This is a genomic window from Rathayibacter sp. AY1E6 (assembly GCF_002931115.1).
In the GTDB taxonomy this organism is placed as follows: domain Bacteria; phylum Actinomycetota; class Actinomycetes; order Actinomycetales; family Microbacteriaceae; genus Rathayibacter.
In genome coordinates, this window is the sequence record NZ_PSVK01000010.1 from 1 (window position 1) to 57,671 (window position 57,671).

Consider the following 57,671-nt stretch of genomic DNA (forward strand, 5'->3'; position numbering starts at 1 on the left):
GCGTGGGGCCCGGAGGCGCACCGTGAGCGGCGCGCCCCCGGGGGCGCGCCGCTCACGGTGCGCCTCCGGGCCCCACGCCGCCCCTGACGATGGAGTCACGATGACGACCGCATCGACGCCCGTCGACGCCGAGCTCCCCCGATCCGCGGGGCTCCGGCGCCGCCACACGGCCGGGCTGCTGATCCTCCTCGCCGCGGTGGCTCCGCTGCCCTTCACCGCCGCCTCCCCGGCCGTCGCCCTCGGCGAGCCGACCTCCACCGACCCGATCGCGCCGGACACCGCCGACCCCGCGATCGAGTTCCACGACGGCGACTGCTCCATGGTCGCGACAGCCCGGGCAACCCCGTCGTGATGCGGAAGGCGCCCACCCTCGCGGCACTCGGCACCACCGCCCCGACCACCGGGTACACCGACACGAACCCCGGCGGCTGATCCCTCGTGCCGGTCGAGCAGCTGCCCCTCCCTGCCGGTCGAGCAGCCGCCCGGCGGCGTATCGAGCCCTTCGTGCTCCGCACACAGGCTCCGACACGCCCCTGACGGCGCTGCTCGACCCAGCAGGGCTCGGCACCCCGAGATCCTCTCCCCCTCCCTGAACCGCACTACTCCACTGAAGGAGCACCATGCCCCCCACCACCACACCCGCGCGGCGAGCGCCGCTGCGCGCAGCGCTCGCCGCGCTCGGCCTCGGAGCAGTGCTGCTCTCGGGCCTCGTCGCCCCGGCTCCGGCCGCGCAGGCGGCCGATGCCGTGATCCCGCAGCAGGGCCTCCTCGCCGACTACCGGTTCACGCAGACCACCGGCAGCACGGTCCCGAACACCGTGAGCGGAGGCGTGGGAGCCGCCACCGTCCGCAACGCGACCGACGCGCTCTGGACCGGCACGTCGCTCCGCCTCACCGGCGGCCCCAAGAGCAGCACCACCGCCCCCTGGGTGCAGCTGCCCGCGAACCTGCTGACCGGCCGCTCGTCGGCCACCGTCACGATCGAGACCCGCGCCGACGCGTCGATGCTCTCGAACTTCCACTTCCTGTGGAACATCGGCAGCGACAGTACGAACCAGTACTGGTTCGCGTCCGTCCGCGATCGCGTGCGCACCGCGATCACGACCAGCGGAGGGAACGGCGAGAACAACGCCCGCAGCGCCTCCGCCCTCACCGCCGACCGCTGGTACAGCCTCACGTCGGTGATCGACGGCAGCGCCGGCACGATCTCGTTCTTCGTCGACGGCGTCCAGGTCGCCTCGGCGCCCACCGCCCTGCGCCCCTCGTCGGTGGCCGACCAGTCGCTCAACACGATCGGCCGCGCACCGTACCCCGACCCGTTCTACACGGGCGAGGTCTCGGCGTTCCGCGTCTACGACCGCGCGCTCACCGGGGCGGAGGTGGTGGCCGTGTCGAGCGTCGACGCGAAGCCTCACGCCTCCACGTTCTCCCCGATCGCCGCCGCCGTGCTGGCCGGGGTCGCCCCGCTCACCGTCGACGACTCGACCACCAACCTGCCCGACTACGGGGGAGCGGTGACCTGGTCCTCCAGCGACCCGACCCTGCGCGTCTCGGCCGACGGCCGCACCCTCAGCGCCGACCGCCCCGCCGTGGGCCAGGCCGCGCGCACCTCGTCGCTCACCGCGACGGCGTCGATCCGCGGAATCGTGCAGACCCGCTCGATCGCCGTGACGGTCGAGCCGCAGGTCGGCGTCGACACCCCCTACGGCTACATGATGGTCCACTTCGTCGAGGACTCCCAGGGCTACGCCGAGAAGATCTACCTCGACGTCTCCCGCGGCGACGACCCGGAGAAGTGGGACCCGCTCAACGGCGCGAAGCCGATCCTGGCCTCCGACCTCGGCACCACCGGTGTCCGCGACCCGTACCTGACCTACAACCCCGACACGAAGAAGTACTACATCATCGCCACGGACCTCCGCGTCTTCGGCGGCGACCGGGGCCCCAGCGCCTGCGACACCTGGTGCTACTGGACCACCAAGGGCAGCACGAAGATGAACGTCTGGGAGTCGAGCGACCTCGTGTCGTGGAGCGACGTCCGGCAGTTCGACGTGGCGCTCGACGCCGCGGGGACGAAGAAGCTCGAGGCCGGCATGATGTGGGCTCCCGAGGCCACGTGGGTGCCGGACTACGCGGGACCCGGCAAGGGCGCGTTCGTCGTCTACTGGTCCTCGACGGTCTACCCGACCGCGGCGCACACGCCGGGCACCGGATCCTCCCGCGTGCTCTGGGGAGCGACCACGGACTTCACGCAGGCCACCTACTCGTACGGCGGCACCTTCATCGACACCGGGGCCGACACGATCGACACCACGCTGATCCAGGACTCCGGCACGACCTACCGGATCTCGAAGGACAACGGCACCGGCAAGGGCATCTACATGGAGTCGACCACCTCGGCGACCTGGTGGCTGCCGACGACCTCGTGGACGCAGATCCAGTCGCGCATCGGCGCGGTGTGGTCCGGCGGCAACCCCGGTGGGGTCGAGGGCCCCGCGGTGTTCAAGGACCACGGCGAGGACACCTGGTACCTGTACGTCGACGTGATCCCCGCGACCGGCTACAAGCCGATGGTGACGAACGACCTCGACACGGGCTGGACCCAGCTCACCGACCCGGGCTTCTCGCTCGCCTCGTCGACCAAGCACGGCGGCATCGTCTCCCTGACCGCGGGGCAGTACGCCGAGGTCCGCTCGGCCGACGCCGCCTCCGCGGTCCGCTCGGACCTCGGCGAGGTGACGGTCGCCTCCGGCACCGACGCCGCGGCGGCTCTGCCCGCCCGCGCCGACGTCGTGCTCGCCTACAACCGGGGCACCGCCTCGCAGCCGGTCACCTGGAACACCTCCGCGGTGGCGACGGCGCCCGGCCGCTACTCCGTCACCGGAGTCGTCCGCACGATCGGTGCGAACGACAACCAGTGGGTGGGCGCGAACGGATCGACGGCCTACAACGCCGCCGACCGTCGGCTCTCGAGCTCCACGGCCGTCACGGTCACCGCGACCGTGGTGGTGACGGCACCGACCTCGACGCTCACCGCGTCCACCCGCTGCGTCGCGGGCAAGGTCGTCCTCACCGGAGTGGTGAAGAACACGGGCACGACGCCCCTCTCGGTCGTCATCCGCTCGCCGTTCGGCGCCTCGCAGACGCTGACCGCCGCCCCCGGTGCCAGCGCCTCGGCCGCCTTCACCACCCGTCAGGCCTCGGTCCCGGCCGCCTCGCTCACCGCGGGCGCCCTGACCGCGGCCTACCTGGCGCGCACCTGCTGACGCACGCGCGCCGCTGACGCCGAGACGGCCCGCCCCCGCCGAGAGACCGCCCCACCGCGGTGCCTCGGCCGGGAGCGGGCCGTCTCGGCGTCGAGCGCCTCGGAGCTCCGCGGCGGCCGCCCCACATCCCGGCACGGCAGGCTGTACGGATGAGCGCGCCTGGAACCACCGACCCCCTCGACCACGTCCGCGTGCGCGGCGCCCGCGAGAACAACCTCCGGAGCATCGACGTCGACGTGCCGCGCGACGCCCTCGTCGCCTTCACGGGGGTCTCCGGATCGGGCAAGAGCTCGCTCGCCTTCGGCACGCTCTACGCGGAGGCGCAGCGCCGCTACTTCGAGTCGGTCGCCCCCTACGCGCGGCGGCTGATCGACCAGGTCGGCGTGCCGGACGTCGACTCGATCGAGGGCCTGCCGCCGGCCGTCGCCCTCCCGCAGCGGCGCTCCGGAGGCTCGGCCCGCTCCACGGTCGGCAGTGCGACGACGCTCTCGAGCGTGGTGCGGATGGTGTTCTCGCGCATCGGCGCCTACCCCGAGGGCGCGCCGATGCTGCTCGCAGAGGACTTCTCGGCCAACACCGTGCAGGGCGCGTGCCCCAGCTGCCACGGCATCGGCCGGGTCTACGACGTCCCCGACGAGCTGATGGTGCCGGACGACTCCCTCTCGATCCGCGACGGGGCGCTCGCCGCCTGGCCGACCGCCTGGCACGGCAAGCAACTGCGCGACAGCCTGATCTCGCTCGGACACGACATCGACGCTCCGTGGCGCGACCTGCCCGCGGAGGACCGCGACTGGATCCTGCACACTCCTGACTCCCCGCAGGTTCCCGTGTGGACCGACCGCTCTCCCGCGGAGGTGCGCGCGGCCGTGGCCGCCGGTGACGAGCCGCGCTACATGAGCACGTTCCTCGGGGTGCGCCGCTACGTGCTCGACACCTTCGCCGGCTCGAAGAGCGCCCGGATGCGCGAGCGCGCGGCCTCGTTCGTCGTCAGCGTCGCCTGCCCGGTGTGCGGCGGCCGGAGGCTGAAGCCCGACGCGCTCGCCGTCACCTTCGAGGGGCTCGACATCACCGAGCTGTCAGCGCTCCCGCTCGAGGAGCTGGTCGTCGTCGCGCGGCGCGTGCTGGAGCCCGGCTGGACCCCGGCCGACGGCGCTCCGCAGACCCGCCTGGCCGCGCAGCGGCTGGTCGAGGACCTCGTCGCCCGCCTCGCGCCGATCGTCGACCTGGGCCTCGGCCACCTCTCGCTCGACCGCTCCACGCCGACGCTCTCCTCGGGGGAGCTCCAGCGGATGCGCCTCGCGACGCAGGTGCTCTCGCGCCTCTTCGGCGTCGTCTTCGTGCTCGACGAGCCGTCCACGGGCCTGCACCCCGCCGACACGGAGGCGCTGCTCGGCATCCTGCGGACCCTGCGGGCGACCGGCAACACCGTCTTCTTCGTCGAGCACTCCCTCGACGTCATCCGCGAGGCCGACTGGATCGTCGACATCGGCCCGGGCGCGGGGTCGGGGGGCGGCACCGTCGTCTACTCCGGCCCGCTCGACGGCCTGCCGGGCGCCCGCGGCTCCGTCACCCGCCGCTACCTCTTCCCCGAGGGCGACCCGGCGCCGCTGCGCTCCCGCCGCACCGCGGAGCAGTGGATCGAGCTCGCCGGAGTCTCGCGGCACACCCTCGACGACCTCTCCGTCGCGTTCCCGGTCGGGGTGCTCACCGCGGTCACCGGCGTCTCCGGATCGGGCAAGTCGACGCTCGTGAACCAGGCGCTGCCCGATCTGCTGCGCGCCTCGCTCCGCGCCGACGTCGCCGAGGACGCGCCGACGGAGGAGGTCGGGGAGGCGGACCCGCTGCTCGACGCGGCGGCGGCGGCGACCCGCGGCACCGCCTCCGGGCCCGCGGACCGCCTGCGCCGGGTGGTGCAGGTGACCCAGACCCCGATCGGCCGGACCTCGCGCTCGAACGTCGCGACGTACACGGGCCTGTTCGACCGGGTGCGGACGCTCTTCGCGGCCACTCCGGAGGCGAAGCGCCGCCGCTTCTCGGCGAGCCGATTCTCCTTCAACCTGCCCAGCGGGCGCTGCCCCGTCTGCAAGGGCGAGGGCTCCGTGGAGGTGGAGCTGCTGTTCCTCCCGACCGTCGAGGCGCCCTGCTCGGCGTGCGGCGGCACCCGGTACAACGACGAGACGCTCGAGGTCACCCTGGGCGGCCGGACGATCGCCGACGTCCTCGCGCTGAGCGTCGCCGATGCGCGCGAGGCCTTCGCCGAGGACCGCGAGGTCGCCCGCCACCTCGACGCGCTGGTGGACGTGGGGCTCGGCTACGTCTCGCTCGGCCAGCCGGCGCCCGAGCTGTCCGGGGGAGAGGCGCAGCGGGTGAAGCTCGCCTCGGAGCTGCGTCGCGCCCAGCGCGGGGACACGCTCTACCTGCTCGACGAGCCGACGTCGGGCCTGCACCCCGCCGACGCCGACCGCCTGCTCGAGCACCTGCAGCACCTGGTCGACGCGGGCAACACGGTGATCGTCGTCGAGCACGACATGCGCGTCGTCGCCGACGCGGACTGGGTCGTGGACCTCGGCCCGGGGGCGGGCCGGGCCGGCGGCTCGGTGGTCGCGACGGGCACTCCGGAGGAGGTCGCCGAGGCCGCGGGCAGCCGCACCGCTCCGTACCTCCGGGCGGCTCTGGACCGGCGCCGCTGAGCGCTCGAGGACCCTGTCAGTCCTCTCACCGAAACCTCACCGAAAACGATTGTTAACGGTAACATTCGAGGCGGCCCGCCCCCCTGGGCCGGATTTCTCAACGACGAGAGGCCTCACGAATGAGACGACGACTCCCCCTGGCCACCGTGGCGGTGATGGCGCTGACGGCGGGTCTCCTGTCGGTCGGCCCCACGGCCCAGGCCGCCCCCACCACCTCGCTCGACGCCGCGAAGGTGCTCGAGCTCCCGTTCGACGGGTCGCTCGCCGACACCAGCGGTCGTGGTACCGCCCTCGGGATGCAGAAGGGCACGGCCTCCTACGGCACCGGCCTGAACGGCCGGGCGTTCGAGTTCACCGGATCGAACGCGATCTCGCTCGGCACTGCGGCGGCGCTGCAGCCCGCCGACCTCACCGTCTCCTTCTGGTACAAGCCGACCAGCGCGATGACCGGTGAGCAGGTCTTCACCTGGAACAAGACCGCCTACAACTCCGACGGCTGGTACCTCACCTCCGAGGGCGACGGCACCCCGCTCGCCCTCTCGATCGGCCCGTCCGGCGGTCAGCCGTACAAGGTCGCCGTCGAGACCGCGCGCTCCGGCTTCTTCCCCGCGGGGGAGTGGACGCACGTGGTCGCCACGTACGACAAGAGCACCAAGGCCGTCGCCTTCTACCGCAACGGGGTGAAGCAGACCGCCGTCGTCAAGACCGCGCCGTCCTCCTCCGCGTCCGGCGTCCTCGGCTCCGAGAGCACGTCGACGAAGACCCTCGGCTTCAACGGCCCCCAGTACAACGGCGCGCACCTGCGCGGCCTGCTCGACGACTACGCGCTCTACAACGGCGTCGCCACCACCACCGACGTCGTCGCCCTGACGAAGGCCGGGAACCCCTCCTTCGACCCCGCGAGCATCGCCCGGGCCGACCTCGAGCTGGTCGCCCCGCCCGCGAGCACCAGCACCGGCTTCACCCTGCCCACCGTCGGCGCGAAGGGGTCCGCCCTCAGCTGGACCTCCTCCGACCCGGCGACCGTCGCGATCAGCGGAGGCACGGCCGCGGTCACGCCGCCCACCGGCTCCGCGACGCAGGTCGTCCTCACCGGCTCCGCCACCTACGGGGGCAGCACCGCGGTCACGAAGACCTACACTCTCCAGGTGCAGCCCCGGGGAGTGAAGACGTCGAACTACCTTCTGGAGGCCGGCCTGTCCGACGTCTCCGTGCAGGACCCCTACCTCGAGAACGGGGAGCAGCAGACCGTCGAGTACCTGCTGAGCCTCGACCCCGAGATGTTCCTCTACTCCTTCTACCGCGAGGCCGGGCTCACGCCGACCACCAGCGGCGGATACGGGGGCTGGGAGCGCGAGAACGGCACCCGGTTCCAGGGCCACTTCTTCGGCCACTACCTCTCGGCGCTCTCGCAGGCCTACGCGACCGAGGAGGACGCGGCCACCAAGGCGGCTCTGCTCGCGAAGCTCACCGCTTCCGTCGACGGTCTGAAGAAGGTCCAGGACGCCTACGCGCTGAAGGACCCCGCGAACGCCGGCTACGTCTCGCCGTTCCCGACCCGCTACCTCCCCTCGGGCGGCGACGGCCTGCTCGTCCCCTTCTACAACCTGCACAAGGTGCTCGCAGGCCTCCTCGACGCCCACGACCAGGCGCCCGACGCCGTCTCGCAGAAGGCGCTCACCGTCGCCGGCGGCTTCGGCAGCTGGATCACCGCCTGGGCGGGCCGCCAGGCCAACCCCGGGCAGCTCCTGAACACGGAGTACGGCGGAATGAACGAGGCGCTCTACCGCCTGTACGAGACCACGCACGACCCGGCGCACAAGCGCGCGGCCGAGTACTTCGACGAGACCGCGCTGTTCCAGAAGCTCGCGAACAACGAGGACATCCTCAACGGGCTGCACGCGAACACGACCGTCCCGAAGCTGATCGGCGCGCTGAAGCGCTACCGCGTCTTCACCGACGACCCGGCGCTCTACGCCACGCTCACCGCCGCGGAGAAGTCGGATCTCGACATGTACCGCCGTGCCGCCGAGAACTTCTGGCGCATGGTCGACGAGACCCACACCTACGCCAACGGCGGCAACAGCCAGTCCGAGCACTTCCACGCACCCGGCACCCTGTACGAGTACGCCACGAACGGCCAGACCACCGGCTACGGCGAGAACTCGACCTCCGAGGGCTGCAACATCTACAACATGCTCAAGCTCACCCGGGCGCTGTTCCAGGTGACCGAGGACGTGAAGTACGCCGACTTCTACGAGGAGACGTTCATCAACGGCGTCCTCTCGGTGCAGAACCCGGACACCGGCATGGTGACCTACTTCCAGCCGCAGACCGCGGGCTACGCCAAGGTCTTCGGGCACGAGCTCGACGAGTTCTGGTGCGACCACGGCTCGGGTATCGAGAGCTTCACCAAGCTCGGCGACTCGATCTACTTCGAGAAGCCGAAGACCGTCTTCGTGAACCAGTTCCGCTCCTCGGTCCTCCGCTCCTCCGCGAACAACCTCCGGCTGACCCAGACGGCGGACATCCCGAGCACGGACACGGCGACCCTGAGGGTCGAAGCGCTGGCCGGAGGAGCCGTGGCCGCGGACACGACCCTCAAGCTGCGCGTGCCGTCCTGGATCGACGGAGCGCCGACGCTCACCGTGAACGGTGCCGTCCGTGCCGTCACGGCCCAGGCCGGATACGTCTCGGTCGCCGTCGCCGCCGGTGACGTGCTGACCTGGAAGCTGCCCGCCGCGGTCAGCGCGGTCGCGGACACGGAGAACCCCGACTGGACCGCGTTCCGCTACGGACCGGTGCTGCTGGCGACCGAGCTCAACCGCTCGAACGTCGAGGCGTCCTACGTCGCCGGCGTCCTGGTGCGCATGGGCACGGCCGACAAGTCCGTGAACTCGAACGTCGTCGTCGCGGACTCCGCGGCCTGGAAGTCCGCGGTCCGCGGCAACCTGGTCCGCCTGCCCGACGGCGCGGACGGCAACGGCCGCACGACGATGCGCTTCGGCATGAAGAACGTCGACGCCGCGTCCGCGGCCCGGGTGTTCACTCCGTACTACAGCCTCTACAACGCCCGCTACGCGACCTACATGACCCTGATCGAGCCCGACTCGGCCGCGGCCCAGGAGCTGATCCGGACGCAGAAGGAGCAGCTGCGCGTCGACGAGACGACGATCGACTCCCTCACCTCCTTCGACAACAACAACAGCGAGGCTGACAAGAACTACAAGACCGCGCGGTCCTCGGTGGGGACCTGGCGCGGCGAGGGGTACCGCGACGGCGAGCGCTCGGCGGAGGCGTACTTCCAGTACGACATGATCGTCGACCCGGCTCTGCCGGCGAACTACCTCGGGGTCCGCTACTACGGCGGCGACGCGGGACGCACCTTCGACGTCTACCTCAACGACGTGAAGCTCAAGACCGAGGTGGTCTCGGGAGCGGCCGGAGCGACGAGCTGGTACGTCCAGTACGACCGGATCCCGGCGTCGATCCTCAGCGGTCTCGCCGCGAAGGACAGCTACAAGCGCGACCAGAGCGGGAAGTACGTGCTCGACGCGAAGGGGCAGAAGATCCCCGTCGTCACGGTGCGCTTCCAGGGCACCGGATCCAGCTACGTCGGCGGTGTCTTCGGGGTCTACACGACCGAGTCGACCACCTACGCGGCGGACCCGGAGCTGACGAAGCTCTCCTCCGACGTCGGGACGCTCTCGCCGGCTCTCGCCGCCGGGGTCAGGGACCACACGCTCACGGTGCCGGCCGGCACGACGAGCGTCTCGCTCGACCTGGACCCGGCCGTGCCCAGCGGTCTGGTGAAGGTCGACGGCGTGCTGATCGACGACACCCTCCGCCGCACGGTGCCGCTCGCGGCGTCGGGCACGACGAGCGTGGTCGTCGAGTCGTCGGCGCAGGACCACACGACGACAGCGACCTACCGCCTCTCCATCGTCCGCGCCTCCGCGGCGACGGTACCGACGACCGTGGCGGCCACCAGCCGCTGCGTGGCGGGCAAGGTCGTGGTGACGGTCACCGCTCGGAACGATGCGAAGGTCCCGGCGGGGATCACCCTCGGCTCCGCCTGGGGCTCGAAGGCGTTCACCGGGATCGCTCCCGGGTCGAGCGCCTCGCACGCCTTCACCACCCGCGCCGCCTCGGTGGCCGCGGGCTCGGCGACGGTGACCGCGACGGCGACCGTGGACGGAGCATCGGTGACCACCACGAAGCAGGCCGCGTACTCCGCTCTCACCTGCAAGTGACGTGACGACGACGGCCGCCGGGGATCGCCCCCGGCGGCCGTCGTCGTCAGTCGGAGGTGCGGTAGAGGCCCTGGAGCAGCCCGATGACGTCGCCCAGGAGGGGCGGCGGGTCGCTCCGGATCCACGCGGCGTGCACGGGGACCGGCGGGGCGTCGCGGACGACCCGGTAGGCGAGGCCCTGCCGTCGGTACTGGCTCACCGTCGATTCCGCGGTCACTCCGCGGGCGGAGCCGCTGCTGATCACCGTGAGCCAGTCGTCGACGTCGGTCGTCGGGACGGTGATCCGCGGCCGGTCGTGCTCGGGCCAGAGGTCGAGCCGGGTGCTCCCGGTCCGGTCGTCGAGCGCCAGCGGAGCGGTCGCCACCTGGGCGAGGGTGACCGTGCGCTTCGCGGCGAGCGGGTCGTCGACGGACAGCGCGCAGTAGCGCTTCTCGGTGCCGATCAGAGCCGACTCGACGTCCGCAGCCGGGGATCCGCGCCGGAGGATCGCCAGATCGCTGAGGCCCTCGGCGAGCCCCGCGGTGGGGGTGTTGGAGCGGATCAGCTGCAGCTCGTGGCGGGGGAGCGCCGCGGCCCAGCGGCGCTGGAACTCCTGGGTGTGCTCGCCGAGAGCCGACCAGGCGTAGCCGATCCGGATCGTGTCCGTTCCGGCCGCCGCCTCCTCGCGCAGATCGTCGACGACGGCCAGGACGCGGCGGGCGTGCCGCAGCACCCGCTCGCCCGCCGGCGCGAGCTCGACGCTGCGGGTCGTCCGGTGGAGGAGCCTTCGTCCGAGGACGGACTCGAGCGCCGCGACGTTGCGGGAGACCGCCGTCTGGGAGATGCCGAGGTCGATCCCCGCGTCGGTGAAGGTCCCGGCGTCGACGACGCCGACGAACGACCGGAGGTGGCGCAGTTCCAGATCCATGACCGCATCCTATTCATGCGGTTCCCGCATCGATCGGACCGGTGATGCATTGTGAGCCGGGGCCGGACGGCTCGCAGACTTCCGGCATGACGAAGCAGCTCCCCGGCGACGGACGGACCGTCGGCGTCGCGACCGCCCTCGCGAGCGCCCTCTCGAATCAGCTCGGGGCGGCCTCCGGGACTCTGGCCTTCCCGGTCCTGGGATCCGTCGGAGTGGTCGCCGTCCGGCAGATCGTCGCCGCGCTGATCCTCCTCCCGGTCGTGCGGCCGCGGATCCGCGACCTGACCCGCGCGCAGTGGTGGCCCGTCCTGCTCCTCGCCGTGGTGTTCGGAGCGATGAACCTCACGCTCTACGCGGCCATCGACCGCATCGGGCTGGGGCTGGCGGTGACCCTGGAGTTCTGCGGGCCGCTGGCGGTCGCGCTCCTCGGCTCCCGGAGCAGGACCAGCGCGCTCTGCGCCCTCGTCGCCGGAGCGGGCGTCCTCGCGATCGCCGGGCCGAGGCCCTCGTCCGACCAGCTGGGGATCGCGCTCGGTCTCGCGGCCGCGTGCTGCTGGGCCGCGTACATCCTGCTCAACCGGATCATCGGACTCCGGCTGCCCGGAGCGCAGGGGACCGCCACGGCGACCGGGATCTCCGCCGCCGTCTTCCTGCCCGTCGCCGTCTGGACGCTCGTCTCGACGCGCCCCGACGCGGGCACCGTGCTCCTGGCGGTCGGCGCCGGCGTCCTGGCGACGGCCGTCCCGTTCGTGGCCGACGTGATCGCGCTCCGGAGGCTCCCGGCGAGCGTGTTCGGGACGCTCATGAGCGTCAACCCCGTCCTGGCCGCCCTCATCGGCGCGGTCGTGCTCGGGCAGGACGTCGGCGCGGCCGGATGGATCGGCATCGCCCTCATCGTCACCGCGAACGCGGCGGTCCTCCGGCGGGGGCGTCGCGCGCGGTGAGGCCCGGCGGCGGGCCGAGCGAGAGGTGATCCCGTCGAGATGCCGCCGCTGTGCGTTACCTGTTCGTTATGAAAAAGGCGCCTACACGACCAAACCAGGGACACCCTGGGAAACAGCAGGTCGCGGGAGAAAACTCTCCTCCATGAACCAGACAGCGGCACCCGTGCGCGAGCATCGAGCTCTCTACTTCCTGCTCGCCGCCCTCGCGGGCATCGTCACGGGCGGAGTCCTCCTCGCCGTCGCCGAGCTCATCGCCCTCGCGGTCGCCCGCACCGCGAGCCCCGTGCTCGCGCTCGGCGCCTTCATCGTCGACATCGTCCCGCGCCCGCTCAAGGAGTTCGCGATCGAGACGTTCGGCGAGAACGACAAGACCTTCCTGCTCGGCAGCGTGGGCGCCGCGGTCGTCGTCGCCGCCGCGATCGCCGGAGTGCTCCAGCTGGTCCGCCCGCCGCTCGGCCAGGTGCTGCTCGTGATCGCCGGCGGCCTCTCGATCGCCGCCATCGTGACCCGCACCGGAGCGTCGCCGCTCGCCGCGGTGCCCACGCTGGTCGGACTCGTCGTCGCCGTCGTCGTCATGCACCTCCTCTTCACGCGCCTGCGCGGCTGGCGTGCGGCCCGGGCCTCGGAGGCCAGGGGAACATCCTCCGAGGCCCGTCCGGGCGCCCTCGAGCGCCGCGGCTTCTTCCGCATCGCGCTGATCTCCGCCGTCGGCGCGGCCGTCGTCGGCACCGGTGCCCGCCTGGTCAACGCGGCGACCTCCTCCCTCGCCGGTGTCCGCGACGCCCTGCGCCTGCCGTCCCCGCGCAGCACCGTCTCGGTCCCCGCGGGCGCCGAGCTCGACATCGAGGGCATCACCCCGCTCTACACGCCGAACGCCGACTTCTACCGCGTCGACACCGCCCTCACCGTGCCCAACCTGGACCCGTCGGCCTGGTCGCTGAAGATCACCGGCATGGTCGACCGCGAGGTGACGCTGAACCTCCAGCAGATCTTCGACATGGGCCTCGACGAGTACGGCATCACCCTCACCTGCGTCTCGAACCAGGTCGGCGGCAACCTCGTCGGCAACGCCAAGTGGCTCGGCGTCCCCCTGCGCGACGTGCTGAAGATGGCCGGCGTGCAGAGCGGAGCCGACATGCTCCTCTCCACCAGCAGCGACGGCTACACGGCGTCCACCCCGATCACCGCGGTCACGGACGAGAACCTCGACGCGATCCTCGCCGTCGGCATGAACGGCGAGCCCCTCCCGTTCGAGCACGGCTTCCCGGTGCGGATGATCGTGCCCGGCCTCTACGGCTACGTCTCGGCCACCAAGTGGCTCACCGAGCTCAAGGTCACCACCTTCGAGGCCGACCAGGCCTACTGGACCCCGCGCGGCTACTCCGCCGAGGCCCCCATCAAGATGTCCTCGCGGATCGACACCCCGCGGATCGGCGTCCCCGTCACCTCGGGCGCTCTCAAGATCGCGGGCGTGGCCTGGGCGCAGAGCATCGGCATCGAGAAGGTCGAGGTGAGCATCGACAACGGCGACTGGCAGGAGGCGACGCTCTCGACCCCGGTCAACCTCGACACCTGGGTGCAGTGGTTCGTCGACTGGGACGCCCAGCCCGGCTCGCACTACGTCGCGGTCCGCGCGGTCGACAAGAACGGCATGGTCCAGATCGAGGACCGCGCGCCGGTCGCGCCCGACGGATCCTCCGGCTGGCAGCGCACGCTCATCAACGTCACCTGACGCCCTGCGGAGGCGCCGATCCCCGGGGGTCGGCGCCTCCGGTGCGTCCGGCGTCCGTCGCGACGACGCCCCCGCAGTGCGGACGGCCCTGACGCGACGTCGCCTTGGCGGCAGGCGCCGCGGCACGTCCCGGCCCGGCGCGCAAGCCTCCGCGGCGGCGCGGCCCGCGAGGAGGCGCCGCTCTAGCCTTCGAGGATGCGCTCCCGGCTCCTCCACCTCCGCGAATCCTTCTGGTTCCTCCCGGCCCTGTTCGGCGTCCTCGCCGTCGGGCTGGCGCTGGGGCTGGTCGAGGTCGACCATCTGCTGGTCCGCGCCGGTGTCAGCGGCATCCCCCTGATCGAGGACCTGTCGCCGACCGGCGGCCGGGCGATCCTCTCGGCGATCGGCGGGACGATGCTGGGCGTCGCCGCGACCTCGTTCTCGATCACGATCTCGGTGCTGGCGACCACGTCCTCCGCCTACGGGCCCCGGCTGGTCCGCAACTTCATGGCCGACCGCGGCAACCAGGTCGTCCTGGCGGTGCTCACGTCCACGTTCCTGTACTCGCTGATCGTGCTGCGCGCGGTGCACACCGAGGAGGACGCGTCGCTGACGTTCGTGCCGGTGGTGGCCGTCTCGTTCTCGGTGCTGCTCGCGGTGGGCGACGTCGCGGTGCTCGTCTACTTCATCCACCACATCGCGCTGTCGGTGCAGGTGACGACGCTGCAGCAGCGGGTGCTCGGCGAGCTCGTCGACGTCATCGAGCGGCTGCACCCGGAGAGCGGGGAGGAGCCGACGGACGCGGAGGAGGCCCTGCCGCCGGCGGGGCGCGAGCCGGTCGTGCTGCGGGCGGTGCGCGGCGGCTACGTCGAGCAGCTCGAGATCGAGCGGCTGGTCGCCCTGGCCCGCAGCGGCGACGCGCGGCTCCGGGTGCTCGCGCTGCCCGGCGACCACGTCCTCGTCGGCGACCCGGTGCTCGAGGTCCTGGAGGGGTCCGTCGCCCAGGAGGAGGCGGTCGCCGCGGTCGTCGTCGCCGACGCCCGTACCCCGCACCAGGACCTCCGCTACGCCGTCCAGCAGGTGGTCGAGATCGGAGTCCGCGGGCTCGCGACCGGCACGAACGACCCGTACACCGCGGTCGGCGCCGTCGAGGCCCTGACCAGCGCGCTCGTCGACCTCTGCGGCCGGCCGGAGGCGCGCGGCCGCTACTCCGACGCCGACGGAGTCGTCCGCCTGGTCGTCCCGTGGCCTCGAGCGGGCGAGCTTCTGGCCGACGTGTTCCTCGCCCTGCGCTCGTACGCGATGGAGCAGCCGCTCGTCGTCCGCGCCGGCGTGCGCCTCGCCGAGCGGCTCGCGGTCGTCGCCCGCGGGGGTACCCGCGTCGAGCTGCACCGCCAGGTCCAGGCGTTCGCCGCCGCGCACGCCGCCGCCGACGGCGACGCCCTCGAAGCGCCGGCCCTGCGCGCGTCGCTCGCCGCGCTCGAGGCGCGCCTCGCGGCCTGAAGCCGGCCTGTCGGATGCTCCGGGAGGCCGCACCGCCAATGGAGTGCTCGAATCGATTCGAGTAGGCTCGGCGCATGACAGAGAACACCACTGAGCTGCGCGTGGGGGTCGTCGGCCTCGGCTTCGCCGGCACCACCCACCTCGACGCCTTCCAGTCCCTGCCCGGCGCCCGCGTCGTCGCGCTCGCCGGCCAGGAGGAGGCGCGCCTGCACGAACTCGGCGCGACCCGCGGCGTCCCCGACCTCTACGCCGACTGGGAGGAGCTCGTCGCCCGCGACGACCTCGACGTCGTCTCCATCGGCGTCCCGAACCACCTGCACCACCCGATCACCGTGGCCGCGCTCGCGAGCGGCAAGCACGTCTTCTGCGAGAAGCCGCTCGCCACCACCGCTGAGCTGGCGGCCGAGATGGTCGAGGCCGCCCGCACGAACGACCGGGTGCTCGAGATCGCGTACAACCACCGCCGCCGCGCCGACGTCGCCTTCCTCCGCGACTACCTCGACGACGCGCCGCTGGGCGACGTCTACCACGCCCGCGCGAGCTGGCAGCGGCGCACCGGCATCCCCGGCATCGGCTCCTGGTTCACGAGCAAGGAGCTCGCCGGCGGCGGCCCGCTGATCGACCTCGGCTCCCACGTGCTCGACATCGCGCTGCACCTGCTCGACGAGCCGCGCGTGACCAGCGTCTCGGCGGTCGCGTACGGCGAGATCGGCCGCTCCGGCCGCGGAGGGCGCCCGCACGGCGTCGCCGCCACCGGCACGCACGCGTTCGAGGTGGAGGACTTCTCGAGCGCCCTGCTGCGCCTCGACAACGGCCGCTCGCTCCAGCTCGACGCCTCCTGGGCGAGCTACTCGAAGGTCGACGAGGACATCGAGGTCGAGATGCTCGGCTCGGCCGGGGGCGCGCGCCTCCACATCGCCGACTACGCCACGGAGGGGACTCTGACGCTCTACTCCGAGGTCGCCGGAGCGCCGACCGTCTCGCACCCCGACGTGAAGGTCCCCGCCGGGCACCACCGCTCCGTCATCGCCGAGTTCCTGGAGGCGATCGCCTCGGGAGCCGACGCGCCCGCGGGCGGCCCCCGCTACTCCGGCCACTACGGCGAGTACGCGCTGCACCGCAGCCGGGTGGTCGACGCGATCTACCGCTCCGCCGCCGAGAAGCAGGAGGTGGCGGTCGCATGAGCGCCCCGATCGAGGTCCTCGTCTGGAACGAGTTCCGCCACGAGACCCGCGGCGACGAGACCGTGCTGCGCCACTACCCGGACGGCATCCACCGCGTCATCGCGGACGGGCTCGCGGAGTCGCTCGGCGACGCCGTCTCGGTGCGCACCGCGACGCTCCCCGAGCCCGAGCACGGGCTCACCGAGGAGGCGCTCGCGACGACGGACGTGCTGCTGTGGTGGGGGCACATCGCGCACGAGGAGGTGTCGGACGAGGTCGTCCAGCGCGTCCTGCGGCACGTGCAGGAGGGGATGGGGATCCTGGTCCTGCACTCGGGCCACTACTCGTCGATCTTCAAGGCGCTCATGGGCACGACCTGCTCGCTGAAGTGGCGCAACGACCGCGACCGCGAGCTGGTCTGGACGATCGCGCCCACGCATCCGATCGCCGAGGGCGTGCCCAGCCCGCTGATCATCCCCGAGCAGGAGATGTACGGCGAGTACTTCGACATCCCGGTGCCGGAGGAGACGGTGTTCCTGTCGACGTTCACCGGCGGCGAGGTGTTCCGCTCCGGCGTGACCTACACCCGCGGCCTCGGGAAGGTCTTCTACTTCTCGCCCGGCGACCAGGACTACCCCGTCTACCACCACCCGGACATCCGGCGCGTGCTGGCGAACGCCGTCCGCTGGGCCCGCCCGACCCGGCCGCGCACGCCCCTCACGGCCGACCACCACCCCCGGGGCTGGTTCGAGTCCTGACGCGAGCTCCCGCGCCCTCCCCTCCCTCTCCGCGAGATGCCGCTCCGGTACGCGACACGCCGTGCCGGGCGCACCGACGTGGCGTCCCGCGGGGGAGGTACTGGGGGGATGCAGCAGTCGGAGGGGCGCGAGCCGGACGAGGTGCGCCGGTACGGGGAGGCTCCGGAGCAGATCGCGGACGTCTTCCGCGGGGCGCCCGGCGACGCGCGCCGGCCGGTCGTGCTCGTGCACGGCGGGTTCTGGCGGGCGCGGTGGGACCGGCGGCACGCCCGGCCGCTCGCGGCGGCACTGGCCGACCGCGGGCACGACGTGCTCCTCCCCGAGTACCGGCGCACGGGCGACCCGGGAGGCGGCTGGCCGGGCACCGGCGACGACGTCCTGGCCGTGCTCGCGGCGCTCCCGGCACTGCTGCCCGGCGCCGGACCGGTCGCCCTCGTCGGCCACTCCGCCGGCGGCCACCTCGCCGTCTGGTCGCAGGCCGCCCGTCCGTCGCCGCACGTCGCCGCTGTGATGGCACTGGCGGGCGTGCTCGACCTGGCCGCCGCCTCCGCCGACCGCCTCAGCGACGACGCCGTGGGGGAGCTCCTCGGCGGCGACCTCGCGCTGCTCCCGGGCGCCGACCCCGCGCAGCTGCCGGCGCCGCCGCAGCCGATCACGCTGATCCACGGCGTACTCGACGAGGACGTCCCTGTCGTCTACAGCCGCCGATACGCCGACCGGCACCCCGCCGTGCAGCTGCACGAGCTCGCCGACGCCGACCACATGGCGCTCGTCGATCCGACGACGCCCGCCTTCGCGATCCTCCTCGCCGCGCTCGGCTGACGCGCGCCGGGAGCGGGACTGCGACGCTCCGCCCGCCGAGGCGCGACGGGAACAGGCCCCCTACAGGACCGGCGGGTACAGGAAGAGCGGGACCTGCGCGGTGGGGAAGGTGCGGGTCACGTAGCTGTGCTTGCCGCCGTAGTTGTACTCCTCGAGGAGCACGGTGCCGTCGTCGTTGACCTTCTGCACGTACGAGACGTGGTTGTAGGTCCACCACGCGACGCAGCCGACGATCGGGACGCTGCTGGTCGCCCAGCCCTTCGCGGCCCAGTTGTCCGGCCACTCGTAGGCGCTGCCGCCGAGCGGGGTGATGTTGCCCCACGTGTACTTCCACGGCGCGGAGGTGCGGCCGGCGTCGCGGTTGAGGCGCCAGGCCACGAAGTCGACGCACTCGCGGTAGTAGTAGCCGAGGGGCGAGAGTCCGCCGCCGTCGTCGTCGATGGTCTCGTAGGGCCACGGGTAGTCGTCGCCGACCGCGCGGGTCTGCACGGTCGAGAACTCGCCGCCGTCGGATCCGGAGAGCACGGCCGCCTGGCGGCTGGCCTCGTCGAGCTGCGCCTGGGTCGGTGCGGCGAAGGCGTCGCGGACGGCGGTCTGGCCGGCGGCGTCGGAGGAGACGGTGAGGTTCTGGAGGCCGACCCGGTTCGCGGCGGCGCGGCCGGTCGCGGTGGCGGAGGAGCTGCGGGCGCCGTACGCGGGGATCGCGGCCGTGGCGAAGAGGCCGCCGACCACCGAGAAGGTGCCGAAGGCCAGGGCGCGGCGGCTGAGGCCACGGGCTCGGGCGGGCTCGGCGGCGCGGGGAGCGACGGGGCGGGAGGCGGACGCGCGGCGCGGTGAGGCCGGGATCGACCGGGAGGCGGGGGAGGCGACGGCGGGGATCTCGACCGACACGGTCGGAGCGGTCGCCACGGCCGTTGCGGCGTCGACGGCGGTGGGCGCGGAGTCGCCAGCGGCTGCGGAAGCGGCGGAGTCGTCCGATCCGCTGCGCTCGGCCTCGGTGCCGGCGGTCGCCGCGCCCGTCTCCGTCTCGGCCCGGGCCGCACGGCGCTCGGCCTCGCGGGCCTCGCGCCGGGTCAGGGGTGCAGTGGTCGGGGTGCCGGCACTCTCCTCAGGGGTGGGAATGCCTGGCTTCGACACGCGTGCGTTCTCCTCGGGTGACGGTGGTGACGGGGGGTCGGGGGCCGGTGGGGATCCGGCGACGAGCCACTCTAGCCCGAGGCCCGCGCATAACGGAACGATCACGACGGATCCGGCACGGATGCTCCGACCGCTCGCGCCCGTGCGGTGCCAGGATGGGGCGCAACCGGGAAGGAGCTCCTCATGACCGCACCCACCCCCACCGGGCCCGTCCTCGTCGGCATCGTCGACGGCCAGCGACCCGAGGTCCTGCGCACCGCCGCCCGCGTCGCCGCCGACGCCGGAGCCGCCCTGCTGCTCGTGTCCGTCTCGGCCGATCCGTACCTCGTCGGCGAGTACGTCGATCCGATGACCGGCGGCATCCCGCTCGGCTTCGTCGGCGCCGCGGCCGACCGCGGCGAGGGCCCGTCCCTCCCGCCCGGGCTCCGCGAGACGGTCGAGCACGAGCTGGACGGCAGCACCGTGCAGTGGTCGCTGCGCGCGGCGCGGGGCGAGCCCGCCCTGGCGCTCGCCGAGGTCGCCGAGGAGGTCGACGCGCGGATGATCGTGGTCGGCACCCGCGACGCGGGCGTGCTCGCGAGCATCGCCGAGTTCCTCAGCGGGAGCGTCGCCGCCCACCTCGCGCACCGCCAGCACCGCCCCGTGCTCGTCGTCCCGCGCGCCGACCGCGACCCGTCGCGCCCGGCGCCCTGGGACCTCGCGGAGTGACGCGACCCCTCCACCTGCGCCCCTCCGCGATCCTCCTCGTCGCGGCGGGCGGAGCCGTCGGCACGGCTGCGCGCGCCGCGATCGGCGCCGCACTGCCCCCGCTGGGCGTCGTGCCGGTCGCGACGCTCGCCGTGAACCTGCCGGGCGCGTTCCTCCTGGGCCTCCTGCTCGAGGCGCTGGCACGGCGCGGGCCGGACGAGGGCGGGCGCCGCACCCTGCGCCTCCTGCTCGGCACCGGCGTGCTGGGCGGATTCACGACCTACAGCACCTTCTCGCTCGACACGGTCGCGCTGCTCGAGGGCGGCCACGTCGTGGAGTACCTGCTCTACACCGGCGGCACGCTCGTGCTGGGCGTGCTCGCCGCGGCGCTGGGCATCGCGGTCGCGGGGCGGCGGAGGGCGGCGGCGTGACGCCCGGCCTTCTGCTCGCGGTCGCTCTCGCGGGCGGAGTCGGAGCGGCCGCGCGGCTCGTCGTCGACGGGGTCGCGCGGTCGCTCGTGCCGGCGCGCTGGCCGGTCGGCACCGCGCTGATCAACGTCAGCGGATCGCTGCTGCTCGGAGTCGTCACCGGGCTCGTGCTGGCCGGTGTCCTCGACCCGGTGTGGCGGGCCGTGCTCGGGACGGGCGTGCTCGGCGGCTTCACCACGTTCAGCACGGCGAGCGTCGAGACCGCGCGGCTCTTGCTCGACCGGCGCTGGGCGGCCGGCCTGGGGTACGGCGTCGGCACGGCGGCGCTCGCCGTCGCGGCGGCCGCCGCGGGCCTCGCGCTGACGGGCGTCCGGCTGTCCTGAGCAGCGCGGCGGGCGAACCGGAGCGGCGTGCGGCTCTGCTCCTCACCGCCCTTCCGCGGAGCCCACCCCACGCCCCTCCGCACCCGCCTCATCGACCCCGCCCCGTCACTCCTGATCCCCCCGCTCACGGGGCAGGCGCCCGCCGCCGCCCGCGAGCCGACGCGGATCCTCGCGCGGTGACCCCCGGTCGAGGGACGCCTCGACCTCCGGAGCATGGGTGAAGATCGGCGGATGACATCCGTGGGGGCCGTTCCGGAGCTCAGGCTGGCCGTCGTCGACGACCAGCCCCTCTACCGGCACATGCTGTCGTCGCTGCTGCGCGCGGTGCCGGGCGTGCGGAGCGTCGTGGAGGCCGGATCCGCCACGGAGGCGCGGTCGGTGCTGCGGCCCGCGGAGCTCGACGTGGCGATCCTCGACATCGAGCTCGGCGACGGGGACGGCATCGAGCTCGGGCGCCGGCTGCGGTCCACCGCGCCGGGGCTGGGCATCGTCCTGCTCTCGGCCGTCGACGCGATGCACCGCTTCCTCCGCCTCGACCGCGCCGAGGCCCGCGGCTGGAGCTACCTCTCGAAGACCTCCTCCCTCTCCGCCCCCGCGCTGCTCGCCTCCGTCCGCGCGACGGCGGACGGCCGCACCGTGCTCGATCCGGCGCTGGTCGCCGCCCGCGCGGCCCGCCGCGACTCCCCGGTCGCCGCGCTGAGCCCGCGCCAGTACGAGGTGCTCTCGGGTCTCGCATCGGGGCTGACCAACGCCGCGATCGGCGAGCGCCTCGGCATCGCGGTCCGCTCGGTCGACAACCACGTCAACGCCGTCTACGCGGGCCTCGGCGTGCGGTCGGACGGCGAGCGCAACCCGCGGGTCGACGCGACGCTCCTCTTCCTCGAGCACACCGGATGAGCGCCGGCCCGAGCGACACGCGCGAGGACAACCGCATCGTCCTCGGAGCGATGGCCCTCCTCGGCGGCGTCCTCTCGCTGCTGGCCGCGCTCCAGGCCGTCTTCGCGCTCGGGATGCTGTCGCGGACGCTGCGGAGCGTCGATCCGGGGCCGCTGCTCGACGTGACGACGCGCGTCCTGGTCAACGTGTCGACGATCGGGCTCGCGATCGCCCTGGTCGCGGTGCTGCGTCCCGAGCGCTCGACCGGCGGCGGCCGGGTGGCCCGGACGGCGATCATCGCCGTGGGGATGGGACTCGTCCGCTGCTGCCTCCAGGTGCTGACCGGCGTCTACCCGCTCTCGGCCCTCCCCGCTCTCGCGGTCGAGCTGGTCGTCGGATCCACGGTGATCGCGCTGATCACGGCCTACGGCTACCTGCTCGTGCGCGCGGCGCGGCGGGTTCGCGAGAAGGAGCGGGAGCACGCCCGCGCCTCCGTGCAAGCGCTCGAGGCGGTGCAGGCCCTGCAGCGGGAGGAGCTGCGGGTGCGGCGCGACGTCGCGCAGAGCCTGCACGGCGGCCTCCAGAACGGACTGGTGGTGCTGACCGCCGAGCTGCACGCGGTCGCGAGCGCATCCGACGAGGCGGCCTCGGAGCGGCTGCTCGCCATCGCCGCCCGGCTCGACCGGCTCCGCGAGGACGAGGTGCGCGCGGTCGGCCACGCCCTCTACCCGGTCGAGATCGACCACGGCCTGGTCCCCGCCGTCCGCGACCTCGTCGCGCGACTCCCTCCCGAGATCGCCGTCGACCTCGACCTCGGCCGCATCCCGGCGCTCGCCGCCGAGGGCGCCGAGGCGCCGCTCGACCAGCGGATGCTCCTGGTCCGGCTCCTGGAGGAGGCGGTCACCAACGCGCTGAAGCACGGCGGCGCCTCCTCGCTGCGGGTGCGCGGCGACGAGGAGGCGGGCGTCGTGGTGCTCACCCTCGACGACGACGGCCGCGGACTCGTCGAGGGGTCGACGCGCTCGGGCCTGGCGCGGCTGGAGCGGCAGCTCGCGGTCTACGGGGGCTCGTTGGAGCTCTCGGACTCGCCCGTGCTGGCGGGGGCGCGGCTGAGGGCGCGGCTCCCGCTGTCCGACGCGGACGGCGGCGGGGCGGAGTAACGGGACGGGCGCTCCCGCCGTCCCTCGCGTCGAGCACAGGGCGGTCCGAGGGACGGATTCATGCCGGATGGCGAGCCGTCTCCTCGTGCCCGCCCCTCACGCCGGGTAGACCAGCAGATCCTGCGGAGCGACGGTGAAGCCTGCCTCGCGGCCGGGCGCGAGGTCGAGGCGCGCCGCGTCGGCCGCCGGGACGTCGGCGGTCAGGAGCGCGCTGCGCACCCGCACCGCGTCTCCCCGCTGCTCCACGTCGGTGATCACGGCGCGGAGGCCTCCCTCTCCGACGGAGACGGCGGAGGGACGGACCGCGGCGAGCACCGCGGCGCCGACCGCGACCGGCTCGGCCGCGACTCCGGACAGCTCGTGCCCGCCGGCGGTGCGCAGACCCGTCGCGGTGCGGACGCCGTCGAGCAGCTCGAGCCCGGCGAGCTCGGCGGTGAACGCGGTGCGCGGGCGCGTGAGGACCCGGGAGGTCGGCCCCTCCTCCACCACACGGCCGCCGTGCAGCACCAGAACCCGGTCGGCGAGGGTCCAGGCGTCGAGCACGTCGTGGGTGACCACGATCGCCGAGCGGTCGGCGAGCACCTCGCGGAGCATCCGGCGGAGGACCGGGGCGGTCCGGGCGTCGACCGCGGCCAGCGGCTCGTCGAGCAGCAGGAGGCGCGGGTCGGTCGCGAGGGCCCGGGCGAGTGCGACCCGCTGAGCCTGGCCGCCGGAGAGACTCCCCGGGCGCCGGTCGGCCAGGTCGGCCACGCCCGCGGCGGCCAGCTCGCGCTCGGCCCGCTCGAGGGACCGCGCCCGTCCGGCGCCGGCGCTGCGCGGACCGAACGCCGCGTTCTCGCGCACGCTGAGGTGCGGGAACAGCAGCGGGTCCTGCGCCAGCAGGGCGACGGGGCGGCGGTGCGGAGGAGTCCAGCGGCGGTCGTCGAAGAGCAGCGCGCCGCCGGCGGTCGCCCGCCCGGAGTCGGCGCGGACGAGGCCGGCGATCAGCTCGAGCACGGTCGACTTCCCCGCGCCGTTGGGCCCGAGCAGCGCGATCGTCTCGCCCTCGGCCACGTCGATCCGCACGTCGATCCCGCGCGCCGCGAGCCGCGCCTCCAGCAGCAGGCTCACCGCGGCACCCCCCGGGCTGAGCGGCCGTGCGCGAGACCGATCACGAGCACCGCGACCACCACGAGCACCAGCGCGAGGGCGACCGCCGCGTCCGGATCGCTCTCCCGCTGCAGGTAGATCTCGAGCGGGAGGGTGCGCGTCGTGCCCTCGAGGCTGCCGGCGAAGGTCAGCGTCGCCCCGAACTCGCCGAGCGCCCGCGCGAACGAGAGGATCGCGCCCGAGGCGAGGCCCGGCAGGATCAGCGGCAGCGTGATCCGGCGGAGCACTGTCCCGGGGGAGGCGCCGAGCGTCGCTGCGACCGACTCGTACCGCGCGCCGGCGCTGCGCAGTGCGCCCTCGAGCGTCAGCACCAGGAACGGCAGGGCCACGAAGGTCTGCGCGATCACGACGGCGGTGGTCGAGAACGCGATGCGGACGCCGAGGGCCTCCAGTGCGCCGCCGAGCAGGCCCATCCGCCCGAAGGTGAAGAGCAGCGCCAGCCCGCCGACCACCGGCGGGAGCACCAGCGGCAGCAGCACCAGCGAGCGGAGCAGGCGCTGGCCGGGGAAGGCCGTGCGGGCGAGCACGAGGGCCATCGGGGTGCCGAGCAGCAGGCAGAGCAGAGTCGCGACGGCGGAGGTGCGCAGGCTCAGCAGGAGCGCGGCGACGGAGGAGTCGGAGGTGATCAGCGGCAGGAACTGCGGCCAGTCGACGCGGGCGAGGATCGCGGCGAGCGGGAGCAGCACCAGCAGGGCGCCGAGCGCGGCGACGGCCACGACCCAGCGCGGCAGGCCGGACCCGGTGCGCATCAGCCGCGGGCGAGCGGCGTCTCGACGATGACCGTGGTCGCCTTGACCACCGCCACCGCGGGCGACCCGGGCTCGAGCCCGAGCTCGCGGACCGCCTCGCTGCTCATCAGCGAGACCACGCGGTGCGGACCGCACTGCAGCTCCACCTGCGCCATCACGGTGTCCATCACGATGCCGGTGACGATCCCGACGAAGCGGTTGCGGGCCGAGCGCGCGACCGGGGACGGATCCTCCGGCAGCACGGCGTTCGCGCGGGCGAGCCGGGCGACCTCGAGGCCGTCGACGACGCGTCTCCCGGACGCGTCCTTCGCGCTCTCGAGCGTCCCGTTCTCGATCCAGCGCCGCAGCGTGTCGTCGCTCACGCCGAGCGCGGCGGCGGCGTCCCTGATCCGTATCTGCGGCATGGAGTCGATCCTACGTCCGCGGCTGAGCCTGTGCAGTGCCCGTCCCCTCTCCACGAGATGCCGCTCCGGTGCGCCTCCTGCGGCGTGCCGCGCATCCGGGTGGCATCTCGCGGAGAGGGAGGAGAGGAACGCGGAGGGACGGACGCTGGGGATCCCGGGCCGCGCGCGCAACCCCCTGGAGGACCGGCGGGAGCACGACGCACGCTGAACGGACGACGACACAGGAGGCGGCATGCGCGCGATGGTCTACCGGGGCCCCTACAAGGTCCGCGTGGAGGAGAAGGACCGGCCGAGGATCGAGCACCCGAACGACGCGATCGTCCGGGTGACGATGGCGGCGATCTGCGGATCCGACCTGCACCTCTACCACGGGCTGCTCCCGGACACCCGGATCGGCCACACCTTCGGCCACGAGTTCATCGGCGTGGTCGACGAGGTCGGCTCGTCGGTGCAGAACCTCAGCGTTGGCGACACGGTGATGGTCCCCTTCACCATCTACTGCGGCTCCTGCTGGTTCTGCTCCCGCGGCCTCTACTCCAACTGCCACAACGTGAATCCGAACGCCACCGCGATCGGCGGCATCTACGGCTACTCGCACTCGGCGGGCGGCTACGACGGCGGGCAGGCGGAGTACGTGCGCGTCCCGTTCGCCGACGTGGGTCCGACGAGGATCCCCGAGTGGCTGCCGCACGAGGACGCCCTGATGCTCACCGACGCCTTCTCGACCGGCTACTTCGGCGCGCAGCTCGGCGACATCGTCGAGGGCGATACGGTCGTGGTGCTCGGAGCCGGACCGGTCGGCCTGGCCGCCGCGCGCTCCGCCTGGCTGATGGGCGCCGGCCGCGTCATCGTCGTCGACCAGATCGACTACCGCCTCGCCAAGGCCCGCGACTTCGCCTTCGCCGAGACCATCGACTACACCGAGGAGGACGACCTCGTCGTCACCCTCAAGAAGACCACCGGCGGGCTCGGCGCCGACGTCGTGATCGACGCGGTCGGGGCGGAGGCCGACGGGAACCTCGTCCAGCACGTCACCGGCGCCAAGCTCAAGCTGCAGGGCGGCTCGCCGATCGCGCTCAACTGGGCGATCGACGGCGTCCGCAAGGGCGGGACCGTCTCGGTGATGGGCGCCTACGGTCCGCTCGCGAGCGCCGTCAAGTTCGGCGACGCCGTCAACAAGGGCCTCACCCTGCGGATGAACCAGGCCCCCGTCACCCGGCAGTGGCCGCGCCTGTTCGAGCACATCCGGGCCGGGCACATCACGCCCAGCGACCTGATCACGCACCGCATCCCGCTCGAGCACATCGCCGAGGGGTACCACCTGTTCTCGTCCAAGCTCGACGGCTGCATCAAGACCGTCGTCGTCCCGTAGGAGGATCCCGTGCCGTACACCGCCGACCGCCCCGTCCGCGTGCCGACCGCCGAGGAGCTGCGTGCCCGCATCCCCGGCTGGGGCGCCGACCTCGATCCCGCCGACCGGCCCGCCTTCCCCCGCGAGCGCAGCGACCTCGTCTCGGGCGCGCACTGGGAGCGTCCGGAGAGGATGCGGACGCACGGCCGTCGCGAGAAGAGCATCGAGCACCTCGAGCTGCCCGCCGTCTTCGGCACGGCGCAGCCCCTCCACGGGATCTCGGGCGCGATCCGCCGCTACGCCTACGACCGGTTCAGCGAGGGGCGCCACGCGCACTGGCTGCTTCTCGTGCTGGGCGACCGGGTGGAGTCGACCGGGGCGCACCTCCGCTCGCTGCTCACGACACGGCCGGACGATCCGATCACTGAGACCGGCGTGCTCGCCGAGGTGCACGCGCACCCGATCGCCTCGCGCCGCGGCCGGACCGACGTGCGCCACCAGATCCTCGACCCGCTGCTCGTCGGCGGCCCCTGGGTCCTCGCCGCCCTCGGCGCCGTGGCCGTCGCCCGCCGCCTCCTGCGCTGACGCCCGTTCCCCTCTCGCGAGAGGCCGCTCCGGTACGCCTCCGTCGGCGTGTCTCGGACCGGAGCGGCGTCCCGCGGAGGAGGACGGGGGTCAGCGGCTGCGGGGCGCGGCGCCCGCGGTCGGCGCGGTGCGGGTGTCGACGCTCGCCGTGAGTGCCGCGGAGTAGCCGGACGCCGGGCTGCCGGTCATCGTCGCGAGCTGCAGGGCTCCGCCGTCGTCGCCGAAGACGGAGTCGGTGTCCAGGCCGACCCGGGCGAGGTTCGCGGCCGAGCCCGCGTACGCGTCGAGGGCGTAGACCGCGGTGCACGCCTCCTCCTGGAGGGCGACCTGCGAGGTCGCGATCGCGTTCGACGCGTCGGTGATCGAGTCCACTCCCGGGTACACCTCGAAGTGGATGTGCGGCCAGCGGCCGGAGTAGCAGGCCGGGACGATCGTGGCGAAGGAGACGACGCCCGACGCGTCGGCGACCTGCACGCCGCGGAGGTACGTCTCGTCCTCGACGCCGCTGGAGTACATCGAGTAGTCCCCGTGCGCGTCGCAGTGCCAGACGTACACGGCGGCTCCGGCGAACGGCACGTCCCCGTTCGCCGCGTCGAGGATCGTCAGAGTGAGTGTCAGGGGGACCCCGTCGGCCGTCGCGCCGCCGCCGATGCTGGTCCGCAGGTCGCTGCGGACGATCCCGGAGCGCTCGAGGACGTCGACCCCGTTCGAGCCGTCGCCCGGGTAGGGGCCGGCCGTCTCGTCGGGGATCTCGCCGGCGACCGCGGTGCCGGCCCCGGCCGTGGCGGTCGCGGTGGGAGTCGCGGTGGCGGTCGCGGCGGCGGAGGAGGCGGATCCCGATCCTCCGGTGGCGCACGCCGCGAGCCCGAGGGTCGCCGCCCCCGCACCGACCAGCGTCAGCACGCCGCGCCGCGAGAAGAGGGTCCCCACGTCGAACGGGAGGCCCTGGTCGACCACCTCCTCCTCGGGGCGGTCGAGCCGCCGGCCCTCGTAGGCCGGTCCGTCGGGCGTGCTGCGGGGCTCCGGGATGCGGGTCATGGTCGTGCTCCTCGTCGATCGTGGTGTCCGTCGCGGGCAACCCTGGCGGCCGGGGCTCTGCGCCTCCGATGACCGTCCTACGACCCTCCTATGACCGACCCGCTGACCGTCCTGCACCCCTCGTCCGACGCCGCGACGCTCCTCACGGCGCTCCGAACCCGGCCGCCGCGAGCACCGCGCGCCCGGCGTCGGAGGCGACGTACGCGACGAAGGCCGCCGCCGTGGCCGGGTCGCCCGCTCCGGTCAGCGCCGCGATCGGGTACGTGTTCACCGCCTCCGAGGCCTCGGCGAAGGGGATGCCGGTGACCGAGCCCGCAGCCCCGCGGACGTCGGTCGCGTAGACGAGCCCGGCGTCCGCCTCGCCCGAGGACACCTTGCCGAGCACGTCGGTGACCGACGACTCCTCGCTCACGGGAGAGATGTCGACCCCGGCGGCCAGCTCGACCGCGGCGGCCGCCGCTCCGCACGGCACCTGCGGCGCGCAGACGACGGTGGCGGTCCCGGGCCGGGCGAGGTCGGCGAGCGAGGCGACCTGCGCCGGGTTGCCGGGAGGCACGGCGATCTCGAGCGTGTTCGTGGCGATGTCGACCGGGTTCCCGTCGACGAGCCCGGCCTCGGCGACGGTGGACATCGTGCGCTCGTCGGCGGAGGCGAAGACGTCGGCCGGGGCGCCGTTGACGATCTGCGTCGCGAGGTCGGAGGAGCCGGCGAAGGAGAGCTCGACCTGCGCGCCGGGCTCGGCGGCCTCGAACCCCGTGGCGAGCTCGGTGAACGCGCCCTTCAGCGAGGCGGCGGCGAAGACCGTGATGGAGCCGCCGACCGAGGACGTCGCGCCGCCGGTGGCCGCATCGCCGGCGGGGGTCGACGGAGCGGAGCAGCCCGCGAGCAGGAGGAGCGCGGCAGCGGCCGGGACGAGGGGGAGCAGTCGACGACGCACGGGGACCTCCGGATGTGGGCTCCGCAGATGCGGCGGACAGCTGATTCTAGAACCTCAGGTGCGGAGCCGGGCTGGGAGGAGGGCCTCACGTGCGGCGGAGAGACGATCGGAGGACCGGACCGGCCGGGCGATGCACCTGCGCGGGGAACGACCGCCCGCGCGACGCACAGCGGTGGGCGGACCGCAGCCCTCCGGCTCCGGCCCGCCCGCCGCTCGTCGCGGCCGCCTCGACGGCGGCCCTCCGCTCAGCTCTGCGGCGGCGAGTAGAACTGGAGGTCGTTGCCCTCCGAGTCCTTGAAGGGGAGGATGCGGCCCCACTCGTGGTCGCTGATCTCGCCCTCGATCGACGCGCCCCGCGCCGTGAGGCGCTCCAGCTCGTCCTCGATCGAGCCCTCGGGCTGGAACGAGATGACCGCCCCGCCCTGCTCCGCGACCGTGGCCGACTCGCGGGCGTTCAGGCCGATCATCAGCCCGCCGGCGTCCAGCTCCGACCAGTCGTCCGAGGTGTCCTTGACCTCGAGGCCGAGCGTGTCGCGGTAGAACGCGACCGCCCGCTCCATGTCCGTGACGGGGACCCAGACCGTTGCGACTCCTGATGCCATGTCGTGCTCCTTCGCTCGATGATGCCGTTCCACCGACGCTAGGTCGGGGACGCCCGGAGCGGGGGCCCTTGCGCCGACGCGCGGAGGCTGCTCTCGCGCGGCGCCTCTCCGCCGAGCTGCCGTGCTCACGCGCCCGGCAGCGGTGAGGCGCCGGCTTCCCGCTGCCCGTCAGTGCCGAGACACCGCCCCTCGCCGAGACACCGCCCCTCGCCGGCGTCCCGGCGCGCAGCGGGACGTCTCGGCCCGGCCTCCGCGCGCGAGCGCTCCCCGCCGACGTCACCGACGACGCGGCCGCCGAGGCGGGCGTCGCCTGGATCGAGGAGGCGGTGGGCCCGCTGCGCATCGTGGTCAACAACGCCGGCGTCCAGCACCGCGTGCCCCTGCTCGAGCTCGAGGTCGCCGACTGGGAGCGGGTGCTGCGCACGAACCTCACCAGCGCCTTCGTGGTCGGCCGGGCGGCGGCGAAGCGGATGATCCCGCGCGGCGCCGGGAAGATCGTCAACGTCGCCTCGGTGCAGGCCGATCTCGCGCGGCCGACGATCGCGCCCTACACCGCCTCGAAGGGCGGGATCCGCAACCTCACCCGCGCGATGACGGCGGAGTGGGCGCAGCACGGCATCCAGGTCAATGCGATCGCTCCGGGGTACATCCACACCGAGATGACGCAGGGCCTCGTCGACGACGAGGAGTTCGACAGCTGGATCCTCGGGCGCACGCCCGCCGCGCGCTGGGGCCGCGTCGAGGACCTGATCGGCCCCGCCGTCTGGCTCGCCTCCGACGGCTCGGACTACGTCAACGGGCAGGTCGTCTTCATCGACGGCGGCATGACCGTCGTCGTCTGAGCCACCCCTCGACCCACCGAACGGAACCCGCATGACCGCGCTCGTCCCCGCCTCCACCACCCGCGTCGTCGTCCACGCCGCCGGCGACCTCCGCGTCGAGGAGGCGCCGCTCGCGCCGCGCGGCCCCGGCGAGGCCCTCGTCGCCGTCGCGTGCGGCGGGATCTGCGGCTCCGATCTGCACTCCTGGACGCACGGCGCCGCGGGCGAGTCGATCCTCCGCGAGCCGCTGACGCTCGGCCACGAGGTGGTCGGCACGGTCGTCGAGGCAGCGGTGGACGGCTCGGGACCCCCGGTCGGCGCGGCCGTCGCCGTGCACCCCGCGACCGCTCGCGGCGAGTGGCCCGACGGGCGCCCCAACCTCGCGACCGAGGGCACCTATCTGGGCAGCGCCGCGCGGATGCCGCACACCCAGGGCGCGTTCGCCCGCCACGCGGTGCTGCCGGCGCGCATGCTCCGCGAGCTGCCCGCCGTCCTCGGGCTCCGGGAGGCGGCGCTCGCGGAGCCGGCGAGCGTCGCCTGGCACGCGGTCTCGCGAGCCGGAGAGGTGGCGGGACGTCGCGCGCTGGTGATCGGCAGCGGCCCGATCGGAGCGCTGATCGTCGCCGTGCTGAAGCGGGCGGGGGCGGCCGAGATCGTCGCCGTCGACCTGGCCGAGGAGCCCCTCGCGATCGCCCGGGCGGTCGGCGCGACCCGGACGATCCGCGCGACCGACGCCGACGCGATCGCCGAGGTCGCGGCCGACGTCGTCTTCGAGTCCTCGGGCAGCCCGCGCGGCCTCGCCTCGGCCGTCCGGGGCGCCGCCCGCGGCGGCACTGTCGTGATGGTGGGACTCCTCCCCTCGGGCGAGCAGCCGGCCCTGATCTCGCTCGCGATCACCCGGGAGCTGCGCCTGATCGGCTCCTTCCGCTTCGTCGACGAGATCGACGAGGTGCTGGCGGCGCTCGCCGACGGGAGCCTCGCGGTGGCGCCGGTGGTCACACAGGTGCTGCCGCTGGAGCGCGCGCTCGAGGCCTTCGAGCTCGCCCGCGACGCCTCGCGCTCGAGCAAGGTGCTGCTCGACTTCACCCCGTGACGGGCGCTCGAGGCGCCTCCGGAGGGTCGGGATCGCCCGAGCGTTCGGGGTTCCCTCGGACGGCGGCGCCGCCGGAGCACTACCGTTGCACCATGGCGTCCACCGATACCCCCGATTCCGCCCCCGAAGCCGACACCGCTTCCGAGAGCGCCCCCACGCTCACCTTCTCCGACCTCGGTCTCTCCGACCCGGTCCTCAAGGCCCTCAAGGAGGTCGGCTACGAGACGCCCTCGGCCATCCAGGCCGCGACGATCCCGTCCCTCCTCTCCGGCCGCGACGTCCTCGGCGTCGCCCAGACCGGCACCGGCAAGACCGCGGCGTTCGCGCTGCCGATCCTCTCGCGCCTCGACGTCTCGCAGAAGACGCCGCAGGCCCTCGTGCTGGCCCCGACCCGCGAGCTCGCGCTGCAGGTGTGCGAGGCGTTCGAGCGCTACGCGTCCGGCCTCCGCGGCGTCCACGTCCTCCCCGTCTACGGCGGCCAGGGCTACGGCACCCAGCTCTCCGCGCTCCGCCGCGGCGTCCACGTCGTCGTCGGCACGCCCGGCCGCATCATGGACCACCTCGAGAAGGGCACCCTCGACCTCTCGCAGCTGAAGTTCCTGGTTCTCGACGAGGCCGACGAGATGCTCAAGATGGGCTTCGCGGAGGACGTCGAGACGATCCTCGCCGACACCCCCGTCGAGAAGCAGATCGCGCTGTTCTCGGCGACGATGCCCGCGCAGATCCGCCGCATCTCCGGCAAGTACCTGAAGGAGCCGGAGGAGATCACGGTCAAGAACAAGACCACGACCTCCGTCAACACCACCCAGCGCTACCTGATGGTGTCGTACCCGCAGAAGGTCGACGCCCTCACCCGCATCCTCGAGGTCGAGAACTTCGAGGGCATGATCGTGTTCGTCCGCACGAAGAGCGAGACGGAGACGCTGGCCGAGAAGCTGCGCGCCCGCGGCTACACCGCGGCGGCGATCAGCGGAGACGTGGCCCAGGCCCAGCGCGAGCGCACCGTCGAGCAGCTGAAGTCGGGCAAGCTCGACATCCTCGTCGCGACCGACGTCGCCGCCCGCGGCCTCGACGTCGAGCGCATCAGCCACGTCGTCAACTACGACATCCCGATCGACACCGAGTCGTACGTCCACCGCATCGGCCGCACCGGTCGCGCGGGGCGCAGCGGAGCGGCGATCAGCTTCGTCACGCCGCGCGAGCGCCGCCTCCTCGCTGCCATCGAGAAGGCCACCCGCCAGCCGCTGACCGAGATGCGGATGCCGAGCGTCGAGGACGTCAACGTCACCCGCCTCTCGCGCTTCGACGACGCGATCACCGCGGCGCTCGCCGACACCGAGCGCCTGCAGCGCTTCCGCGACATCATCGGCCACTACGTCGAGCACCACGACGTGGTCGAGTCGGACGTCGCCGCCGCGCTGGCCATCGTCGCGCAGGGCGAGGAGCCGCTGCTGCTCTCGCCCGACGACCCCCGCTTCGCCCGTCGCGAGCGCGAGGACCGCGACTCCCGGCCCGACCGGGGCGACCGCCCCGAGCGCGGCGACCGCTTCGACCGCGGCGGCGACCGGGGCGAGCGTCCCGAGCGCCGTCAGCGCCCGGCGAACAGCAACCTCGCCTCGTACCGGATCGAGGTCGGCCGCCGCCAGCGCGTCGAGCCCCGCCAGATCGTGGGCGCGCTCGCGAACGAGGGCGGCCTCAACCGCGGCGACTTCGGGCACATCGACATCCGCCCGGACTTCTCGATCGTGGAGCTGCCGGCCGACCTGCCCCAGCACGTGCTCGACCGCCTCGCCGACACCCGCATCAGCGGCCAGCTGATCGAGCTGAAGCCGGACCGCCGTCCGAGCCGCGCCGGCGCCGACCGCGGCGGACGCCCCAGCGGCCCGAGCCGCTCGAGCGAGCGCCCGGAGCGCAAGCCGCGCTACTGACGCCTCCCGCCCCGGCGGACGGGCCTCCACGAGACGCCACTCCGGTACAGCGACCCTTGCGTGTCGCGTACCGGAGTGGCGTCCCGCTTTCGTGCGGGGGCGGCCTCAGCGGCGCAGGACGCGGCGGGCCAGCACGTTGCCGAGCAGCTGCACCAGCTGCACGATCACGATGATCACGAGCACCGCGGCCCAGGTGACGACCGGCTCGAACTGCCGGTAGCCGTACTGGATCGCGAAGTTGCCGAGCCCGCCGGCGCCGATGTATCCGGCGACCGCCGACATGTCGATCACGGCGACGAACACGAACGTGTAGCCGAGGATCAGCGGACCGAGCGCCTCCGGCAGCAGTACCGTGCGGACGATCCGGAACCGGCTCGCTCCGACCGACCGCGCCGCCTCGATCACGCCGGGCTGCACGGTCAGCAGGTTCTGCTCCACGATCCGCCCGATGCCGAAGGCGGCGCCGAGCGAGAGGGTGAAGACGATGGCGTCCGTGCCGATGCCGGAGCCGACCACCAGCCGGGCCAGCGGCTGGGCCGCGGCGATGAAGATGATGAACGGGATCGGCCGGAACACGTTCACGATCACGTTGAGCAGTCCGTGGACCATCCGGTTCGCGTAGAGGGCGCCGCCGCGGGTGAGCGCGAGGCCCAGTCCGATCAGCAGTCCGCCGAGCCCGCCGAAGAGGAGGCTCAGCGCGACGATGTAGAGCGTCTCGCCGGTCGCCTGGACGAGCTTGGGCAGGAGCGGGATCAGCTCGTTCATCGGGGCACCTCCGTGAGGGCGACGCGTCCGCCGAGGCGGGCGAGGAGGGGGTCGACGACGCCGTCCGGCGCGTCGAGGGCGACCGTGAGGTGGCCGAAGGCCCGTCCGCGGACGTCGGTGATGCCGCCGTAGACGAGCTCGAGCGGCACGCCGGCCGCCGCGACCTCGGCGAAGACGTCGCCCTGGGAGGCGGAGTCGTCCGAGAACGAGAGCGTGACCAGCCGGCCGCGGTGGCGCGTACGCAGCACGGCCGCCTCCGCGGGCGAGGGCACCGAGCGGACGACCGTGGAGACGAAGCGGCGGGTGACCGGCTCGCGCGGGGCCGAGAACACGTCGAAGACGGGCCCGCGCTCCACGATGCGGCCCGACTCCATCACCGCGACCTTCGTCGCGAGCTGCTGGACCACGTCCATCTCGTGGGTGATCACGACGATGGTGACGCCCAGCTCCTCGTTGATGCGGCGGAGGAGGGCGAGCACCTCGCCGGTGGTGTCCGGGTCGAGCGCGCTGGTGGCCTCGTCGGCCAGCAGGATGCGCGGGGAGGCGGCGAGGGCGCGGGCGATGCCGACGCGCTGCTTCTGCCCGCCCGAGAGCTGCTCCGGGTGGCTGCGCGCCTTGTCGCTCAGACCGACGAAGCGGAGCATCTCGTCGACGCGGGCGCGCTGCTCCGTGCGCGGGACGCCCGCGACCTGCAGCGGGTAGGCGACGTTCTGCCCCACGGTCTTCGAGCCGAACAGGTTGAACTGCTGGAAGATCATCCCGATCCCCAGGCGCAGCCGGCGCAGCTCGCGCTCGGGCAGGCCCACGGTCTCGCGGCCGTCGATCTCGATGCTGCCGCTGGTCGCGGGCTCGAGGGCGTTGACGAGGCGCGCGAGCGTGCTCTTGCCGGCGCCGGAGTAGCCGATCACGCCGTAGACGTCGCCCGCCTCGATCTCGAGGCTCACGCCGTCGACGGCCGCGGTCGGGGCGGCGCCGCGCCCTGCGCCGGGGTACACCTTGCGCACGTCGGTCATGCGGATGAGCGGCACGGGGCGCCCTTTCTGTTGCGGGGGAGGCGCGGGCCCGCGCCGGTGGGGAGCTCCGCGAGCGGAGGACCCGACCGGCGCGGTGCCGCAGGTGCCGGAGTCAGGAGGCGGCGGAGATGTCGGTCTCGGCGGACTCGAGCGAGGTCTCCAGCTCGGAGGCGGGGGTCTTCAGGAAGACCGCGGTGCCGCCGGACTGCTCCGAGACGCCGTCGAGCACGTCCTGGCTGTCCTGGTAGATCGAGACGAGCTTCGTGTAGGTCTCGTTCCCGGCGTCGTCGGCCCGGGCGGCGAAGATGTTCGTGTAGAGCAGGGAGGCGGGGTCGCTCGGGTCGTCCTGGGCGATCGCGTCCGAGGCCTTCAGGCCCGCGTTCTCGATGAAGTCGTTGTTGATGATCGCGGCGGCCACGTCCGGGAGCGACGTCGGGGTGAGGGAGGCCTCCAGCGCGGTGACCTCCACCTTCGAGGAGGACTCGACGTCGTCGACGTTCGAGAGCACTCCGCCGCCGTCCTTCAGCTCGACGAGCCCGGCCGACTGCAGCACCAGCAGCGCGCGCGCCTGATTGGTCTCGTCGTTGGGGATCGCGACGGTGGAGCCGGCGGGGATGTCCGCGACGTCGTCGTACTGCGAGGAGTAGAGGCCGAGCGGGTAGATCGCGGTCGCGCCGATCGGCACGAGATCCGCGTCGGCCGAGGTGTTGTACTGCGCCAGGTAGGCGATGTGCTGGAACTGGTTGAGGTCGATCTCGCCCTCGGTGAGGGCGGGGTTGGGCTGGTTGTAGTCGCTGAAGTCGACGATCTCGACGTCGATCCCGGCGGCGGCGGCGGCCTTCTCGTAGGTGGCCCAGTAGGGGTCGCTCGCGCCGACCACGCCGATGCGGACGGTGTCGTCGCCGCCGCCCGCGCCGGAGCAGCCGGCGAGGAGGAGGGCGGCGGAGGCGGCGATCGCGGAGGTCGCGAGGAGTCGGGTGCGCAGGGTCATGGCTGTGGGGATCCTTCCGTGGAGAGGATCCGGGCACGCGGTGCCGACCGGGCGGTGCTGGTCACCGCCGGCGCTGCGACCGGCCTCCGGTCGCTCGGCGCCGCGACTGCGCGGATCCCGGGGATCACCTTACGAAGGCGGTCGGACCCGCGCGGAACCCGCGCGTAACACGGCGACTCGGAGGCAGCGGAGGCGCGCGCTCACCGCGGGATCGCGCTGTGACGGCTGCTCAGCGCCTGACCGCGCCGCGCCGGACGCTCAGCTCGCGAGCGCGCCGTCCTCGCCCGCCGACGCCTCGTGCTTGGCGATCCGCTTCGCGATCGCGTCGCGCTCGGCCCGGAGCGACGCGATGGTCGGCTTGTCCAGGCGGGGGTCGGCCAGATCGGCGAAGGGGCTCGCGGCGCCGGTGCGCGCGGACACGAGCGCGGCGTACGCCTTCGTCGCGGCGCGGAGCTCGGCTCCGGCCCGTTCGACCTTCCGCGGCTTCGACTCCTTGTCCGAGACGAGTCGGGCGTGCTTGTCGAGGGCCTCTACCAGTGCGCGATGCGCAGCGTCAATCTTCTTGCTCATAGGCGCATTATGGCGCAGGATCGGCGCACGGCGCCGACTGTGACTCCCCGCGCCCGCCGCCCCCTTCCGTGAGACGCCGCTTCGGCACGCGACACGCCGGGGGAGGCGCACCGGAGCGGCATCTCGCGGGGAGGGGACGGTCGGGTCAGCGGGCGACCGGCGTGGAGACGGACGACGCGCCCGCGCTGGTGGCGACCGCGTCGAGGACGCGCTGCACGTCGAGGGCGTCGGCGAATGTGGGCGTGACCGCCGTGCCTCCGGCGATCGCCTCGACGAGGTCGACGACCTGGTGCGTGAAGAGGTGCTCGTAGCCGATGCCGTGCCCGGTCGGCCACCAGGCCGCCATGTACGGGTGCGCCGGCTCGGTGACCTGGATGCGCCGGAAGCCCTGCGCCTCCTCGGGGTCGCGGGCGTCGTAGTACTCGAGCTCGTTCATCCGCTCGAAGTCGAACGCGATCGAGCCGAGCTCGCCGTTCACCTCGATCCGGTTGGCGTTGCGGCGGCCGGTCGCGACGCGGGTCGCCTCGAAGACGCCCAGGGCGCCGCCCTCGAAGGAGGCGGTGAAGGCCGCGGCGTCGTCGACGGTCACGGCGCCGCGCGGGGCGTCGGCACCGGCGCGGCCGCCGAGGCCGACCTGCTCGCTGAGCACGGGGCGCTCGGTGGTGAAGGTGCGCAGCGTCGCCGAGACCGAGGTGATGCCGCGGCCGGTCAGCCACTGGGCGGTGTCGATGCTGTGCGCGCCGATGTCGCCGAGGGCGCCCGAGCCGGCGCGCTCCTTCTGCAGGCGCCAGGTCAGCGGCGCCTCGGAGTCGGACAGCCAGTCCTGCAGGTACTGGGCGCGCACGTGGCGGATGTCGCCGAGGCGGCCCTCCTCGATGAAGCGCTTCGCGAGGGCGAGGGCCGGGGTGCGGCGGTAGCTGAAGCCGCACATCGCCACCTTGCCGGAGGCGGCGGCCGCGGCGACCATCCGCTCCGCCTCCTCGACGGAGTTGGCGAGGGGCTTCTCGCACAGCACGTGCTTGCCGGCCTCGAGGGCCGCGATGGCGATCTCGGCGTGGGTGTCGCCCGGGGTGCAGATGTCGACGAGGTCGATGTCGTCGCGGGCGATGACGGCCCGCCAGTCGGTGGAGGCCTCGCTCCAGCCCAGCCGCTCGGCGCGCTCCGCGGTCGAGTCGGGGTTGCTCCCCACGAGCACGGCGAGCTCGGGGCGGAGGGGGAGGGGGAAGAAGCGGGAGGCGGTGCGCCAGGCGTGCGAGTGGGTGCGGCCCATGAAGGCGGTCCCCACCATCGCGACGCGCAGGGCTCGGTCGTTCGACATCGTCGTCCTTTCGTCGGCCGTACGACCCTGCCACGGGTCGGGGCGCGGGCGCTACCGCGCTCGGCGAGGCCGCCTCCGGGGCGACGCGCCCGGGCTGCACCGACATGAGCGCGTTCATAGGGTTCGGAGAGCGCTCTATCACGGACGGAATGTCTCAACCGCCGCCGTCAGATGTCGCGTAATCCCGCGGATCCCAGCCCTGACGCGGTAGCAGGAAGCCCTCGGGGCGACTGGGCGATCACCCGAACCGCCTTCGAATCGGTTCAGAACTTTTGCTTGACCCGCGACGTAAGTGGAAGTAGCTTCATCCGCATGGTCACCGCAGACCCCCGCAGCACTGCTGCACAGCCTCTTCCCCGCACCTCCGACGAGTCTCAGCAGCTGCTTCTGCAGATGCGCGGCATCGTGAAGGTCTTCCCCGGCGCCCGTGCTCTCGACGGCGTCGACCTCGATGTCCGACCCGGTGAGGTGCACTGCCTCCTCGGCCAGAACGGCGCCGGCAAGTCCACCCTCATCAAGACCCTCGCCGGGGCCCACCAGCCCACCGAGGGCGAGATCCTCGTCGACGGGAACGTCGTCACGATCCCGTCCCCGACGGCGGCCCTCGCCCTGGGCATCGCGACGATGTACCAGGAGCTCGACGTCGTCGACGGCCTCTCCGTCGCCGAGAACATCTTCCTCGGCCACGAGCTCTCCCGCGGCGGCTTCACCGCCCGGGCGAAGGCCACGAGGATCACCCGCGAGCTGATGGAGCGCCTCGGCCACTCCGAGATCTCGCCGAACCGCGAGGTCGGCACGCTCTCCGCCGCCGGCAAGCAGATCGTGCAGATGGCCCGCGCCCTCTCGCACGACGCGCGGGTCATCATCATGGACGAGCCCTCCGCGGTGCTCGACTCCGAGGAGGTGGAGAACCTCTTCCACGTGGTGCGCCAGCTCACCGCCTCCGGCGTCGCCATCGTGTACATCTCGCACCGCCTCGACGAGATCCGCGCCATCGGCGACCGGATCACCGTGATCAAGGACGGCGCCACCGTCGCGCAGAACCTCGCGGTCGCCGACACCCCCACCTCGAAGCTCATCACCCTGATGACCGGCCGCGCCGTCGAGTACGTGTTCCCGGACCGCCAGGAGCTCGACGTCGAGGCCGAGACGCTGCTGAAGGTCGAGAAGCTGGGCCTGCAGGGCTCCTTCTCGGACGTCTCCCTCGAGATCCGCGCCGGCGAGGTCGTCGGGCTCGCGGGGCTGGTCGGCTCCGGCCGCTCCGAGATCCTCGAGACCATCTACGGGGCGCGCCGCGCCAGCACCGGGACGGTCAGCGTGGCGGGCAAGCGCCTGCGCGCCGGCTCCGTCACCTCGGCGGTCGACGCCGGCATCGGCCTCTGCCCGGAGGAGCGCAAGAGCCAGGGCCTGCTCCTGGACGAGCCGGTCTACCGCAACATCACCCTCTCGACCTTCGACCGCTTCGCCAAGCGCGGCTTCCTCGACGAGCGCTCCGAGCGCGCGGCGGCGGCCGAGCAGGCGGTCTCCCTCGACCTGCGGCCCTCCGGGGTCGACCGCGACGCCCGCACCCTCTCCGGAGGCAACCAGCAGAAGGCGCTCCTCGCCCGCTGGCTCGTGCGCGGCTGCCGCGTCCTGCTGCTCGACGAGCCGACCCGCGGGGTCGACGTCGGCGCACGGGCCGAGATCTACACCCTGATCAGGGACCTCGCGACCAACGGCGCCGCCGTGCTCGTGGTCTCCAGCGAGATCGGCGAGGTCCTCGGACTCTCCGACCGAGTGCTCGTGATCTCCGACGGCGCCGTGGTCCACGAGGGCCCGGCCGATTCGATCGACGAGCACCGCGTGCTCGATCTCGTCATGGAAGGAAGTGCAGCGTGAGCGGACAGCTCGACACCGCGTCGCCGTCGATCGGCGGTCCGCAGGAGGACGCCGCCCGTCACGCGTCGGCCGCGACGGGAGGCTCCTCCGGGGGCGTGCCCTCGAAGGACTCCCGCTCCGGGATCGCCCGCCTCATGCAGGGCTCCCTCGGCCGCAACGTCGGGCTGCTGCTCGCACTGGTGATCCTCTGCATCGTCGGATTCGCGACCGCGGGGGAGCGCTTCGCCAGCGTCGACAACGTGCTCACGATCCTCCGCCTCGCCGCCGTCATCGGCGTGCTGAGCATCGGGATGACCTTCGTCATCACCTCCGGCGGCATCGACCTCTCGGTCGGCTCCGTGATGGGGCTCGCGACGGTCTGGGCGAGCACGGTCTCGACCCAGTACTACGCGGCCAACACCTCCTGGCTGGTGATCGTGCTCACCGCGGTCGTCGTCGGCCTCGTCTGCGGCCTCATCAACGGCGCGCTGATCGCCTACGGCCGGGTCGTCGCGTTCATGGCCACGCTGGCGATGCTCGTCGCCGCCCGCGGCTTCGCCGAGCTGATCTCGAACCGCCAGACGCAGGTCGTCACGGTCACGCCGTTCCTCGACTTCTTCCGCGCCGACGTGCTCGGCATCCCGGTGCTCGTGCTGATCTTCGTGGTCGTCGCCGTCGCCGGCTGGATCCTGCTCAACCGCACCACCTTCGGCCGTCGCACCATCGCGGTCGGCGGCAACCCCGAGGCCGCCCGCCTCGCCGGCATCAAGGTCCGCCGCCACACCATGTACGTCTACGGCCTCGCCGGGCTCACCGCCGGCATCGCCGCCGTCATGATGCTCGCCCGCACCACCGCCGGCAGCTCGACCAACGGCCTCCTCTACGAGCTCGACGCCATCGCGGCGGTCGTCGTCGGAGGCACGCTGCTGGCCGGCGGCCGCGGCACCATCGTCGGCACCGTGTTCGGCGTCCTCATCTTCACGACCCTGACCAACGTGTTCACGCAGAACAACATGTCGACCTCGACTCAGGCCGTCGCGAAGGGCGCGATCATCGTCGCCGCCGTCCTGCTGCAGCAGCGGTTCGCCGCCCGCGGCAGGAAGTCCTGACCCCGGGGCTCCGGCCCCGCTCCTCCACACACAGCAACCCACCCGACCACTCAGGTCACCTCTCCGCAGGACACGTGTGCCCTCGGACCCCTCGGATCGATCGAAGGAGATCACTTCCATGCCCGCACGCCCCTTCACCCGCAGCCGCCTCTCCCGCACCGCCCGACTCGGCTCGGCCGGCGTCGCCTTCGGCGCCGTCGCGCTGATGCTCACCGGCTGCATCTCGAACGCCCCGGTCGAGACCGGCAACGCCGCCTCCGGCGGGACCGCCGCCGCCGTGGCCGCCTCGGACAACGACGCCTCCGGCGACAACGTCGTCATCGGCTTCACCGCTCCCGCCGCCGACCACGGCTGGATGGGCGCGGTCAGCCGCGCCGCCATCGCCGAGGCCGAGAAGTACGACGACGTGGAGCTCCGCACCGCGGAGGGCACCAACGACGTCAACCTCCAGATCAGCCAGGTCGAGACCTTCATCAACGACGGCGTCGACGCGATCGTGCTCCTGCCGATCGACGGAGCGGCGCTCACGCAGGTCGCCACCCAGGCGATGGAGGCGGGCATCACCGTCATCAACGTGGACCGCGAGTTCTCCAGCCCCTTCGCCGCCCGGTCGACCATCCTCGGCGACAACTACGGCATGGGCGTCAGCGCCGGCACCTACATCTGCGAGGAGCTCGGCGACAACCCCGACGCCGTCGTCGCCGAGATCGCCGGCATCGACTCCCTCCCGCTGACCCAGGAGCGCAGCCAGGGCTTCTCGGACGCGCTCGAGGGCTGCGGACTCGACGTGGACAACCGCGTCGCCGCCGACTTCACCGTCCAGGGCGGAGAGCAGGCCGCGGCCAACCTCCTCCAGGCCGCGCCGAAGATCGACGCCATCTGGAACCACGACGACGACCAGGGCGTCGGCGTCCTCGCGGCGATCGACACCGCCGGACGCGACGAGTTCCTCTTCGTCGGCGGCGCCGGATCGGCCAACGTGATGCGCGCGATCGAGGCCGACGACTCCGTCGTCAAGGCCACGGTCGTCTACCCCTCGACCCAGGCCGCGGACGGCATCAAGCTCGCCCGCCTCGTCGAGCAGAACAAGTCGATGGCCGACACCAGCTCGCTCGGCGTCCCGCGCCAGATCCAGCTCTTCGCGCCGGTCGTCACCAAGGACAACGTCTCCGAGTACCTGCCCTCGGCCTTCGAGTCCTGATCGGCCCCACCAGCCCGGGTCGGCGCGGGAACCATCCCGCGCCGGCCCCCACCTCGGCGCCGCCCCGGGATCACTGACGACCCGCAGCGCAGCGCCACCGGCATCCGCGAGAGGAGGAGGAGTGCAAGACACCGGCCCCAGGGCCGGACAGGAGGAGACCGGATCCGCTCAGTCGTGCGGACAGCGACGGACCCGGCCTCTGCGATGAACACCTCATTGAAGGAATCACATCACGCATGAATGGTAAGCGATCCTCGAGAAGAAGCATCAGGCGTCTTCTCGCACTCGGCATCGCCGGGATGGTGACGGTCTCCGGACTCACCGCCCTCGGCCTGCCCGCCTCGGCCCACGACGGAGTGGACCACGGTTCCGAGGGCGGAGCATCCGCTCTCGACTGGAGCAACTACGAGAAGGTCCTGCTGACGAAGAACGTCGGCGAGCCCCTCGACCTGGCCGTCCTCCCGGACAAGTCGGTCCTCCACACCGCTCGGAACGGCGAGATCCGCCACACCGACCCCAAGACCGGCACCACCCGTGTCGTCAACACGATCCCCGTGTACCAGAACTCGGAGGACGGGCTGCAGTCCGTCGGCATCGACCCCGACTTCGCCGAGAACAAGTGGGTCTACCTCGTCTACGCGCCCCCCGGGAACACCCCGACCGGCGCGGCCCCGAACATGCTGCCCGAGGGCGCGACCGACAGCTACTGGGACCAGTGGAAGGGCATCAACCGCCTCTCCCGGTTCAAGTGGACCGGCTCGGGCCTCGATCTCGCGAGCGAGCAGAAGATCATCGACATCGAGACCCAGCGCGGGCAGTGCTGCCACGTGGGTGCCGACTTCGACTGGGACGCCGACGGCAACCTGTACCTCTCCACCGGCGACAACACGCCAGCGAGCGCTCCGGGTGCCGCGGGCTTCGCGCCGAACAACGACGCGCCCCGCATGAACCCGGGCTTCGACTCGCGTCGCGGCGCCGGCAACACGAACGACCTCCGCGGCAAGATCCTCCGGATCACCGTGCAGGAGGACGGCTCGTACACGATCCCCGACGGCAACCTCTTCCCGGTGGGAACCGAGAAGACCCGCCCCGAGATCTTCGTGATGGGCGTCCGCAACCCGTTCAAGATCGACGTCGACGCCGAGACGAACACCCTCTCCTGGGGCGACTACGGCCCCGACGCCACGAAGGCCGCTGCGGCCGACGGCGTCCGCGGCCCGATGGGCCTCGTCGAGTGGAACGCGACCGGACTGGACGAGCCGCACAACTCCGGCTGGCCCTACGTCCACGGACCGAACGCGCCGTACAACGAGTGGAACTTCGAGACGTCGACGCCCCGCGGCTTCTTCGACCCGGAGAACCTGAAGAACAACTCGCGCTGGAACACCGGCCTCGTCGACATCCCGGACGCCAAGGCGGCGACCGTCTACTACGGCGACAACCCCGGCGACCAGCCGTTCGACGAGCTCGTCAACTTCGGGACCAGCACCGGCCAGGGCCCCATGGGCGGACCGGTGTACCACTTCGACGCGGACAACACCTCGACGTCGAAGTTCCCGGAGTACTGGGACAAGAAGACCTTCTTCGGCGAGTTCTCGCAGGACTACATCGCGGCGTTCACGCTCGATGAGGACCGCGCGGTCACGCACATCGAGGACTTCCTCCCCAACGCGGCGCTCAGCCAGGCCGCGCAGCCGATCCACGACAACCCGATGGACATGGAGTTCGGCCCCGACGGGTCGATGTACGTGATCGAGTACGGCGACGGATTCTTCCGCGCCAACCCCGACGCGGGCCTGTACCGGATCGACTACGCCGAGGGCAACAAGGCGCCGCAGGCCCGCTTCACCGCGACCCCCCTGTCCGCCTCGCAGACCCCGCTCGAGGTCACGTTCGACGCCAAGGGATCGACCGACCCCGAGGGCGACGCGCTCACCTACGACTGGGACTTCGACGGCGACGGCACCTTCGACGCCACCGGAGTGTCCGTCAAGAAGACCTACACCGAGCTCGGACAGTTCACGGCCCGTCTGCGCGTCACCGACGCCAAGGGCAAGTTCAGCCTGACCTCGCGGGTCATCTCGGTCGGCAACCAGGCGCCGCAGATCCAGATCCAGACGCCCGGCAACGGCTCGTTCTTCAGCTGGGGCGACGCGATCCCCTACCAGGTGACCGGCAAGGACGCTGAGGACGGCGACCAGATCGTCAGCAGCCGCGTGGGCTGGACCTACGGCCTCGGCCACGACGAGCACGCCCACCCCGAGGTCACCGGCACCGGTGCCAAGGGAGCGTTCCCGACGTCCAAGGACTCGCCCGAGCACGGCCCCGGCGCGCTGCTGTACGGCACCGTCGTCGTGACCTACACGGACGGCGGCTTCAACGGCCTGCCCCCGGCTGCGGCCGAGGCGACGCTGCGGCTGAACCCGAAGACGCAGGAGGCGGAGCACGCCGCCCGTGAGGGCGTCCTGCCCTACGCGGACACCACCGCCAGCGGCGGCAACGCCGTCAGCGGACTCGGTGCGGGATCCTTCCTGCGCTGGGACCCGGTGAACTTCGCCAACCTGACCGGCGTCGTGGTCCGCGCCACCGGTGAGGGCACCGTCGACCTCCGCTGGAACGCTGCCGACGCAGCGCCCTTCGGAACGGCGACCATCCCCGCGGGAGCCGGCTGGAAGGACGTCCTCGTCCCCTTCGGCACCAACGTCCCCCGCGGCACCGGCTCGCTCTACGTGACCTCGCCCAGCGGCCTGTCGCTCGACTCCCTCACCTTCCAGGGTGCCGGCGCCGGTGACAAGACGGCTCCGACCGTCGCGGCGACCCTCGACCCGGCAGCGCCTGCGGGCGTCGGCGGCGTCTACAACAAGCCCGTGACCCTCGGCCTCACCGCCACGGACAACGGAGCGCTCTCCACCGTCCAGTACTCCGCCGACAACGGCACGACGTGGACCACGGTCCGCGCCGTCAACGGCGCGTACACGGTCCCGTTCACCACGAACGGCGCCCGGACGATCCAGTACCGCGCCACCGACACCGGCGGCAACGTCTCGGCGGTCGGCACGGTGAAGTTCACGATCGACCTGGCCGCGGCGAACGCCCCGACCGCCGCGTCGACCACCACCGTGGCGCTCTCGGCTCCCCGCGTGACCTTCGGGGCACCGGGCGAGGCGACCGTCACGGTCACCGGTCAGGGGGGGAACCCCGGCGGAGAGGTCGTCCTCTACGAGGGCGCCACCGAGCTGGGCCGCGCGACGCTGAACGACGGCAAGGCGACCTTCGCCCTGCCGAAGACCCTCGGCGCCGGCACCCACACCCTCCGTGCGGCGTACGGCTCGGACGCCACCTTCAAGGCCTCGGAGGGCACCGCCCGCCTGATCGTCTCGAAGGCCGCCTCGGAGCTCACCGCGACCGTCTCGCCCAACCCGGTCAAGCCGGGCGCCAGCGCGCAGGTCACGGTCGACGCGACGTCCTCGACGGGTGTCGCCGGCACCGGTCAGGTGAGCGTGATGGTGAAGAGGAACCTCTCCACCGTCGCGATGCTCACCGGGACCCTCGACGAGAACGGGCACGTCGTGGTGACGCTCCCGAAGCTCGCGGCGGGCAGCTACAAGCTGACCGTCACCCACACCGCCACGGCGGACACCAACGCCGCGTCGGCGCTGCTGAACCTCACCGTCCAGCAGTAGCCCCCGCGCAGGGGCCGGCCGGCTCGACTGGGCCGGCCGGCCCCCCACCCCCTGCACCATCTGCCATTTCGAAGGAGAAATGATGCACCACCACCACGCATCCATCACGGCCAAGCCGATGAGCCGGCGCTCGCTGATGACGGCCCTGGCCGCATCGACCGTCGCGGTCGGCGTCGGAGCGGGAGCCCTCGCGGCACCCGCCACGGCCGCCCCCGCGCCCTCGTCCGGATCCACGCGCCTGGTCCCGATCAACCGCATCGGCATCCAGCTCTTCAGCGTCCGCGACAAGGTCTCGTCGCTCGGCTTCCGGGCCGTCTTCGAGGAGCTCGGCCGCATCGGCTACAGCGAGATCGAGTTCGCCGGGTACACCCAGGGCAACGTCGGAGCGATCACCCCGCAGCAGATCCGCCAGCTGCTCGACGACAACGGCCTCCGCGCCGTCGGCTCGCACGTCGGCACCAACCTCCTCCGCTCGGAGCTGGGCAAGCAGATCGAGATCGCGCAGATCCTCGGCACGCCGCACCTCGGCACCGGCAACGCGCCCACCAACGTCAACACCAAGGCGGGCTACCTCGCCGCGGCGGAGGAGTGGAACAAGTGGGGCCAGCAGGTCTCGGCCGCGGGCATGAAGCTCTACCAGCACAACCACGCCGGTGAGTTCGGGTTCGCCACGGACGACCCCAAGACCCGCCTGTACGACCTCTTCTACGACAACACCGACCCGCGTCACGTGTACCTCGAGATGGACGTCTACTGGGCGTACGTCGGCAAGAAGCTCTACCCGGGCTTCGAGCCGCTCGACTACATCAAGCGCAACCCGCGCCGCTACCCGATCCTGCACCTCAAGGACGGCAAGACGAACAACGCCAACACCAACGGCTACGACATCGTCGAGTTCGGCGCGGGCAACCTGCCCTACCAGGCGTTCCTCTCGGAGCTGCGCGACCGCGGCCAGCGCTTCGGCGTCTGGGAGCAGGACACCGCTCCCACGCTGGCGACGCCGCCGAGCACGGGGAACTCCCTCGAGGCCGCTTCCCGCAGCTACTCCGCGATCGCTGCGCTCCGTGGCTGAGCGCACCCCGCGCCGCGCGCGCCGCACCGACAGCACCACCACCAGCACGACGCGCACGAGCGCACCGAGGAGAACCCCCATGAAGTGGAAGACGCCCACGGCGGTCCTCGCGGCCGCCTCCCTCGCGATGGTCGCCGCGCCGTCCGCCTTCGCGGCGACGACGGACTGCACCACCGAGCTCGGGAACCAGACGATCACCGGAGATCTCAACGTCGGCGCGGGCCAGACCTGCGTGCTCGGCAACGTGACCGTCACCGGCAACGTCATCGTCGGCGACGACGCCTGGCTGGACGCCACCTCGGCGACCATCGGCGGCGACGTGATCGGCACCGACGCGTACGGCATCTCGATCGACGGCACCAGCGTCGGCGGAGACGTCGTGTCGTTCTCGGACGGCAGCCGCAACGGCTTCCTCTACCTGCGCGACCTCACGGTCGGCGGCATGGTCGAGGCCGGCGGGATCGACGTCGAGTTCAGCGACCTCTCGGTCGACGGCTCGGTCAGCACCGACGCGGCGAACTACGTCGACGTCGACCGCACCAGCGTCGGCGGCGACGCCACCTTCGCCGGCAGCGACTTCGGCGTGAACGTGCAGGGCGCCATCGTCGGCGGCTCGCTCGCCGTCACCGGCTCCTCGCGCGGCGTCCTCCTGGGCGCGAACGAGGACGGCTCGGCCTCGGCCCTCGGCAACACGGTGGGCGGGAACCTCACGCTCTCGGGCAACTCCGGCAACGTCCAGCTCGCGGGCTCGACGGTCGGCGGGCGCATCGCGCTCGCCGACAACGCGCCGGCGGTCAACTTCGGCGCGGGCAACACCGCCGCCGGAGTCGACGGCACCTTCACGGGAACGGCGGCGGGCGCTGCGGCGGCCGGCGACCAGGCCGTGGCCGTCATCGTCCCCGAGGCCAACAAGGGCGAGCTGACCTGGACGCTCGAGGGCACCAGCAACCTGGTGAACCTCGGCGTCGCCGAGGAGCAGGGCGACCACTTCGCCGCCTCCGGTGAGCTCGTGCCGGTCCGCGTGACCGACACCCGCCTCAACGGCCCGGCCTGGTCGGTCACCGGCCAGCTGAGCGACTTCCGCTCCGGCGAGAAGACGTTCTCGGGCAAGCACCTCGGCTGGACCCCCGAGGTCCTGGAGAACACGGGCGGTGCCGTCGCCGGCGCAGCCGTCCCCTCCGGGTTCGACTCGGGCAACGGCCTCGCCACGCCCCGCGTCCTCGGCTCCGCCGCGGCGCAGCACCCGACCGGATCCTCGGTCCTGGGCGCCGACCTCGACCTGAAGCTCCCGCTCTCGGTCGGAACCGGCACCTACACCGCGACGCTGACGCTCACCGCGCTCGGCTAGCACCGGTGGGGCGGCCTCCGGGCCGCCCCACCCTCCCCCCGTCTCCCCGCGAGACGCCACTCCGGTCCGCCCCGCTCGGCGTGCCGCGTACCGGAGCGGCGTCCCGCGGGGAGGCATCCCCCCTTGCAACGGAAGCCTGATCGATGTCGCTCATGCCACGCACCTCCCGCACCACCGCCGCCCTGCTGCTGATGACGCTCCTCGCAGCCGGCGGCCTCTCGGCTCAGGCGGGTGCCCAGGAGGCGGACCCCGCCTCCACGCCGGTCACCTGGGGGGTGCGCCCCGCCGACACCGAGCAGGGCAGCGAGCGGCCGAACTACGCGTACGCCCTCGATCCCGGCGGACGCCTCAGCGACGCCCTGATCGTCTCCAACTACGACGACGAGGAGCAGACGTTCCGCGTCTACGGCTCCGACGGCTTCATCACCGAGGCCGGCCAGCTCGACCTGCTCCCCGCCGCGGAGCCCTCGACGCAGCTCGGCAGCTGGATCGCGTTCCCCGAGCCCGAGGTCACCGTGCCCGCCGGCGAGAGCGTGCAGGTCCCGTTCGAGGTCGTCGTCCCCGACGACGTGACCCCGGGCGACTACGCCGCGGGCGTCGTCTCCTCGATCCTGGTGCAGGGCGAGACCGGAGTCTCGGTCGACCGGCGCCTGGGCTCGCGCATGTACCTCCGCGTCGGCGGCGAGCTCGCCCCGCGCCTGTCGATCGACGGCCTCGCCGTCTCGTACCAGGGCGGCTGGAACCCCTTCGCCCCCGGCTCCGCGACCGTCGACTACACCGTGACCAACGCGGGCAACACCCGTATCGCGCCGGGCGCCGAGATCAGCGTCGCCGGCCTCTTCGGCCTCGCGCCGGTGTCCGCGACCGACCCGGAGCCGCTGCCCGAGCTCCTCCCCGGAACCTCCGTCTCGCGCACCGTGACCGTCGCCGGAGTCTGGCCGCTCTTCGTCGCGACCGCCCGCGCCGCGCTCTCGGGCACCGTCGTCACCGCCGACCAGGCCGCGCAGGCCGACTCCGCCGTCGTCGTCCCCGACGTGCCGGTCGCCACCGCCGAGACCTCGGCCGCGGCCGTGCCGTGGAGCGCCGTGCTCCTCCTCGCCCTGCTCATCGGGCTCATCGTGCTGACCGTCGTCCGCCGCCGCCGCCGGGCCGCGGGGGAGCAGGCGCGCATCGACGCCGCCGTCGCCGCCGCTCTCGGCGCCCAGCCGGAGGACGCCGACCGCGCGGAGGTCCGCTCCTGACCGGGTGCGGCCGACGCGGTCCGCGAGGGATCGCGCCGGCGCGGCCCGCCATCTCCGGGCGCGCGGCCGCCGCTCTAGCGGACCGCCCGCCCCTCGGCGCGCAGCTGCTCGAGGAAGCCGTCCACCACGGCGGGGCTGAGCAGGTGCCCGCGCAGCATCAGCGCGGCACCGCGCACGCCCCCGCTGCCGCCCAGCTCGGCGGTCACCACGTCGAGCCGCTGCGTCGCGAGGGGGAGGGAGCGCTCGTCGATCACCGAGCGCACGGCCGTCAGGATCTCCGGGCTGGCGAGGGCGACCGCGCCGCCCAGCACGATGACGGAGGGGTTCAGCAGGCTCACGCAGGTGGCCAGCACCTCGCCGAGCTGGAGTCCCGCGATCCGCGCCGCCTCCACGGCCTCGGGATCGCGCGCCTTCAGCAGGTCGATCAGCTCGCGCACCGACTGCACGTCGCGGCCCGCCCGGGCGAGCCCGGCGGCCAGAGCGGAGCCGCCCGCGACCGCCTCGAGGTCCCCCTCCTGACCGCCCGCCGCGGCCGGGGCCGTGCGCGGCACCTGGACGTGGCCGAGATCACCGGCGGAGCCGAGGGCTCCGCGCTGGAGCAGCCCGGACGAGACGATGCCCGCGCCGATGCCGGTGCCGACCTTCACGAACATCAGATCGAGGGCGTGCGGGAACCGCGAGGCCCGCTCGCCGAGCGCCAGCAGGTTCACGTCGTTGTCGACGAGCACCGTGGTGTCGTAGCGCCGGCGCACGAAGGCGGGGATGTCGAAGCCGTCCCAGCCGGGCATGATCGGCGGGCGCACCGGGCGGCCGCTCGCGTGCTCCACCGGGCCGGGCACGCCGACCCCGATTCCCGCGAGGGCGGAGCGGTCGACGCCGGCCGCGGCGAGGATCCCGTCGCAGACGTCGAGCGCGTGCCCGAGCACCGCCACGGGGCCCTGCGCGATGTCGAGCTCCTCGCGGCGCTCGGCGATGATGCGGCCGTCGAAGTCGGTCAGCGCGATGGTCGAGTGCGCCGCGCCCAGGTCGATGGCCAGGAGCGAGCGGACGGCCGGGTCGAAGACGAGGCGCGCGGACGGGCGGCCGCCGGTCGACGGAGCGCGGTCGAGGTGCGCGATCAGTCCGAGGTCGAAGAACTGCTCCAGGCGCGTCATCACCGCGGTCCGCGCGAGGCCCGTCTCCTCGACCAGCTCGGCGCGGGTGCGCGGCCGACCGTCGGCGAACAGCCTCAGCATGTCGCCGGTCGCGGTACCCGCGCGCTCGGCCACGCTCAGCTCCTTCTCTCGGCCCGGAGGACGGGTTCGGGGGACAGCACACCTGAGGAAACCAGTCAACGCACGGTCGCGCAATCTCGGCGGGCCCTGCGTGCGGGTCCTGCGCAACACGGCCGGCCGGAGGCGCGACGCGCGCCCGGCCGCGGCCCCTCCCCACTCCGATCGCCCGGGTGCGCCCCGACGATCGCCGCTCAGCCAGCCCTTCCAGACAGGAGAGAACGATGACCTCGTCCGACACCACCACCACAGGCGCCCCCCGATCGAGCGGGCGCATCGGCCTCTGGCTGATCGGGGCCCGGGGCAGCGTCGCCACCACGGCCGCCGTGGGCCTGCACGCCATCGCCGCCGGAGCCGCGCCCAGCTCGGGCTGCGCCACCGCGACCCCCGCCTTCGAGGACGTCCCGCTCGCCGGGTTCGCCGACATCGTCATCGGCGGCCACGACGTCTCGCCGACCCCGCTGCTCGAGAAGGCCACGGGCCTCGCGGCCGGTGGCATGTTCCCGACCTCGGTCGTCGCCGAGGTGGCCGACCGGATCGACGCGACCGACGCCGAGATCCGCCTCGCCCCCTCCGACGCCGCGTCGCAGCAGGAGGAGATCGACCGCCGGGCCGCCGACATCGTCGCCTTCCGCGAGCGCCACGGCCTCGCCCGGGTCGTCGTGATCGACGTCGCCTCGACCGAGGTGCTGCCGGCCGACCGTCCCGAGTTCCACGACCTCGCCGCTCTGCGCGCCGCCCTGGCGCGTCCGGGCGAGCGCCTCCTGCCGCCGAGCTCGATCGCCGCCCTCTCGGCCGTCGTCGCGGGCGCGGCCTACGCCTGCTTCACTCCCTCGACCGCGCTGGCTCTGCCGGCCCTGGAGGAGTGGGCCGCCGAGGCCGGGATCCCGATCGCCGGCCAGGACGGCAAGACGGGGGAGACCCTGCTCCGCAGCGTGCTCGCGCCGATGTTCACGGCGCGCGGGATGCGCGTGCTCTCGTGGGCGGGGGCGAACCTCCTCGGCGGCGGCGACGGGCAGACCCTCGCCGACCCGGAGGCGGTGCGCTCGAAGCTCGTCTCGAAGAACCGCGGACTCCGCAGCCTCCTCGGCGACGACGTCGTCACTCCGCTCCACATCGACAACGTCCCGGACCTCGGCGACGTCAAGACCGCCTGGGACCACGTGCACGCGGAGGGCTTCCTCGGCTCGCGGATCACGGTGCAGACGATCTGGTCGGCGTACGACTCGGCCCTCGCGGCGCCGCTGATCCTCGACCTCGCCCGCCTGCTGGCGCTCGCGGACGAGGCCGGCGTCTCGGGCCCGGTCGGCGAGCTCGGCTTCTTCTTCAAGGACCCGTGGGGCAGCGACGTGCACGGGTTCGCCGAGCAGACCGCGGAGCTGGTGGCCTGGTCCGCCCGCACCGGCGCGCTCGTCGCCGAGCGCCGCACCCCGGTGACGAGCGGGACGCGGAGCGATGGCTGAGCTGCGCGACTACCTCGAGCTCGTCCGCGCGAAGGCCGCGCTTACCGTGATCGGCGACACCGTCGCGGGCGGAGCGTGGGCGGGCCGCGGAGTGGGAGCGCGCACGGTCGCGCTCCCGCTGTCCTCCGCGCTGCTCTACTCGGCGGGCATGGCGCTCAACGACTACGCGGACGCCGAGCTCGACGCCCGGGAGCGGCCCGAGCGGCCGATCCCCTCGGGGCGCATCCGGCGCTCGGCGGCGCTGGGCACGGCGGCCGCGCTGACCGCGGCGGGGATCGTCGTGGCGGCCGTCGTGGACGGGCGGCGCTCGCTCGCGCTCTCGCTGCCGCTCGCGGCCGGGATCTGGTCGTACGACCTGCTCGCGAAGCCGACTCCGCTGGGCCCGGTCGTGATGGCGGCCTGCCGCGGTCTCGACGTGCTGCTCGGCGCGGGCGTCGACGGCGTGCGCGCGGCGGCCCCCGCCTCCGCCGCTGTGGCCGCGCACACGCTCGGCGTCACCGTGCTCTCGCGCGGCGAGGTGCACGGCACCACCCCGGTCGCGGCGGGTGCGGTCTCGGCCGGCACCGCGGCGATCGCGCTGTCCACCGCGGCCGGCGCTCTGGCCGAGCGCCGGGCCGCCCCCGCCGCGGTCGTCGCCGCGGGCCTCGGGCGCTGGCTCCTGCTCGTGCTCACCGCGCAGCTGCAGGCCGTGCGGACGCCGACGGCCGCGGCCGCGCGGACGGCGACCCGCGCGGGCATCACCGGGATGATCCCGCTGCAGGCCGCGCTCGCCGGTCTGAAGCGTCCCGAGCTGGGGGCGGCGCTGCTCGCGCTCGACGCGCTCGGCTCCCTCCTGCTCCGCCGCCCGCGGACGGCGGACATCACATGAGCGCCACCGGACCCGTCCTCGGCTACGGCACCAACGGCTTCGCCGACCACACCCCCGACGACGCGCTCACGGTGATCCACGCCGCGGGGTACCGCGCCGTCGCGCTCACCCTCGGGCACCCGCACCTCGATCCCTTCGCGGCCGACTGGCGCGAGCGGACGCTGGCGCTCCGGTCGCGGCTCGACGAGCTGGGCCTGCGCGTGGTCGTCGAGACGGGCGCGCGGTACCTGCTCGACCCGTTCGCGAAGCACCGCCCCACGCTGGTCGACGAGGAGGCCGGCCCCCGGGTCCGCTTCCTCGAGCGCGCGATCGAGATCGCCGCGCTGCTGGGCGCCGACGCCGTCTCCCTCTGGTCGGGGGTCGTGCCGGCGGGCGCGGATGCGGCCGCGGCCTGGCGGCTGCTCGTCGAGCGGATGCGCGGCGTCGTCGCGACGGCCGAGCGCCACGGCGTGCGGCTGGCCGTCGAGCCCGAGCCGGGGATGCTGGTGGAGACGGTGGCCGACGCGCTGCTGCTGCGCCGCGAGCTCGGCGACCCGGAGTCGGTCGGGCTGACGGTCGACCTCGGCCACTGCGTCGTGGTGGAGCCGGACGGCGTGGTCGGAGCCCTCCGCAGCGCCGGGGACCTGCTCCTGAACGTTCAGGTCGACGACATGCTCCCGGGGCGGCACGAGCACCTCGAGCTCGGCACCGGATCGCTCGACCTCGCGGCCGCCTTCGCGACCCTCGCCGAGATCGGCTACCGCGGGATCGCCGCCGTCGAGCTGCCCCGGCACTCGCACGACGCGCCCCGCCTGGCCGTGGCGAGCCTCGCGGCGATGGAGGAGGCGCTCGGCGGCGCCTCCTCGCACGCCGAGCACCCGTGGACCGCGGCCGCCCGTTCCGCCGTCCTCGAGCGCCCGTCGCGGATCGAGCGCTTCTTCCCCGCCGCGGGCCGCGAGGCCGGACGCGAGCCGCTCCGGCCCGCCGAGGACCCGCACGGCCTCGTCCACGGCACGCACGACGACGCGGCCCGCGCCGCCCTGGTGCAGGCCGCGGCGCAGGCGCTCGGCGACGACGACCTGGCCGCTCTCCTCCTCCGCCTCTACCGCGGCGGGGACGGCGCCGAGCGCCGCGGAGTGCTGGCCGGGCTGAACGCCCTCGGCGACCCGGGACGGGCGACGACCCTCGCCGGCCTCGAGCTGACCGCCGACGCCCTGCGCGCCAACGACACCCGGCTCGTCGCCGCGGCGATGGGCTCCTTCGCCCGCCGACACCTCGACGCGCACGCCTGGCGGCACGGGGTGCTCAAGCTCGTCTTCCTCGGCGTCCCGCTCGCAGCGGTCGCCGGGCTGGAGGAGCGCAGCGACGCCGAGCTGCGCGCGATGGCAGGCCGCTTCGCCGACGAGCGCCGCGCGGCCGGGCGCCCGCTCCCGGACGATCTGGCGGTGCTCCTGCCGAGCTGACCGCCCCCGCACGCCGCCCCGACCGCGGGGCACCACCACCGATGAGAAAGGCGCGACGATGCGCATCTTCGACCCGCACATCCACATGACCTCCCGCACCACCGACGACTACCAGGCGATGTTCGACGCCGGCGTCCGCGCGGTCGTCGAACCCTCCTTCTGGCTCGGCCAGCCGCGCACGAACGTCGGCTCGTTCACGGACTACTTCGACGCCCTGATCGGCTGGGAGCGCTTCCGCGCCGCGCAGTTCGGCATCCGCCACCACTGCACCATCGGGCTCAACCCGAAGGAGGCGAACGACCCGCGCTGCCGGGCGGTCCTGCCCGAGCTCGACCGCTACCTCGCCAAGGACGGCGTCGTCGCGGTCGGCGAGACCGGCTACGACTCGCTCACCCCCGAGGAGGACCAGGTCTTCCGCCAGCAGCTCGAGCTCGCCGGCGAGCACGGCCTCCCCGCGATGGTGCACACGCCGCACCGCGACAAGGAGTCGGGCACCCGCCGCACCCTCGAGGTCGTCGCCGACTCGGGGCTGGAGCCCGGGCGGGTCCTCGTCGACCACCTCAACGAGGTCACCGTCGACGCGGTCCGCGACTCCGGCTGCTGGATGGGCTTCTCCATCTACCCCGACACGAAGATGGACGAGACCCGCCTGGTGACGCTGGTCGAGCGGATCGGGCTGGACCGCGTGCTGGTCAACTCCGCAGCCGACTGGGGCCGCTCCGACCCGCTCACGACCGCGAAGACCGGCCGCCTCCTCCTCGTCGCCGGCTTCAGCGCGGGCGACGTGGACCGGCTGCTCTGGCAGAACCCGGTCGAGTTCTACGGGCAGAGCGGACGCCTGGACCTCTCGCCCGTCGCGGGCTTCGACGTGCAGGAGTCGGCCGGCCGCACCTTCGAGGGCAACTCCGTGCTCCGGGGCGCGCCGCGCGTGGCGGAGGTCGTGTGATGCACCTCTCCTACTGCACCAACGTCCATCCCGCCGAGGACCTGGCCGGAGTCGTCCGCCAGCTCGACGTCTACGCCGGACCCGCGCGCGTGGCCGCCGGGCTCGCCCTGGTCGGAGTCGGCCTGTGGATCCCGCGCGACCTCGCGGCCCGCCTGGTCGCCAGCGCCGAGGACCGCGCCGTCCTCCGCGCGGCCCTGCAGCGCAACGGCCTGGAGGTGCGCACGCTCAACGCCTTCCCGTACGCCGCGTTCCACGCCGAGGTCGTGAAGCTCGACGTCTACCGCCCCGACTGGACCACGCCGGAGCGCCTGCAGTACACGATCGACTGCGCGCGGATCCTGGCCGACCTGCTGCCCGCCGGCGCCGACGGCAGCATCTCGACGCTGCCGCTGGGCTGGCGCGAGGGCTGGGGGCGGGAGCAGGACGAGGCCGCCTGCCGGAACCTCGCCCGGCTCGTCGAGGAGCTGCGCGACCTGCGCCGCTCCACGGGCCACGCGATCCGCCTGGCGATCGAGCCCGAGCCCGGCTGCATCCTCGACACCGTGGACGACGTCGTCGACTGGCTGCACCCGCGCATCGGAGTGGTCGACCCGGCGTACGTGGGCGTGTGCCTCGACACCTGCCACCTCGCCGTCTCCTTCGCCGACCCGGCCTCGGCCGTCCGCCGCATCCGCGACGCGGGCCTGCGCGTGGTCAAGGTGCAGGCCTCGGCCGCGCTCCACCTGGAGGACCCCTCGGGCCGCGCCGCGCTCACCCCGTTCGTCGAGAAGCGCTACCTGCACCAGACCCGCGAGAACGGGATCGACGGAGTGCTCCGCGTCGACGACCTGCCTGAGGCGCTGGACACGCTCCCCGGCACCGGCCCGTGGCGCGTGCACTTCCACGTGCCGCTCCACCACCGGCCGGAGGCGCCGCTCTCGGCGACCACGGCCGTCCTGGCGGAGGCGGTCTCGGCGGTCGACGCCGCCTGGCCGTACGACGAGATCCACCTCGACGTCGAGACCTACACCTGGTCGGTGCTCGCCGACGCCCCGAGCGACCTCTCGACGGGCATCGGCGCCGAGCTCGCCTGGGCGGCCGCGCACCTGCTCACGCCCGCCTCCCGAGAGGCGCTGCTGGCGCCCCTCCTCCCGCAGGCGGCGGCGCTGTGAGGCCCGTGCTGCTGCTCGACGTGGTCGGGCTGACCTCGACGGCGCTCGCCGACATGCCCCGCCTCTCGCGGCTGGCCCGCGCGGGCGGGCGCCTGCCGCTGGACACGGTCCTGCCCGCGGTCACCTGCAGCGTGCAGTCGACCATGCTCACCGGCTCGATGCCCGCGCAGCACGGGATCGTCGGCAACGGCTGGTACTTCCGCGACCTCGGCGAGGTGCACCTGTGGCGCCAGCACAACCGCCTGGTCACGGGGGAGAAGGTCTGGGAGACCGCGCGCCGGCTGAGCGGGGAGCCGTACCGCGCGGCCAACATCGGCTGGTGGTACGCGATGGGGGCGACGACCGACGTCACCGTCACTCCGCGCCCGATCTATCACGCCGACGGCCGCAAGTCGCCGGACGCGTACGTGCGCCCGCCGGCGCTGCACGACGAGCTGGTCTCGCGCTTCGGCGCCTTCCCGCTGTTCCAGTACTGGGGGCCGACCGCGTCCCTCCGCTCGACCCAGTGGATGGTCGACGCGACCCGGCACGTGATGGCCGGAGACGGCTCCGGACCGCCCGAGCTGACCACGGCGTACCTGCCGCACCTCGACTACGACCTCCAGCGCTTCGGACCGGACTCGCCCGAGGCGCGCCGGGCCGCGTCGGAGCTCGACGTGGTGCTCGCTCCGCTGCTCGACGACGCGGAGGCGCTGGGCGCGTCGGTGATCGTGGTCGCCGAGTACGGGATCGCCGACGCCGACACCCCGGTCGACGTGAACCGGGCGCTCCGCCGCGAGGGCCTGCTCGAGGTCTACGTGCAGGACGGCCGGGAGCAGCTGGACCCGTGGACGTCGCGCGCGTTCGCCGTCGCCGACCACCAGGTCGCCCACGTCTACGTGCAGGACGCGGCGGACCTGCCGCGGGTGCGCTCGATCCTCGAGGGGCTCGACGGCGTCGACGAGGTGCTCGACCGGGAGGCGCAGGCCCGCTACGGCCTCGACCACGAGCGCTCGGGCGAGTTCGTCGTGGTCGCCC

47 protein-coding genes (1 of these 47 running past the window's edge) are annotated in these 57,671 nt (G+C 73.3%); 33 read left to right on the forward strand and 14 right to left on the reverse strand.

Features of this window, described 5'->3' with window-relative positions; translation table 11 throughout:
* Positions 1-100 precede the first annotated feature (100 nt).
* From C5C46_RS09925 to C5C46_RS09950, 4 genes are all read left to right on the forward strand, one after another.
* The gene (locus tag C5C46_RS09925) at positions 101-352 is read left to right on the forward strand and encodes a hypothetical protein (protein WP_104226573.1); all 252 of its coding nucleotides are present in this window, start codon (positions 101-103) and stop codon (positions 350-352) included.
* Between the two features lie 268 nt (positions 353-620).
* Positions 621-3,266 (forward strand): LamG-like jellyroll fold domain-containing protein, encoded by a 2,646-nt coding sequence (locus C5C46_RS16930; protein ID WP_181136514.1) that lies wholly within the window; start codon positions 621-623, stop codon positions 3,264-3,266.
* A 149-nt stretch (positions 3,267-3,415) separates the two neighbouring features.
* On the forward strand, positions 3,416-5,956 hold the full coding sequence (locus C5C46_RS09945) for an excinuclease ABC subunit UvrA (protein ID WP_104226574.1): 2,541 nt from the start codon (positions 3,416-3,418) through the stop codon (positions 5,954-5,956).
* Between the two features lie 119 nt (positions 5,957-6,075).
* A complete protein-coding gene (locus tag C5C46_RS09950; protein ID WP_104226575.1) occupies positions 6,076-10,209 on the forward strand; it encodes a beta-L-arabinofuranosidase domain-containing protein in 4,134 nt (1,377 codons plus the stop codon).
* 46 nt (positions 10,210-10,255) lie between these two features.
* Here C5C46_RS09950 and C5C46_RS09955 read toward each other — a convergent pair whose 3' ends face one another.
* A complete protein-coding gene (locus C5C46_RS09955) occupies positions 10,256-11,116 on the reverse strand; it encodes a LysR family transcriptional regulator (protein ID WP_104226576.1) in 861 nt (286 codons plus the stop codon).
* Between the two features lie 86 nt (positions 11,117-11,202).
* On the opposite strand from C5C46_RS09955, the gene C5C46_RS09960 reads away from it, so the two are divergent.
* The 6 genes from C5C46_RS09960 to C5C46_RS09985 all read left to right on the forward strand — a co-directional run bounded on the left by C5C46_RS09960 (position 11,203) and on the right by C5C46_RS09985 (position 18,017).
* Positions 11,203-12,060, forward strand: a complete 858-nt coding sequence (locus tag C5C46_RS09960) for a DMT family transporter (protein ID WP_104226577.1) — start codon at positions 11,203-11,205, stop codon at positions 12,058-12,060.
* A gap of 142 nt (positions 12,061-12,202) precedes the next feature.
* Positions 12,203-13,792 carry a molybdopterin-dependent oxidoreductase gene (locus tag C5C46_RS09965; RefSeq protein ID WP_104226578.1) on the forward strand — a complete coding sequence of 530 codons (1,590 nt, stop codon included), beginning with the start codon at positions 12,203-12,205 and terminating at the stop codon, positions 13,790-13,792.
* 195 nt (positions 13,793-13,987) lie between these two features.
* Complete coding sequence (locus tag C5C46_RS09970) at positions 13,988-15,274, forward strand: DUF2254 domain-containing protein (RefSeq protein ID WP_104226579.1); 1,287 nt, start codon at positions 13,988-13,990, stop codon at positions 15,272-15,274.
* A 74-nt stretch (positions 15,275-15,348) separates the two neighbouring features.
* Positions 15,349-16,458 (forward strand): Gfo/Idh/MocA family protein, encoded by a 1,110-nt coding sequence (locus C5C46_RS09975; RefSeq protein ID WP_104226580.1) that lies wholly within the window; start codon positions 15,349-15,351, stop codon positions 16,456-16,458.
* On the forward strand, positions 16,455-17,195 hold the full coding sequence (locus tag C5C46_RS09980; RefSeq protein WP_104226581.1) for a ThuA domain-containing protein: 741 nt from the start codon (positions 16,455-16,457) through the stop codon (positions 17,193-17,195). Before C5C46_RS09975 ends, C5C46_RS09980 begins: the two co-directional genes overlap by 4 nt.
* A 108-nt stretch (positions 17,196-17,303) precedes the next feature.
* Positions 17,304-18,017 (forward strand): alpha/beta hydrolase, encoded by a 714-nt coding sequence (locus C5C46_RS09985; protein WP_104226582.1) that lies wholly within the window; start codon positions 17,304-17,306, stop codon positions 18,015-18,017.
* Between the two features lie 60 nt (positions 18,018-18,077).
* Here C5C46_RS09985 and C5C46_RS09990 read toward each other — a convergent pair whose 3' ends face one another.
* Positions 18,078-19,154: a CHAP domain-containing protein gene (locus tag C5C46_RS09990; RefSeq protein ID WP_146078975.1), complete on the reverse strand. Its 1,077-nt coding sequence runs from the start codon at positions 19,152-19,154 to the stop codon at positions 18,078-18,080.
* A 183-nt stretch (positions 19,155-19,337) separates the two neighbouring features.
* Between C5C46_RS09990 and C5C46_RS16935 the strand changes: the two genes are divergently transcribed.
* The 5 genes from C5C46_RS16935 to C5C46_RS10010 all read left to right on the forward strand — a co-directional run bounded on the left by C5C46_RS16935 (position 19,338) and on the right by C5C46_RS10010 (position 22,688).
* A complete protein-coding gene (locus tag C5C46_RS16935; RefSeq protein WP_104239244.1) occupies positions 19,338-19,862 on the forward strand; it encodes a universal stress protein in 525 nt (174 codons plus the stop codon).
* Positions 19,859-20,272, forward strand: coding sequence for a CrcB family protein (locus C5C46_RS16940; RefSeq protein ID WP_104313543.1), 414 nt, complete (start codon positions 19,859-19,861; stop codon positions 20,270-20,272). The genes C5C46_RS16935 and C5C46_RS16940 overlap by 4 nt, the downstream gene beginning before the upstream one ends.
* Complete coding sequence (locus C5C46_RS10000) at positions 20,269-20,652, forward strand: CrcB family protein (protein ID WP_104226584.1); 384 nt, start codon at positions 20,269-20,271, stop codon at positions 20,650-20,652. Before C5C46_RS16940 ends, C5C46_RS10000 begins: the two co-directional genes overlap by 4 nt.
* 231 nt (positions 20,653-20,883) lie before the next feature.
* Positions 20,884-21,549 carry a response regulator transcription factor gene (locus tag C5C46_RS10005; RefSeq protein WP_104226585.1) on the forward strand — a complete coding sequence of 222 codons (666 nt, stop codon included), beginning with the start codon at positions 20,884-20,886 and terminating at the stop codon, positions 21,547-21,549.
* Positions 21,546-22,688, forward strand: coding sequence for a sensor histidine kinase (locus C5C46_RS10010; protein WP_104226586.1), 1,143 nt, complete (start codon positions 21,546-21,548; stop codon positions 22,686-22,688). Before C5C46_RS10005 ends, C5C46_RS10010 begins: the two co-directional genes overlap by 4 nt.
* 96 nt (positions 22,689-22,784) lie before the next feature.
* On the opposite strand, the gene C5C46_RS10015 is transcribed toward C5C46_RS10010, so the two are convergent.
* The 3 genes from C5C46_RS10015 to C5C46_RS10025 are packed head-to-tail and all read right to left on the reverse strand — an operon-like array spanning position 22,785 to position 24,990.
* Entirely contained in the window at positions 22,785-23,798 is a 1,014-nt protein-coding gene (locus tag C5C46_RS10015) for a sulfate/molybdate ABC transporter ATP-binding protein (RefSeq protein ID WP_104226587.1), read from the reverse strand.
* Positions 23,795-24,586: an ABC transporter permease gene (locus C5C46_RS10020; RefSeq protein WP_104222446.1), complete on the reverse strand. Its 792-nt coding sequence runs from the start codon at positions 24,584-24,586 to the stop codon at positions 23,795-23,797. Before C5C46_RS10020 ends, C5C46_RS10015 begins: the two co-directional genes overlap by 4 nt.
* Positions 24,586-24,990 (reverse strand): molybdopterin-binding protein, encoded by a 405-nt coding sequence (locus tag C5C46_RS10025; protein WP_104222447.1) that lies wholly within the window; start codon positions 24,988-24,990, stop codon positions 24,586-24,588. The genes C5C46_RS10020 and C5C46_RS10025 overlap by 1 nt, the downstream gene beginning before the upstream one ends.
* 232 nt (positions 24,991-25,222) lie before the next feature.
* On the opposite strand from C5C46_RS10025, the gene C5C46_RS10030 reads away from it, so the two are divergent.
* Both C5C46_RS10030 and C5C46_RS10035 read left to right on the forward strand, forming a co-directional pair.
* Positions 25,223-26,362, forward strand: coding sequence for a zinc-dependent alcohol dehydrogenase (locus tag C5C46_RS10030; RefSeq protein WP_104226588.1), 1,140 nt, complete (start codon positions 25,223-25,225; stop codon positions 26,360-26,362).
* Between the two features lie 9 nt (positions 26,363-26,371).
* Positions 26,372-26,926, forward strand: a complete 555-nt coding sequence (locus tag C5C46_RS10035) for a hypothetical protein (protein WP_104226589.1) — start codon at positions 26,372-26,374, stop codon at positions 26,924-26,926.
* A 90-nt stretch (positions 26,927-27,016) separates the two neighbouring features.
* Here C5C46_RS10035 and C5C46_RS10040 read toward each other — a convergent pair whose 3' ends face one another.
* The 3 genes from C5C46_RS10040 to C5C46_RS10050 form a co-directional block, all read right to left on the reverse strand.
* Positions 27,017-27,964, reverse strand: coding sequence for an intradiol ring-cleavage dioxygenase (locus C5C46_RS10040; protein ID WP_104226590.1), 948 nt, complete (start codon positions 27,962-27,964; stop codon positions 27,017-27,019).
* Positions 27,965-28,106: 142 nt separating this feature from the next.
* Positions 28,107-28,901 carry a molybdate ABC transporter substrate-binding protein gene (gene modA, locus C5C46_RS10045; RefSeq protein ID WP_104226591.1) on the reverse strand — a complete coding sequence of 265 codons (795 nt, stop codon included), beginning with the start codon at positions 28,899-28,901 and terminating at the stop codon, positions 28,107-28,109.
* A gap of 245 nt (positions 28,902-29,146) precedes the next feature.
* Positions 29,147-29,503 (reverse strand): VOC family protein, encoded by a 357-nt coding sequence (locus tag C5C46_RS10050; RefSeq protein ID WP_104226592.1) that lies wholly within the window; start codon positions 29,501-29,503, stop codon positions 29,147-29,149.
* A 161-nt stretch (positions 29,504-29,664) separates the two neighbouring features.
* Between C5C46_RS10050 and C5C46_RS10055 the strand changes: the two genes are divergently transcribed.
* The 3 genes from C5C46_RS10055 (at position 29,665) to C5C46_RS10065 (ending at position 33,345) form a co-directional block, all read left to right on the forward strand.
* The gene (locus C5C46_RS10055; protein ID WP_104226593.1) at positions 29,665-30,345 is read left to right on the forward strand and encodes an SDR family oxidoreductase; all 681 of its coding nucleotides are present in this window, start codon (positions 29,665-29,667) and stop codon (positions 30,343-30,345) included.
* A 31-nt stretch (positions 30,346-30,376) separates the two neighbouring features.
* The gene (locus tag C5C46_RS10060; protein ID WP_104226594.1) at positions 30,377-31,417 is read left to right on the forward strand and encodes an L-idonate 5-dehydrogenase; all 1,041 of its coding nucleotides are present in this window, start codon (positions 30,377-30,379) and stop codon (positions 31,415-31,417) included.
* A gap of 92 nt (positions 31,418-31,509) precedes the next feature.
* A complete protein-coding gene (locus C5C46_RS10065) occupies positions 31,510-33,345 on the forward strand; it encodes a DEAD/DEAH box helicase (protein WP_104226595.1) in 1,836 nt (611 codons plus the stop codon).
* 105 nt (positions 33,346-33,450) lie between these two features.
* On the opposite strand, the gene C5C46_RS10070 is transcribed toward C5C46_RS10065, so the two are convergent.
* The 5 genes from C5C46_RS10070 to C5C46_RS10090 all read right to left on the reverse strand — a co-directional run bounded on the left by C5C46_RS10070 (position 33,451) and on the right by C5C46_RS10090 (position 38,002).
* Positions 33,451-34,110, reverse strand: coding sequence for a methionine ABC transporter permease (locus C5C46_RS10070; protein ID WP_104226596.1), 660 nt, complete (start codon positions 34,108-34,110; stop codon positions 33,451-33,453).
* A complete protein-coding gene (locus tag C5C46_RS10075; protein ID WP_258059431.1) occupies positions 34,107-35,138 on the reverse strand; it encodes a methionine ABC transporter ATP-binding protein in 1,032 nt (343 codons plus the stop codon). Before C5C46_RS10075 ends, C5C46_RS10070 begins: the two co-directional genes overlap by 4 nt.
* 97 nt (positions 35,139-35,235) lie before the next feature.
* On the reverse strand, positions 35,236-36,114 hold the full coding sequence (locus C5C46_RS10080) for a MetQ/NlpA family ABC transporter substrate-binding protein (RefSeq protein ID WP_104226597.1): 879 nt from the start codon (positions 36,112-36,114) through the stop codon (positions 35,236-35,238).
* A gap of 258 nt (positions 36,115-36,372) precedes the next feature.
* The gene (locus C5C46_RS10085; protein ID WP_104222458.1) at positions 36,373-36,684 is read right to left on the reverse strand and encodes a hypothetical protein; all 312 of its coding nucleotides are present in this window, start codon (positions 36,682-36,684) and stop codon (positions 36,373-36,375) included.
* A 145-nt stretch (positions 36,685-36,829) separates the two neighbouring features.
* A complete protein-coding gene (locus C5C46_RS10090; protein ID WP_104226598.1) occupies positions 36,830-38,002 on the reverse strand; it encodes a Gfo/Idh/MocA family protein in 1,173 nt (390 codons plus the stop codon).
* A 393-nt stretch (positions 38,003-38,395) separates the two neighbouring features.
* Between C5C46_RS10090 and C5C46_RS10095 the strand changes: the two genes are divergently transcribed.
* The 7 genes from C5C46_RS10095 to C5C46_RS10125 all read left to right on the forward strand — a co-directional run bounded on the left by C5C46_RS10095 (position 38,396) and on the right by C5C46_RS10125 (position 49,513).
* A complete protein-coding gene (locus C5C46_RS10095) occupies positions 38,396-39,880 on the forward strand; it encodes a sugar ABC transporter ATP-binding protein (RefSeq protein WP_208543410.1) in 1,485 nt (494 codons plus the stop codon).
* 134 nt (positions 39,881-40,014) lie between these two features.
* On the forward strand, positions 40,015-40,968 hold the full coding sequence (locus tag C5C46_RS10100) for an ABC transporter permease (protein ID WP_068256795.1): 954 nt from the start codon (positions 40,015-40,017) through the stop codon (positions 40,966-40,968).
* 118 nt (positions 40,969-41,086) lie between these two features.
* Complete coding sequence (locus C5C46_RS10105) at positions 41,087-42,169, forward strand: substrate-binding domain-containing protein (RefSeq protein WP_104222461.1); 1,083 nt, start codon at positions 41,087-41,089, stop codon at positions 42,167-42,169.
* Between the two features lie 236 nt (positions 42,170-42,405).
* Positions 42,406-45,852 (forward strand): PQQ-dependent sugar dehydrogenase, encoded by a 3,447-nt coding sequence (locus tag C5C46_RS10110; RefSeq protein WP_146086983.1) that lies wholly within the window; start codon positions 42,406-42,408, stop codon positions 45,850-45,852.
* An 82-nt stretch (positions 45,853-45,934) separates the two neighbouring features.
* Complete coding sequence (locus tag C5C46_RS10115) at positions 45,935-46,924, forward strand: sugar phosphate isomerase/epimerase (protein ID WP_219813837.1); 990 nt, start codon at positions 45,935-45,937, stop codon at positions 46,922-46,924.
* A 79-nt stretch (positions 46,925-47,003) separates the two neighbouring features.
* Complete coding sequence (locus C5C46_RS10120) at positions 47,004-48,272, forward strand: hypothetical protein (protein WP_104226600.1); 1,269 nt, start codon at positions 47,004-47,006, stop codon at positions 48,270-48,272.
* Between the two features lie 152 nt (positions 48,273-48,424).
* Complete coding sequence (locus tag C5C46_RS10125; protein ID WP_146078976.1) at positions 48,425-49,513, forward strand: hypothetical protein; 1,089 nt, start codon at positions 48,425-48,427, stop codon at positions 49,511-49,513.
* Between the two features lie 74 nt (positions 49,514-49,587).
* Here C5C46_RS10125 and C5C46_RS10130 read toward each other — a convergent pair whose 3' ends face one another.
* Complete coding sequence (locus tag C5C46_RS10130) at positions 49,588-50,781, reverse strand: ROK family protein (RefSeq protein ID WP_258059432.1); 1,194 nt, start codon at positions 50,779-50,781, stop codon at positions 49,588-49,590.
* Between the two features lie 227 nt (positions 50,782-51,008).
* Here C5C46_RS10130 and C5C46_RS10135 point away from each other — a divergent pair, with 227 nt between their 5' ends.
* The 6 genes in view from C5C46_RS10135 to C5C46_RS10160 are tightly spaced (at most 58 nt apart) and all read left to right on the forward strand, a layout consistent with a single transcriptional unit that may run on beyond the window.
* Entirely contained in the window at positions 51,009-52,247 is a 1,239-nt protein-coding gene (locus C5C46_RS10135) for an inositol-3-phosphate synthase (RefSeq protein ID WP_104226602.1), read from the forward strand.
* Positions 52,240-53,115, forward strand: a complete 876-nt coding sequence (locus C5C46_RS10140; RefSeq protein WP_219812291.1) for an SCO3242 family prenyltransferase — start codon at positions 52,240-52,242, stop codon at positions 53,113-53,115. Before C5C46_RS10135 ends, C5C46_RS10140 begins: the two co-directional genes overlap by 8 nt.
* The gene (locus C5C46_RS17255) at positions 53,112-54,557 is read left to right on the forward strand and encodes an EboA domain-containing protein (protein ID WP_104226603.1); all 1,446 of its coding nucleotides are present in this window, start codon (positions 53,112-53,114) and stop codon (positions 54,555-54,557) included. The genes C5C46_RS10140 and C5C46_RS17255 overlap by 4 nt, the downstream gene beginning before the upstream one ends.
* A 58-nt stretch (positions 54,558-54,615) precedes the next feature.
* Positions 54,616-55,503: a TatD family hydrolase gene (locus C5C46_RS10150; RefSeq protein WP_104222466.1), complete on the forward strand. Its 888-nt coding sequence runs from the start codon at positions 54,616-54,618 to the stop codon at positions 55,501-55,503.
* Entirely contained in the window at positions 55,503-56,654 is a 1,152-nt protein-coding gene (gene eboE / locus C5C46_RS10155) for a metabolite traffic protein EboE (RefSeq protein WP_104226604.1), read from the forward strand. The genes C5C46_RS10150 and eboE overlap by 1 nt, the downstream gene beginning before the upstream one ends.
* Positions 56,651-57,671 carry the 5' portion of an alkaline phosphatase family protein gene (locus C5C46_RS10160; protein WP_104226605.1) on the forward strand. It continues 401 nt past the right edge of the window, so 1,021 of the gene's 1,422 nt are visible here — the first part of the coding sequence; its start codon is at positions 56,651-56,653; its stop codon lies off the right edge, out of view. The genes eboE and C5C46_RS10160 overlap by 4 nt, the downstream gene beginning before the upstream one ends.

Bases quoted from the DNA above. Each gene is read 5' to 3' on its own strand.
- C5C46_RS09955 (WP_104226576.1), bottom strand. From the start codon at position 11,116: ATGGATCTGGAACTGCGCCACCTCCGGTCGTTCGTCGGCGTCGTCGAC.
- C5C46_RS10100 (WP_068256795.1), top strand. From the start codon at position 40,015: ATGCAGGGCTCCCTCGGCCGCAACGTCGGGCTGCTGCTCGCACTGGTG.
- C5C46_RS09950 (WP_104226575.1), top strand. From the start codon at position 6,076: ATGAGACGACGACTCCCCCTGGCCACCGTGGCGGTGATGGCGCTGACG.
- C5C46_RS16935 (WP_104239244.1), top strand. From the start codon at position 19,338: ATGACCGCACCCACCCCCACCGGGCCCGTCCTCGTCGGCATCGTCGAC.
- C5C46_RS10085 (WP_104222458.1), bottom strand. From the start codon at position 36,684: ATGAGCAAGAAGATTGACGCTGCGCATCGCGCACTGGTAGAGGCCCTC.
- C5C46_RS10030 (WP_104226588.1), top strand. From the start codon at position 25,223: ATGCGCGCGATGGTCTACCGGGGCCCCTACAAGGTCCGCGTGGAGGAG.
- C5C46_RS09945 (WP_104226574.1), top strand. From the start codon at position 3,416: ATGAGCGCGCCTGGAACCACCGACCCCCTCGACCACGTCCGCGTGCGC.
- C5C46_RS10005 (WP_104226585.1), top strand. From the start codon at position 20,884: ATGACATCCGTGGGGGCCGTTCCGGAGCTCAGGCTGGCCGTCGTCGAC.
- C5C46_RS10115 (WP_219813837.1), top strand. From the start codon at position 45,935: ATGCACCACCACCACGCATCCATCACGGCCAAGCCGATGAGCCGGCGC.
- C5C46_RS10105 (WP_104222461.1), top strand. From the start codon at position 41,087: ATGCCCGCACGCCCCTTCACCCGCAGCCGCCTCTCCCGCACCGCCCGA.
- C5C46_RS10050 (WP_104226592.1), bottom strand. From the start codon at position 29,503: ATGGCATCAGGAGTCGCAACGGTCTGGGTCCCCGTCACGGACATGGAG.
- C5C46_RS09960 (WP_104226577.1), top strand. From the start codon at position 11,203: ATGACGAAGCAGCTCCCCGGCGACGGACGGACCGTCGGCGTCGCGACC.
- C5C46_RS09985 (WP_104226582.1), top strand. From the start codon at position 17,304: ATGCAGCAGTCGGAGGGGCGCGAGCCGGACGAGGTGCGCCGGTACGGG.
- C5C46_RS10110 (WP_146086983.1), top strand. From the start codon at position 42,406: ATGAATGGTAAGCGATCCTCGAGAAGAAGCATCAGGCGTCTTCTCGCA.
- eboE (WP_104226604.1), top strand. From the start codon at position 55,503: ATGCACCTCTCCTACTGCACCAACGTCCATCCCGCCGAGGACCTGGCC.
- C5C46_RS10135 (WP_104226602.1), top strand. From the start codon at position 51,009: ATGACCTCGTCCGACACCACCACCACAGGCGCCCCCCGATCGAGCGGG.
- C5C46_RS10040 (WP_104226590.1), bottom strand. From the start codon at position 27,964: ATGACCCGCATCCCGGAGCCCCGCAGCACGCCCGACGGACCGGCCTAC.
- C5C46_RS10095 (WP_208543410.1), top strand. From the start codon at position 38,396: ATGCGCGGCATCGTGAAGGTCTTCCCCGGCGCCCGTGCTCTCGACGGC.
- C5C46_RS17255 (WP_104226603.1), top strand. From the start codon at position 53,112: ATGAGCGCCACCGGACCCGTCCTCGGCTACGGCACCAACGGCTTCGCC.
- C5C46_RS10025 (WP_104222447.1), bottom strand. From the start codon at position 24,990: ATGCCGCAGATACGGATCAGGGACGCCGCCGCCGCGCTCGGCGTGAGC.
- C5C46_RS09975 (WP_104226580.1), top strand. From the start codon at position 15,349: ATGACAGAGAACACCACTGAGCTGCGCGTGGGGGTCGTCGGCCTCGGC.
- C5C46_RS10070 (WP_104226596.1), bottom strand. From the start codon at position 34,110: ATGAACGAGCTGATCCCGCTCCTGCCCAAGCTCGTCCAGGCGACCGGC.
- C5C46_RS10140 (WP_219812291.1), top strand. From the start codon at position 52,240: ATGGCTGAGCTGCGCGACTACCTCGAGCTCGTCCGCGCGAAGGCCGCG.
- C5C46_RS09925 (WP_104226573.1), top strand. From the start codon at position 101: ATGACGACCGCATCGACGCCCGTCGACGCCGAGCTCCCCCGATCCGCG.
- C5C46_RS10065 (WP_104226595.1), top strand. From the start codon at position 31,510: ATGGCGTCCACCGATACCCCCGATTCCGCCCCCGAAGCCGACACCGCT.
- C5C46_RS09980 (WP_104226581.1), top strand. From the start codon at position 16,455: ATGAGCGCCCCGATCGAGGTCCTCGTCTGGAACGAGTTCCGCCACGAG.
- C5C46_RS10090 (WP_104226598.1), bottom strand. From the start codon at position 38,002: ATGTCGAACGACCGAGCCCTGCGCGTCGCGATGGTGGGGACCGCCTTC.
- C5C46_RS09970 (WP_104226579.1), top strand. From the start codon at position 13,988: ATGCGCTCCCGGCTCCTCCACCTCCGCGAATCCTTCTGGTTCCTCCCG.
- C5C46_RS16930 (WP_181136514.1), top strand. From the start codon at position 621: ATGCCCCCCACCACCACACCCGCGCGGCGAGCGCCGCTGCGCGCAGCG.
- C5C46_RS10125 (WP_146078976.1), top strand. From the start codon at position 48,425: ATGCCACGCACCTCCCGCACCACCGCCGCCCTGCTGCTGATGACGCTC.
- C5C46_RS10010 (WP_104226586.1), top strand. From the start codon at position 21,546: ATGAGCGCCGGCCCGAGCGACACGCGCGAGGACAACCGCATCGTCCTC.
- C5C46_RS10120 (WP_104226600.1), top strand. From the start codon at position 47,004: ATGAAGTGGAAGACGCCCACGGCGGTCCTCGCGGCCGCCTCCCTCGCG.
- C5C46_RS10060 (WP_104226594.1), top strand. From the start codon at position 30,377: ATGACCGCGCTCGTCCCCGCCTCCACCACCCGCGTCGTCGTCCACGCC.
- C5C46_RS10020 (WP_104222446.1), bottom strand. From the start codon at position 24,586: ATGCGCACCGGGTCCGGCCTGCCGCGCTGGGTCGTGGCCGTCGCCGCG.
- C5C46_RS10080 (WP_104226597.1), bottom strand. From the start codon at position 36,114: ATGACCCTGCGCACCCGACTCCTCGCGACCTCCGCGATCGCCGCCTCC.
- C5C46_RS09965 (WP_104226578.1), top strand. From the start codon at position 12,203: ATGAACCAGACAGCGGCACCCGTGCGCGAGCATCGAGCTCTCTACTTC.
- C5C46_RS10150 (WP_104222466.1), top strand. From the start codon at position 54,616: ATGCGCATCTTCGACCCGCACATCCACATGACCTCCCGCACCACCGAC.